Genomic DNA, 57,671 nt, shown 5'->3' on the forward strand with positions numbered 1-57,671 from the left:
TCGTCCAGTTTCACCGCGAGTTGGTCGATGGCGCGATGCATTAACGCCATGCTTTGCGGCGAGATGAGGGCGCCGAGGAACCGTTTGTGACAATGAGCCTCACTGAAATCACTACGCATAAAGTCATCACGCATGAATTGCGCGTAGTAAGCCTGAACCGGCCCGTCCGGTCGCCAGGCGAAGTGACGGGATACCTTGGGCCGAATCCGGTCGCCGGGAAGAAGTTCGATCATCTTGAGCTGGTCCAACTTCAGCAGTCGCCGCAACAGTTCCTGCTCGGTAACCGCGTAGTACTCCATGATTTCGGCGCTGCTCCAATGGTTGAGCACAAGCATGGTCACCAATAACAACTTTTCATCGCGAACCAATTCTTCTTCCTGCTCCTCGGTAAGCTGGGTAACCGCATCGCGATGCCCCGCGGCCAGCGCGGCCAATTCGGCCATTTGCACCCCGGCGATTTGGCAAATCTGTTCAAAACGATCCAAGGTGAATTGGTGCTGGGCAAAGCAGCGTTTCATACTGGACTCACTTAAATCCAACTGACGCGCCAAATCGGCGTAGGTAATTTTTTGGGAACGCAAGACCCGTTTCAAAGCATCAACCAAAGCGGCGGTTTCAGACATCTCCCCTCTCCTTATATAAATGGGCCGGTTTTCACGATTTTTGACTGGGTCATGAAAGCTTTCCACGGCTGGAACAGTGTTGTCCTCCCACGTGGACGGCGGTTTGTGTATCGAGACAAGGCCAATGGTACAACATTTTGATACTTTGACCCATTCAAATGACAGTAGGGCAGCACGGGCGTATCTTGCAGACATCAAGCGAACGGGAGGTACACCTTGAAACTTTTATGGCAACGGATGCAACGCGCAACGACAGCAAAAGCCCACGCGGCGGTAGACCGCATGGAAGACCCCATTCACATGTTGGATCAAGTGGTTCGAGAAAAAGGCCAAGCATTGAACCAAGCACGGGTTGGGCTAAAGCAAGCGAGTTTCTGGGTAAGACGGATTAACGAACAAGTGGACAAGGAACAAAAAACCATCGCCGACATGGAACAGGTGGCGGTCGCGGCGCTCAAGCAAAATCAAAAAGACGCCGCCCGTCAGGCGGTGATCCGCAAACAAGAAGCCGAACAACGCCTGAGCGATCTGAACGGTCAACAGGAGCGCGCCCAAAAAACGCTGGAGCGCCAACAACAACAATGCAACCAAATGGAACAACACCTGGTGCAACTGCGGGAACGCCGCATGTTGCTGCGCCAACGGGCGATGTTCGTTCAAAGTGCCCGAGCCTGCAACAGCAGCGAATGGACCGTCGATGAATCGGCCGAGGCAATATTCGAACGCATGGAAGAACGCATCGGCATGGCCGAGGCCATGGTCGGCGATGAACCCTGCGACATGGGCGGCGACGACACACGGATGCTCGACAATTTCGTCAAAGACCAAAAGGTTGAAGCGGAACTGTTGCGCTTAGAAAGCATCCAAATCGAACACTAAGCAGAACGAACCCAAACCACACGGACGGCGATTTGCGGCGCCGTCCCAACGATAACCCAATAAAACCGCCCCCAACCAAGGTATTTACATCGCCCACATGAGGCGCCGACTTGGTAAAGAAACAGGGCGCGTACGATTTTTTTAGGAGCGAAGACATGATGAACGGACAAGACCCCTCAATTTACAACCAGAACTCTCAAGGCTGGGTATTTTTCGTCAAAGCAGCATTTGTTTTATCTCTGGTCGCCATGGGCGTGGCCACGGTGTTCTTGCCGGTTACGGTTTGGATTAAAGGTTATTTGGCCATGGGCTCGCTGATGATGGTGACCACCTCGATTATGTTATCCAAAACCATGCGCGACGAATTCGAAGCCAAGAAATTATTGAACCGCATAAATGAAGCGCGTACCGAACAATTCCTCAAAGACGTTGACCGCGCCGCATAGACGCGGCCTCTAAAAAAAGAACAAGAAAACCAAATAGGATCCCTGATGGGGACCACCCTTAGAATGATAAGGAGCGAGATCATGAACGGACAAGACCCCTCAATTTACAATCAGAACTCACAGGGCTGGGTATTTTTCGTCAAGGCGGCGTTTTTCCTGTCACTGGTTGCCATGAGCACGGCGATCCTTTTCTTACCCACCACGGTCTGGATCAAAGGCTACCTGGCCATGGGTTCGCTGATGGTGGTCACCACCTCGATTATGTTGTCGAAAACCATGCGCGACGAATTCGAGGCGCGCAAGTTGGTGAATCGCCTGAACGAGGCACGCACCGAACAATTCCTTAAAGACGTTGACCGCGCCGCTTAACCGCACCACCCGCTCCTTCGCGCTCGGTTCGGCCCACGGGCCGGGCGCATTTTTTCACAGGAACAGGTAGGCCATGGTGAAAACATACAGGGTGAGACTCAGCAGAAACGCGGTGATCCCACCGGCGGCCACGCGATGCGCCTCGCTGAGTTTCATAATCACACAAAATAATCCGCCGCTTACCAATACGGTAAGCTGCAAGACGATCCAAGCCTTGGGCCACATGCGCAAAATCAAAAACGGCGTCATGTTAAAGGCCAAACCGAAACACAAACCAAACCGATAACTTTCGGCAAAACGACCGGGCGGCGGCTCTTGATGGGGCGGTCTTTTGTTCATGTCTCTATGTTACGCCGCGGTGAGAACAAGAACAAGGTTGAGCCGGGTTTACCCCATAAGAAGCCGTGACGGCGTCATCTCCGTCACGGCTTTTCGTATTCAAACACGGCTTTTCGTATTCAAATCGGCATAGGTTATGCACTAAAAAACCCACTCTTCTTTTGGCGTGAGCAACAAGGCACAGCATCCATCACCATCCATCTCTCTTTTTTACAGCAGGTTCCAACCCAAGAAGGCCATGCTCAAATAGACGCGGGCGCAAATAGGGAAACGGGTTTAGACAAAACCGAGGGCAACCTGTCAACATATGGACGGACACCCCTGTCAACATTTCGACAGTGCCCAAATAGCGACAGGTCTATTCGCTTCTTTCTTGGATAACCAGGATCTAACCTGTTCAAAAAAACTATCTTACAAATTGTTTCAACTTTTTGACGTCTTGGTATCACCTTTGCACTTAAGTCATCCGTCACGTTCACGAACGGGGTCGTCGCAGCCTAAGGCATAACGCTTTTGCATCCGACACCCGCCGCCTTCGAACCAACCAAGCCCCTATATTCAGGAATGCTTGGCTCCGTGACACACCGTAAACCCTGTTGCTTAAAAACAGGGGGTGTTCGTAACCCCTCCCCCATTCCATTGAGCCGCATACGCGTGCTTGAGGTTCAACACCCACGGTCGTGGGCACATTGACGCGGAGAACGATTGGGACGGACTTCATCGCTCAGCCGGTGCAGGCAAACCCGACTGGAAAACAATACCGAACCGAATGTGGTCGATGCTTTTTTCCATCACAGGTTTCAGCCTCACGAATGGGCGTCTTTTCGTCACACATCGTCCCGTCTTTACCACACCCAAACCATTGCCTCACCGGGCTATCACTATGAAACATTGCTTCGATCAAACGACCTCTCCCCGTCGTTTGATCCTCCTCAAGGAGTTTCTATGTCTGGGAAACATGATTTATTGTGGCATTTACCCAACCAAGGTCCTCAAGAACAGCAATACGCTGACGGAAAAACCTTTCAAATTCACGGCATGACCGGAGAACAGCACATATCGCACCTTGCAAAATACGAACTTCGCGTGACCGCCAAACAAGAAGACCTCATCAGCGATGACTTTTTGGGCAAGGTCGCCTCTTTCGAGTTGTTGGTGGGCGATGAACTCAAACTAAAAAAAACCTTTTCCGGGGTCATCACCGACTTCACCAAAAGCGATACCTGCTTCGGTAACACAACCTGTAAAGAAGGGGTTGACTGCCATTATAACTACCATCTAACCATCCAACCCAAACTGTGGTTTTTAACGCAACGGTTTAACTCTCGTGTGTTCAGCTATACCAACGAAGAGGATTTATTCAAGGTCATTGAAACCGTGCTTAAAGAGCACGATGTGAAATTCAGTCGCAAGCGTATTGATAAAAAAGAAGAAAAGTCGCCTGAGAAAGGCAAAAAGAAAGAACCCGAGGGTCAAAACAGAGAAAACGACCCGAAAGCCGGTAATTCAGGAAAAAAAGTTCGTGCTTACCACGAAACCCGCTATGTGGTTCAGTATCGTGAAACCGATTACGCGTTTATCTCGCGGCTCCTTGAGCAAGAGGGCGTTTGGTTTTATTTCGATCACGAGGACGACACCCTGGTTTTTTGCGACGACATGGGCGACATTCCCTGGATGGGGCCGCACCGCACGCTCAGTTATTGCGAGGACAAGTCGGCCTATCACAAGGAAGGTTTTGAAGAAACCTTGTTCGACTTTCATTACACGCGTGCTGTCGGTCCCAACCGTTTTATTATCAATGATTACAACTACGAAACCGCCGATACCGATTGGCAACGCCACGCGTACGGCAACTGCAGCAAACACACGCCGGAACTCACCCATTACGAACACACGCGCGCCTACGCCAACAAACCGAAAGGCGGGCAAAAAGCGATGGACGCAACCGGCACCATGCTGTGTGAGACCATGATGCAGGAAGCAATGGCGGCGAGCCACATGGGCCGCGCGGTTTCCACTTCGCGTTCTTTGCAAGCTGGACACAAGTTCACCCTCCAAGATCACTGGATCAAACGTTTTAACGGCGGCTGGGTGGTTACCTCGTTGGTGATGAGCGTGCATCAACGGGACTACACGGTCACGGTTAAAGCGCTCCCCATGTCGGAAAAATTCCGGCCCGCGCGCAAAACGCCGGCGGCGGCGATTCACGGCCAGCAAACGGCGACGGTCACCGGTCCGGCCGGCAGTGACATTTACACGGACGATTTAGGCCGCTGCAAAATTCATTTCCACTGGGATCTGGACAACAAAAAGGACGACAAAGCCTCGATGTGGGTACGCGTGGCCAACGGCTACGCGGGCAAAGATTACGGGATTCAATGGATTCCACGGGTCGGCCACGAGGTCTTGGTGAGTTTTATCGACGGCAACCCGTCGCACCCGGTCATCAACGGCCGCGTCTACAACCAAACCAACACGCCTCCGATTCCGGCCGCGCGCAAAACCCAGAACATTATCAAAACCATCAAAGACAACCACATTTTGTTTGATGACAAAGACGGCGCTGAATTGCTCAACCTACGCGCCCAAAAAGACATGAATGCCTTGGTCTTAAATAACTACACGTTGACGGTCGGCGCCGATGCCACCGAATCCATTGGTGGTGATCGCACCGTGGTCGTTCAAAAAGATCAGCGTATCCGCGTTCACGGGAACGGTTCTCTTTGGATTAACGATGACTACAATATTGAAGTAGAAAAAGGAGATCGCTGTGCCACGGTAAAGGCGGGCGATGATTATACCGAGGTGGAATGCGGCGACAAGATCACCACGGTGGGAGGCACATCGATTGACACCTTTAAGAACGGCTGGGAGGCATCCGTATCTGGCAGTGATCGATTCCTTGATGTGTATAAAGATGACATTAAATGGGTAGGTAAGGATACCTATCTCAAGGTAGACGGCGCAAACTATACTGATATTATGGGTGATTACATGATTAACTCATCCCTTTTCCAGGTAATTGCCGACAAAGAAATTCGTCTTGAGGCGCCCAAGATTCATATTTGCGGCATAGAGGAACTCAAACTTAGTTCGGGCTCTAACCAAATCACACTCACCCCGGAAGAAATCAAAATCGAGGGAATTAAAGTTTTGTCCACCAGTGTCGGCCGCAACATTGTTGCCGGCGGTTTGGTCATGATCAATTAAACAAGGAGGTACCTGTTGCAATCACTTATTCAAGCTATGCGCGAACCAGTCCTTGACTTGGTGGAACAAAACGAAAAAACCCTTCACTTGGTTACCGGTACCGATTTTGAGCGCACCTGTTTGCTGAAACTAGTTAAGGACATGGATCGCGGCAACCAGTGCGATTTATACCTGATCACGGAGGCGCCTTTTACCGACGCCGACAGTTACTTGGACGATCTCGCCAAACGTCTGAACGACGAGTACCTCGAGTACCTGTTAATGACCGATCTCGAACGGGAAATGACCGAAGCCGCAAAAGCGTTCCAACAGCCCGCCGGCCCCCGCCCCGTACGTCCCGCGAAAGCGCCGACTGGACCAAGCACAAAACGAACGGGCTCCATCACACCGACGGCCCCGACCAAACGCCGGCCACCACGACGCAACCCTTTTGCCCAAAAGAAAGCGCTGAATAACGAGGTTGTGGCCAAAAGGGTTATGGACCCGGCCAAACTTGGCCCAGGTCCTAAATCACGCCGCGCCGGCGCCGATATTCCGAAACCCGAGGCACCACCCGTGCGGCCGCGGCAAGATCGCACCCAGCCTCCGCCTTTGGTCGGGGCCCCGCAACCCATCACCAAAGCCACCCCCCCGATTGCGGTGGACGAAGCCGCGCTTGACCGACAAATCGAAGCCTTACTTGCCCGCCACTTTCCCGAAATGCCGGACCCCGACATGCAACCTGAACCCGTCGACGCCTTGGTGGCAAGACTCAACCCGGAGAAGGCGCCGCCGCCAGCCATCCTGGCGGACCGTTCGGTCCCCGCGGCGGAACGCCTTGCCGCCTTCATTGAATACGGCCAAAGCTGCCTTCCCAACCAGCAAGATCATTGTTTCGTGCCGGTCCTGCTCCCCTTTCGCATTGACCAACCCAAAAAGTGGCACATCTTTTTGGAAGACGCGGCCAAGCTCTCCACCATCCATGCACCCGGCTCGGTGCGCCTGATCGCTGCATACGACGTGAGGGAAGACCAGCAACGTCGTCGGGAAGAGGCTGAACAAAACCGCACGGTTCAACCGCTTCTGAGTGCGTTGCCCTACAGCCAAGTCCAAGAACTGGATTTGAGCGAGGCGCGTCGTCGCCAGGCAGAGGAAGACTTGATCGCGGATCCCAACACGGACCCCTACGAGCGACACAGCACCTTGCTCATGTTGGCGATTCGCGACGGGGTCGAAAACCGGCAAGACCTGGCCTTGGAACGTTTCGATAAGGCATACCAATACTTTCACCAACAAGAGGAGCACGCGCTCGAGGCAATGGCAACCATCGGTTACGGGGACATCTATCTTCGCAACAATCAATGGGAAGCCGCCCGCGCCGGTTACTTGGTTGGTCTAGAACCGGCTCTGGCCTCCAACAATCCCATTGTGATTTACAACCTTTCCCAGAATTTAGGCGAGGCATGTTTCCGCATGCGCCGCTACGAGGAGTCAGAACGCGCTTACGCTCTGGCCTCACAGGCTTGTGAAACCCTGAAGCAACCCCATCCACATTTAAGGACGCTGGAACGACACGGCGCGGTATGCGTCAAACTCGAACGTTGGGCGGAAGCACGGGAAGCCTACGAACGCGCCGCAACGATTGCTCAGGAAAAAGAGGAAACCCATATCCTGGAAAAGGTCATGCGCGCCTTGAAAAAAGTGTATGTCAAATTAAACCGCAAACCGGATTGGCCGTCCTTTCGGGACCACATCGCCGGCCTTTCGAAAGGAGCTTAAGCCATGTCACGTTACAATCGTCCCGGACAAAGACAACGCGGCGCCAACCGGTTTTACACGCCAACCACCGGCAGCACCCGCGGTCGCTATTTTGGTACCACTTCACGCGCCGTGGGAACCGGAATCAACATCATCAAAAACGGTACTAGCGCGGCCACCCCGGGCGTACCGCCGCCGGGTCCAGGTTTTAAACCATCCACGGCCCTCGCCGATGCAGCGGGTGAGGTCGCGAACGTCGCAACCCTTCTGACGCAAGGGTTGAATTTCGTTAACGAAGGGGCTGCCCGCGGCTTGGCAGCAATAGGCGCCGAGGGAGGCTTCAATAGCGTGGCGGGCGGCGTTGGCGACGTCTGGATGATGGTTGCCAAAAAATTCGGGGTCGACAACCTATGGCCTTCCCTGGGCATCACCTGCCCCATTGCGGTTGGTTCCTTAGACGCCGCCGCGCTCGGAACCATCTCGATTGGCTTTCCCCACGCGCATCCCGTGCACCCCCCGTCGCTCCCAGGGGCCCCGGTGACCTTGCCTTCAATCGGAACACTGGTCATCGGCGGTTCCTACCAAGTTTTAATTCACAACCGACCCGCGATGCGCGCCGGGGATCTCGGCTTTACTTCCTGTTTCGGATGGCCGCCGGCCATGGCCGTTTTTACCGGTTCCTCCAACGTGCTTATCGGCGGGAGCCGCGCGGCGCGTATGTGCGACATCGTAACCCACTGCCATGCGCCCAATCCCCTTGGTCCCAACTCGAAGATTCAGAATGCAATCCTACGCGCTCGGGCTTGGTGGGATTGGGGCATGCGGATCCTCTGGGCAACGGCCACGGGTACCGCGATTGTCGGCGCGGTGGTGGATTCCAAACTTGCCGCCCAAGAGGCCAAGAAAAAAACGGCGGTCGCTCAAGCCATGTCGGGCGCGCTTGCCATAAGCGCTTCCGCCGCCGCGCAGCAGGTTGCCGCGGATCTGGCCGCCAACGCTTTGGCTTCAACCATGGGAAAAGACCCAGCCCTACCCATCATGCCAAAGGGCTTGCTGGTTGGTCCCGGCAATTTGGTAAAAATTGGTGGGATCCCTATGCCTCCCTGGGAAGCCATTTTCGGCTTCTTCCTCAAACGCATCGGCCCTTACCGCCACCATTTCCGCGATTTGGCCGGCCGTTCGGTTCAAAAGTTCTCTCCTGCCCGGCGACGCACGAGTAATTCGAACGGTCCCGGAAACCAAGGTCGCCGCGCAATGCAAGACGGCGCAACCAACGCGCGCGGAAACCGGACCACGAATAACAACCGTACAAATAACAGCGGAAACAACGGATCCAACCAAGGGACCAACAGCGGCACACGCCCACGCGGCAACAACCAGACAGCGGCCCCAACACCTCTGCCCACCCCTCGTCCGATGCTGCATGTACGGGTCAAACGCGTTTCTATCGCATTTGGCGGCAAGGTAAAAAACCTGGCGGGCAAGGCGTGGCAATCAGGGAAACGAATCACCAACAAGGTGGGCACCTCCCTGAAAAAGGGCGGGCAAAAGGCGGCCGAAACAAGCAAAAAGATCGGTCAAAAGATCGCGGACGGCTACAAGTCAGGCAAACAGAAGGTCGGCGCAGCCCGACGCAAGGTGGCCGCGAAAAGCAAAGAAGCGCGTAAAAATATGGCGAAGAAAGCCAAAGATCAACTTAAAAGGACCCAAACTTGGGCCAAAACCCAAAGCCAAAAAATCAAAACCCGCATCAACAACCGATTTTCAAGAACCCAAAACGGCAACAACAACCCGGCACCCGGCAACCATCCTACCCAAGGCTGCCCGATCAGCATGATCACCGGCGAGGAACTGTTGCAACTGCAGGATTTTGAAATTCGCGGTTCGCTTTCTTTTTCGTTCACGCGTACCTACCGCAGCGGCCACAACCGTAACCAAGGGTTGGGCGTGGGTTGGACCTATAGCGGTTGCCAATGGCTGGAACAAGGCGATCACTGGTGGACACTCCACCACGACGACGGCCGCGAAATCATCTTTACCCCAATCGATACAGGCGAAGCCTCTTTTAACAGTCGCGAGAAAGCCATGCTCAGGTACGTGGAACCCGGCTTAATGCGCCTGGAAATCGACGGGGACATTTGGATCCTCGAGGCATTCCCCTCCTGTTGGCTGGTAACGGCCTACATCGACCGCACCGACAACAGTTACATCTTCGAGCGCGACCTGGACGGCCGCTGGATGGGATGTCACGGCGACCATGGTCGCGGTTTCCAGGTCCACTGGAACGAAGAAGGCATGATTGAGACCATGACGCCCGCGGGAACCTGGTACAACAACGAGGCCGATCCAGCGCGGCCGACCCAACCGAGGCCGCCACTCGTGCACTTCCAATACGATGCGGAATACAACTTGACCGCCGCCTTTGACCGCGTCAACGCCTGTGAACGCTACGAATACCGAAATCACGTGCTCGTGCGCCGCACGCTTAAGTCCGGCTTCTCGTTTTATTTTGAATGGGATCGTTACGACATCCACGCACGCTGCAGCGCCACTTGGGGCGATAAGGACACCTACCATTTTCGGTTCTCCTGGGACTTGGAAAACCGAAGCTCCCAGGTCGTAAACGCCCTGGGCCACGTCGAACACTATGGTTGGAACGAAGCAGGCAACCTCACCCGACACCGCGACGGCAACGGCAACACCACCGTCTACCAATACGACGACTGGGGCAACCTCACCATGGTTTTTGACGCGCTGGACCGAAAAAAAGAGTACCGCTACGACGCCTTCGGCCGTCTGACCCAGTTGGTTGAAGCCGACGGCGGCACCACCACCTTTGCATACCACCGCAATGGGTTACCCGATTACGTGCAAGAACGCGGCGGCGCTGCCTGGCTGACCGAATACGATTTCCGCGGCAACGCCGTCACCGTTTGGAACCCACTGCTCGCGGCAACCGAGATCGATTATGACCGCTATGGAAACCCGGTCACCTACCGTTATCCCGACGGTTCAACGCTTAAATTGACCTGGAATCGCGCGGGCGATTGCATCCGCGTGCAACACCCCAACGGCGGGATCACCCGCCGCGAATACGATCTCGAAGGGAACTTGACGACCGTCATCCACCCCGACGGTGGGATGGTTCGTTACGAACGAGACGCCATGGGACGCGTGATCCGCCAGATCTCCCCCGACGGCAGCCGCCAAACCATGAGCTGGACCGCCAACGGCGATATTTGGTTCATGCGCGACGGCGCCGGCCGAGAAACCCGTTTTGATTACGCCGGCTTGAGTCAGCCCGAATCCTGTACCAACCCGGACGGCACCCGCATTCAGTATGAATACGATGCCAATCGCAATCTAACCGCGCTGGTCAATGAAGCGGGCGAACGCATGACCTTCGCCTGGGACGCGGCCGAAAACATGATCGAACGCATCGGTTTTGACGGCCGTCGCCACCTGTTCGCGTATGACCCCGGCAACCGTTGCACCCAGCGCGAGGAGCCCGGCCAAGTGACCCTTACCTACGAATATGACCCCGTGGACCGGGTGACCTACGAAATCGCCAAGGACCAGCGCACGGATCAGAAACAGGTCAACCAGTACACCTACGATGCTGCCGGGAACCTGAGCGCCGCGGTCAACGCGGAACGCGGCTTGTGTTTCCGCTACGATCAACTGGGCAATTTATTAGAAGAGTGGCAGGACGACGAGGTGACCTTGTTCCATTACGACGCCGCCGGTCAATTATCGGGCAAGGAACTACCGGACGGTATTCAGATTCGAATAGAGCGTGATGCTGAAGGCGATTGGACCGCGCTCTACCGCGACGATCAATGCCTCGCGGCGGTAGAGCGCGATCTGTTGGGCCGCGAACACACCCGTCGTTTCGGCAACGGCCTGGTTGGCCGAACCATCTTCGATCCATCCGGGAATATCGCCAAACAATGGGTTCACGGCAAGGTTCACCAGTGGGACTTGGTCAACGAACGCACCTTCCAATACGACATCGTGGGTAATTTGATCGCCCGTGAGGACGGTCGCCGCGGCACCAGCCGTTTCGGTTACGACCCCCGCGATTACTTGACCAGCGCGCGGACACCCCGGCAACTCGGCGCCGGAACGCCCTTCCCCCGTGATGCAGCCGGCAATCCAGGCCGCGACGCCGCGGGCAACCGCCTGCGCCGCCTGGGCAATACGCTTTACGATTACGATGCACGCGGCAATGTGGTGGGTCGGGCCGAGGTCACGGCCCCCAAGACCGGGTTCCAATTCACCTATAACGCCTTTGATCAATTGGTCGCCGTCGCACACCAGGGCCAAAAGACCACCTATCGCTACGATGCTCTGGGGCGGCGAATCGCCAAAACGGTCGGAGAACAGGAAACCCTTTATTATTGGGACCGCATAACCCTGATGATGGAAGAGCAGGAAGACCGTCGCCGATGGTTCATTAACGAACCGGACACCTTTGTGCCGCTGGCCGCGCACGAGGACGACACCGATTTCTTTTACCACGTGGATCATTTGGGAACCCCTTGGGAAGTCAGCGACGCGCGCGGCCGCGTCGCTTGGTCGGCTGATTATGATACGCGTGGTAAAACGGTGGTACCGGAAAGCCGGCATTTCGACAACCCGTTCCGTTTTCCAGGCCAGTACCACGATGCGGAAACCGGCCTGCACTACAACCTAAATCGCTAATACGATCCCGAAAGTGGCCGCTTTTTAAGCCAAGACCCGATCGGCATCGCGGGCGGTTTAAATGCTTACGAATACGCGCCCAATACCATGCGCTGGACCGACCCCTTGGGCTTGTGTAAACAGGGACAGAACCGAATTTTCCAGGATGACACGGTTCACAACCAATGGACGGCCTACAAAGGAAGAAAAGGCGATAACGCCATGGACGCGATGGACTGGTACAAAAAGAATCAAACCCTCGCCAAAAACAAACAGTTTTACAAGGAAATGAAAAACACGTACAAAACCCAGCACAACATGCCGGACCACGCAAAATTCACCACGGCCAAGAATCTGAAACTCACCAAGGAACTCAAGCATTGGATGGATTACACGGGGCCCCGTTTGGCCAAACAGGCCGGTGCCGAGCGGCCCCAGATCTGGGTTCACGGCAGTGTCGTTGACCAGAAGGTCTTAGATTTCGCCAAAGGAAAAGTCGACATCTTTGTGTTTTAACCCCATAAGCTGAAAACCTGAATCCATTGGTTGGTCGGGCTCGCAACGGCGTGAGCCCGATCCCCCATTTGGAAAAAACCATCACTCCTCTAGAGCGTTCAGCGCGGCCACCATATCGGTCACCTTGACCTGCTCCGGCCAGGCCGTGAGTTGGTCGGCGGCGACCGCGCGGTAGCTGATAAAGGCCGCGGAAACCGGACCCCAGTCGCCGTCGGCGTCGCGGGCCTGCACGAACACCGTGTGGCGTCCCGGCGTTAAGGGCGGCGGGGACCATGACAGGACCACGGATTCAACGGCGCTGTCAAAGGTGCCGTCGGCGGCGTCGAAGGTCGGCGTGTCGCCGTCGGTGAGCCAGGGCGGGGTGTCGACCGTGAGCCGTACCGACGTCACCACGGCGCTGGGTTCCGCGCCGTTGCGCGTGCTGAAGCGGGTGTCGTCGGCGGTGGCCGTGATCAGGATCGTGTCACCCGGAAGAACGACAGTCCGCGCCAGATTTAGCGCGATCACATCCGGTCCGCCCGGCATCGAAAAAGGGGCGCGGGCGACGCGGGCGCTGTAGCGCAGCGCCGCCAGGTTGTCCGGTAGGATCGTGTTTTCAAAGTCCTCGCAGGGCTGGAAGAAGCTGGTACCAAGCTCAAAGGTGAAGGCCGCCAAACCCAATTCACCGTAAGCCCAGTCATCGCTGGTGCCGTCGGTTACAAAGGAGGCAGAGGCTTTTTCCGGGCTGTATCCATTAAAAAAGGCGAACTTGCGGCCGAGCCGTTGCAACACGGCGTTGTCGGCACTGTCGACCTGCGAATAACCGAAGGGCCACAGTACAAAACGGCCGTAGCTGTGAATGTCGAGAAACACGCCGGCGGCGTCGGGGGCAACTCCGTCACCAATATCAGGGCCGCGGTTGTCGGGAAAGTGCATGCGAACATAATCGGTCAACGCTTGAATCTCGGGCTCGGAACCGGCCTCGGGACCGCGGAAGGTTTCGTCACAAGGAACCCCACTCGAACCAAAACAACAGCCCCACTGGAAAGTGAAGTTGCGGTTGAGGTCAATGCCGCGAAAGTTGGAGCCGGTACAGTAATCATTGTCGGCGTTTTTGCGCCAAAACAGGGCTTGTTCGGCGCGCCGCCGGCCATCGGGGTTGGCAATCAGCAGAAAGTGAAAAACGCCGTGGTCGAGCTGCCAGGTGATGTTGGGATCCTCGCCGTAACCCGTCAAAAGTTCTTCCGCGAAACGGGTAAGCAGGGCGGCGGTGGTGTATTCCCGGGCGTGTAAGGCACCCATGGCAAACCAAGGCGCTTTGTTTTCAACACCGTTGCGGCCTGTGATTTTGAGGACGCGTAAGTCGTCGCCGCCCCCCTCAAACTGTTTTTCCCAACTGTCCCCTATATCAATAACTTGGACCAGATCGGGATAAGCGGCCGCCCATTGATCGAGCAGCGCATAGGTTTCGTCAACGGTGGGGTAGCAGGGAAACCCGACAATGCCGCCCTCCCCTTTTTGATGCGGTTGAATGACTGGGTTCACCACGCGCTCCAGGGAAAGCCGGAACCCCGCCCGGCGTAAACGGTTGATTTGGCGCCGATCAACGATAACGGTCGCGGTACCTTCCTCGCGGCGGACGTCTACCGGCTCTACCATGGCGGCAAGCGCTTGTAATTCAGCTTGATCGGCCCAAAAAACACGCGCGGACCAAACGACTTCCGGCGATTCTTGTGCCGAAAGCGACAGAACCAACACAAACGGAAGAATCGCACAAAAAAAGTGGCGCATGCACACATCCTTAAACCTAAGAAGCCCGATAAATGGCGGCGATTTCAGCAAAACCCTGAAGTCGGCACGGAGGAAGCCATCCAGCCGGGAAAGGCCGAGCCTACAAAACCTTACGGACAAACCCTGACAGGTATGAAACATCATGGGTTATTGTAGCGGAATAAAGGATGGTACGTCAGGCCCGGGCATCACCGAAATAGAGATACCGCACAGTCAGGGGAGCCCCTGAACCGAGAAAGAATTGATCCATCGTGATCCCCGCGTTCAAGACCATCGATATATCAGGAGGCTAAGCGAGATAACCCTTTTGTCATGTAAAATTTTTCCGATTCTTTACCCATTTTGAAAACTTGCGATTGTCTTTCAGGATCCCCTTCTGTATGGTTAAAGGTCGTTCACTTGAGATTCATCAGCGATCATGATTCATGCAACACAAAATAGGTGAACCTTTGATTGGCCCGAAAAATGCTTCCATAAGAAACAGCCGCGGACAAGCGATCCGGTAAACCTTATGGCAATGGGCCTCGTAGATGTGCATTGACAATGCCGTTCCGATTCTTCCACACCGGCTCTGTGCAATATGTCTCATAAAACCAATCGTATCTGGATTTATGGCTTTTTTTGGTGCTGAAACCAAAAAAACTTAAATACCATCACGACAGAACCGATGGGTTTTCATGACAGATGAGCTATTGGAAGCTTCCCCTCCGATCCCGGGGGACTGTTCTTTGAATGATCACGCCGCGCACCAACCGGGTATCCGATCTGTTCCCTTCTTGAACGATCTCGCCCACAGGGCCACTTTCTATTCATCTACCGCGTCATTTACGTTTAAGAAACGCCTTTGTATCAAACGGGTTTGCGTTTCTCTAGTAGAACCATTCCCTGCCGCTTCGCCCCCGCGGGCACAATTCTTTTTGTCTTTTTCAGTGACCGAAACCACATTCCGAAAGAAACAAGCATGCCGGCACCGTTCCCCCTAGGTCGTCAGGCAACCGTTCGCGGAACGTTCGGTCCATAGTAACGGAGGTACCGTGCGAGGAAAATTGAGAATCGAACCCAAATACTCTGCTGCCGACGAGGCCTGGGCTGAAAAAATCATCGCGGAATGTCTAGATAACCTCGAAGATCACAAGATTTTTTATGATTATGACAGTTGGGAAGACCCCCGCTTCATCAGTGAATTATTAAAAAAAGTTACCGCGTCGACTTTTTCTATGTCATTAAAAACCCGTATCAACCGTGCCAAAAGCGCTATTTCCCTTGAGTTCCTTCAGCCAGGCGAAGCACCCTCCGAAACCGCAGATGAAACCACATCAGAACCCCAGACGAATCAGCCGCCGCTCGATATGGATGAAGACTATGCCGCGCTTTCCGGCATGCAGGAACCGGCGCCCGCCAACAACGAACCCGCCACAACGAGCGAACCGGAACGTGGCTGGATGGATTTCCTAACCACCAACAACACGGCCCGCCCCAAACAGGCCGCCGTGAAACAAGGCGCGGTCACCGTTCTACCACCCGACCCCAAACTCAAACGGGGCGGCGACGACCGCAACAAACAGGAATCGCAGAACCACGTCCTGATTCGCGATACCTTGCGTCGCGAGCAGCGCCCGCTTAGCCAAGACGAACTGATGGAATTAACAGGTATAACCCATATGAGCGGCGTTCCTAAGGGTGTACGCGAAATTGTGGTACGTAAGAAAGATGGGTCCCGCATGGTGCGGTACGCCCTCGAAGCAGGCTAGTGCCAATCCCGACTCATTTAAGGGTCACGACACCTGGTTGGGACGGAACGATCCCCCTTAGCAACCCATCGAAGCTTCACCGGCGGCGAGACCCAATGCGGCCTCGCCCGAGTTGCGGCACCCGCTTATGCACCACGCGTTGCCTCGTAAGAATCGACCAACTTTCCCGAACAACGCGCTTGGGCTTTGTCAAGGCTCGGTTATAATAGGCCCGTTTCGATAGAACCTAAGCAGCGCGATAAGTCACGGTGATTTTTTTACCAAAATCCCTCGCTTCAGCGCCGCTTGGGTCTCAGTGTGATCGGCGCCACCGAGAAAACAGCAGCGTGGCGCGCGTTTTGGTTTGTGTCTAGAGATCACACCCTCAATTAGATTAGGCCGTTCAGTTGCTGCTTCCCTGAACGGCGGTAAACGAATAGGAGTCATCATGTCCAACACGGTTAAAGTGGCGATCACCGGTGCCGCGGGTCAAATTGGTTACAGTCTTGTGTTTCGCATTGCGTCCGGCGAATTGTTCGGCCCTGACACCAAAGTAGTGCTCAGCCTCCTGGAAATTCCTCAAGCGGTTACAGCCCTCGAAGGTCTGGCAATGGAATTGAATGATTGCGCCTTCCCCACCCTGGCCGGTATTGAAATTAACTCCGACGCCGAAAAAGGCTTCGACGGTGTGAATTGGGCGATCTTGGTCGGCGCCAAGCCGCGCGGTCCCGGCATGGAACGCAACGACTTGATCAGCGAAAACGGCCCCATCTTCACCGGTCAAGGCAAAGCCCTGCAACGCGGTGCAAGCGATGTGCGCGCCGTCGTCGTGGGTAACCCCTGCAACACCAACGCCTTGATCGCGGCCAAAAACGCGGGCGACGTGCCCTTCAACCGCTTCAGCGCCATGACCATGCTCGACGAAAACCGCGCTCGTTACCAGTTGGCCGCCAAAGCCGGTGTCGCCGTGACCGAGGTTCAAAACGTCACCATCTGGGGCAACCACTCCGCAACCCAATACCCCGACTTCTTTAACGCCACCATCGGCGGCAAAAAAGCGACCGACGTCATCAGCGACCACGATTGGCTCAAGGGTGACTTCATCACCACCGTCCAAAAACGCGGTGCCGCCATCATCAAAGCACGTGGTAAATCGTCAGCCGCCTCCGCGGCGAACGCGGCCCTGGACCACGTCAAAAACTTCCACTTCCCCACCCCGGACGGCAAGTGGTTTAGCGCGGCCGTTCCCTCAGACGGTTCCTACGGTGTTGAAGAAGGCCTGATGTTCAGCTTCCCCATCCGCACCAAGGACGACGGCAGCTACGAGATCGTCCAAGGCCTGGACCACAACGAATTCGCCAAAGAGAAACTGGCAAAAACCGAAGCCGAACTCAAAGGTGAGCGCGAGATCGTCAAAGACCTTTTGTAAGGCGATGTACATCGAATCACGAAAGCCCCGCCGCTGTGCGGGGCTTTTTTAATTGGCGCAGCACGACCTGGCACGCTGCTACATCCTCAAAAAAGGCGGCCACGTCGATTCGTCATTCAAAAAGAAAAGCTTCGTTCACCCAACGCCGCCGCGCGGCACCGCTCGCGTAAGGTCCAGCGATATATTTGTTTTTTGCACCGCTTTGACGACAATCCTAGACGTTTCGCGACGGACACCATGTTATGATGTCCGTCTCAAAACGACGGATGAACGGACGACGTATGAACCATAAGGACGATGAGGGACACGCCGTCATTGGGTCGCGAATCGGCCCCTATCGCATACAACGGGAACTGGGCCGAGGCGGCATGGGTTCGGTTTATTTGGCCGAACGCGAGGACGACCAACTGCGCATGAAAGTGTGCGTCAAGGTGCTGCACGGCCACCTTAACCGACGCGATGTCGAACTGCGCTTTCGCCGTGAACGCCAACTGCTCGCCGATCTGCGGCATCCTCACATCGCCGTCATTCACGACGCCGGCAGCACCGATGAAGGACGCCCTTACTTCATCATGGAATACATCGAGGGCCACACCATTGATATGTGGTGCCAACTGGTGCAACCCAGTCTGCAAATGATTCTGGATACCATCCTGAAAACAGCGCGGGCACTGGCTCTCGCCCACGGTCAGGGCGTCATTCACCGCGACATCAAGCCCCATAATTTGATGGTTACCAACTCCGGTGAACCCAAATTGCTCGACTTCGGTATCGCCCACCTAATCGGGCTCGATTCCAACAAGGGCGGATCCAATCGCAATCCCATGACCCCCGCCTACGCGGCCCCCGAACAGCACAAGGGTCAAAAACTCACACCGGCCACCGATATTTACGCGCTCGGTTTGGTGCTGCTCCAACTCCTTACCACCCGTTCGCCAGGTGAACACGCCTGCAGCCCCCAGGAGGTGGTTGATCAGTTGGTGACCGGCCGCTACCGCGCCCCTTCCACCACCATACCCGCCTCAGCCGACCAAACCACGGTCGACGCCTATTCCACCGAACAAGCGCCGGCCGTGCTCGGCCCCATGGTGGATATCGAGCTACCACCGCTGCCCGAGGCCGTCGGGTATGTCGTTCGCCGTTGCCTTGCCGAAAATCCCCGCGAACGCTTTGGTGACGGTGCCGACCTCATCGCCGCCCTGGAGCGGGTAACCGCGGCCTTGTCCCGCGATAAATCGCAAAACCCCGCCCGCACCAAACAACTCGATGCGGTATTTTGGTGTCACGAAAAAGACTACCAAACCATCCGCGCCATTACCGCGGTCCTGAATGCCAACCACGAACTCAAACTCTTTCCGCCCGCCGATCTCCCCTGGGAATCGCTCACGGATCGCGCTTGGGAAGCGGCCTTCGCCGATAGCCGCACCTGCATCGCCTGCCTCGGTCAAGGTGAAAATGCCCGTGAGCCGTGGCGTGAAAACAGCGCCTTGCGCGATGCGGTCGCTTTTTACTCGGCCGAAATGCCGATTATTCCCCTGCTTCTTCCCGGCGCCAAAATTCCTAGCCGCCAAAGCGCGCTGCCCGCCTTTGTACGAGGTTGCCAGTGGCTCCGCGCGGACAAACTCCTGGATACCGGCGACACCCATTTTCTCTATGAAGCCATTTTCCGCCAATCACAGGAACACGGTGAAGAATACGAACCCACCGGCACCTGTCCCTTCAGAGGTCTGGAAGTCTTTCGCGAACAAGACCACCATCTTTTTTTTGGTCGCGAGGCCTTAACCCAACGAATCGTTGAATACCTTCGCGACAATCCTTTTATCGCCGTGCTCGGCCCCTCCGGCAGTGGCAAATCATCGGTCGTTCAAGCCGGGGTTCTGCCCGAACTTCGCGCTGCCGACTACGCTTTAGCCCTGTTTACCCCGACCCACAAACCCATGGAGGAACTGGCCTACGCGCTGAGCCGCTGCATCGACGAAAACACCACGCGCAAAGCCGCGGGCCGTTTGCTTACCCGGTTACAGGCCTCCAGCGAGGCGCTCCATTACATCGGCCGCGAAATCCCCGAAAAAACCGGCAAAAAACGATTGTGCCTGGTTATTGACCAGTTCGAAGAAATCTTTACCCTCGCTGATCGCGAGGAAGCAAACGCCTTCGCCGACGCCATCAGCAACGCGGTAGAACAACCCAATGGGATCGCCGTGCTCATCACCATGCGCTCCGATTTCCTGGGAAAATGCGTCATCCACCCCCATGTCAACGACCTGATTATGGACAACGGCCTGCAAACCAAACCCATGAACCGCACCGAATTGACGCGCGCCATCCACGAACCGGCCCGCATCGGCGGGCTCACCCTCGAAAGCGGTCTGCTAGAACGACTTTTGGACGATGTTGCCGGCGCCGCCGGCGAACTGCCCCTCCTCGAACACGCCCTTCTCGAACTTTACGAACATCGGCAAGGCGGCCTGCTGACCCGCGCCGCCTATGACGAAATCGGTGGCATCGCCGGCGCGCTCGCCAAACGCGCTGAATCCGAATACACCGCACTCGCTGACGCGGATCGCCGCATTCTCCGTAAAATATTTGTTTTGTGTCTGGTCCACCCCGGCGAAGGCGCCGAAGACACCCGACGCCGTGCCACCATGGACGAAATTACCGCCGTGGCCGGCGATCAAACCGAAACGCTGTTGGGACGCTGGACCACCTCTCGCCTACTCACCGCCACCGCCGACGCAACGCGGGGTTTGGAATTGGTCGACGTCGCCCACGAGGCCCTGATTCGCAATTGGCACCGCATCGGCGAATGGATGGCCGAGGACCGCGCCACCGCGCAAGCCATCAACCGGCTGCGACGTCGCGCCGAAGCCTGGGACGAAGCAGGCCGCGATCCCGATCACCTCCTGCGCGGCGGCCTCCTCCAACAAATGGTCGACCTCAAAAAAGAACACGGCGACCACCTCGGCCCCATGGCCTTGACCTTTCTCAATGAGGGCATTCACCAAAGCGAACGGGAATACCGCACCCGGCGCAACATCCGACGCGCGATTACCACACTCGGCGTTGCCAGTATGGTTCTGGCGGTGTTTGCTTCGATTATGTATGTTCAAAGTCGCGCGGCGGAACGCAGCGCCAAACGGGCGACGGAACAGGCACTTTACGAGAAGAAACGCGCCCAAGAACAGACCTTGGAAAGCAACTATCATTTGGCGCTAACCCTCAATGAACAAGCGGGTAACGCCTTGAGTTCCTCCCCAGCCGAGGCCTGGCTATACTCCCTTGCGGCACTCAGCCAAGAGATTCCCGACAACCTCAGCCTGCCCGAACCCGTCGGCCGTTTGCTCGACCCGCGCATGCAAGGCAAAGGCCGTTTGTTGTGGGGTTCACCGCCGGCACCGCCCCTTTCCCATTTCGCGGTTACCGACGACGGTCGCACCCTCGCGCTCGCCGACCCGAACGGCGTGGTGCGCATCATGGATACCCTTTCCGGGCAACAAAAAACCCTGCTAACCCAGGCCCGTCACGGCCTGACCGCGATGAAATTCAGCCCCGACGGCACCTGGCTGGCGGCCTCCTCGGAGCGCGAGGATGTTTACCTATGGAACCTGGAAACCCCGCATTTTACCTTGCTCACCGATGCACACCGCGGCACCGTCGGCGCCTTCGCATTCTGCGCCAACAGCCGCTTCCTCGCCTCCGCTGATTCGCAAGGTGAATTGCTCGTTCACGACTTAACCCGAAAGGAACAAATCCACCGCATCAGCACGCCGGGCGCCATCCAACACCTTGCCTTTCTCGCCCATCGCTTGTTTGCCGCCGACCGCGGCGGCCGCCCCATCACCCTGGGCTCCGTCTACCAAGACGAACTCACGCTAACGCCGCTTCAACGCAACGGGGACGCACCCATCATCGCCTTCACCCAATGCGGCGGCGAGGCCGTTGTCGCCGCGGACGACCTCGGTACCCTCCACTTTTACCGCGAAAACGGCACCCTGCTGAAAACCATCCAGCTGGCGCGTAACATTCAATTTTTGTCCGCTTCGCCACAAGAAAATGTGTTTGCCGTATACGACCAGAACGAGCGCCTGTCGCTTTGGCGTGCCGACGGCGATAACGAAATGATTTGGGAACAAGCACCCCGTTCCCTTTCCGAAATTACCCTGTCCCCGACCAGCCTGCTGGCGCTTACCCCCGGCGGCGGCCTTGAGCGCCTGCGCTTGGATAACGGCACCTCGCTGGGCGGCCTCATCGGCCACCGCGACGGCGTCATTTGTGTTGCCTTCTCCCCGGACGGACGTATTCTGGCCAGCAGTTCCGATGACGAAACCGTTCGCCTTTGGGACACCCAAACCGGCGCCTGCCTGCAAGTATTGGCGGGCCACGAGGACGGCGTCGGCAACGTCGGCTTCTCACCCGACGGCAACATGATCAGCAGCTCTTCCGGTGACCACAGCGTCCGTTTATGGCAACGGGACCCCGCAACGGAACGCTTCGAAACAAAGGCCGTTCTTCGCGGGCACGACAAGGCTGTTTGGGCCGCGGTTTTTTCGCCCGACGGCACACGGCTCGCCACGGTTTCGGCCGACACAAGCGTGCGTATCTGGAACCTTGAAGGCATGAACAACCAATCCCAACCCAGCGCCGTCCTCACCGGTCACCAGGACATTATCTACAGCGCGGTGTTTACACCCGACAGTCGCATGCTCGCGACCGGTTCGGCCGACCGTACCGTTCGCCTGTGGGACGTCTCACGGCCAGGCCGAGAACGGGAAGCCGCGGTGCTGCGCGGTCATGAAGCCCCCGTGCATTTTTTGGCCTGCTCACCCGACGGCAAACAGTTTGCCTCATCCTCCGGTGACGCCACCATTCGCCTGTGGTCACGCGAAGAGGCAAACAAAAAATCCTACGCACCCACCGTTCTCAAGGGCCACAGCGGCGGCGTCTACACCATCGCGTACTCGCCCGACGGTCGTTTTTTGGTTTCGTCCTCCGAGGACAGCACCGTGCGCCTCTGGGATCTTTCGGTTGACCAAAGGCCCATGCAGCCCGTGGTCTCTTTGCGCGGACACAGCAACTCGGTTCGGGGCGTCGCCTTTTCACCCGACGGTCGCCGCGTGGCATCCGCCTCGCTGGATCGAACCATTCGGCTGTGGGAACCGCGTCCCACGGATCAAGAAGTCGAACAAACCGCGTTGCTCTACGGCCATACCGCCGGCGTCGCGGCCGTCGCCTTCAGCCCGGCCGGCGACATGTTTGCCTCGGCATCCGCCGACGGCACCCTTCGCCTCTGGCAAAAAACCGCCGACGGCCACAGGCCCAAGGCGGTCGACGTCCTGCGCGGCCATACCTCAATCATTTTCAGCGCGGCCTTCTCGCCGGACGGTCGCCGGCTCGCGTCCGGTTCCTTCGACCAAACCGTGCGTCTGTGGGACCTCCAAGGTGAACGCGCCAAACCCCGTGTGTTTCGGGGCCACGAAAACGTGGTGTTCGACGTCGCCTTCTCACCAGACGGCGCCCGTGTCGCCTCGTCCTCCGGGGACCTAACCATTCGGGTATGGTCGGCCGAGGACGAAACAGCCGAATTCATCACGCTTCGCGGTCACGAGGGCACCGTCCACGGCGTCGCATTCTCGCCCGACGGCCACCGCCTCGCCAGCGCTTCGCGCGACCGAACCCTAAGAATATGGGACCTCGGCAAGGACCTCGGCAACGACACCCCGTTCATTGAATTAAGGGGGCATTCCGCCGACTTATGGGACGTTGCCTATGCGCCCGACGGCACCCGACTCGCCACCGCCTCCGACGACTTGACGGTTCGCCTGTGGGACCTTCGAGGCACGCCTAGCCCGCTCACCGTCTTGCGCGGTCACACCAAACCGGTTCACGGCGTGGCTTTTTCTCCCGACGGTCGCTATTTGGCCAGTTCCTCCGCCGATACCTCGGTACGAATTTGGGACGTCAACGACGGGCGCGCCTTGGCGGTGCTTCTGGGACACAGGGGCAGCGTTATGTTCGGCCTCGCCTTTGACCCGAGCGGCAAGCTGCTTGTCTCTCCTTCCGAGGACCAAACCATGCGCCTGTGGCGCATCGACCATCTTCTGCTGCCGCCGCCGACACAGCCCTCGCACACCTTCTACCGTGACCTGTTGAACCGGTCGCTTTACCAGATGGGTTACCACTTCGACGGCGCCAAACTCAACGCGGTCCCAAGCCTGCGTTTGGATGGGTCCGGTGAAGCCGGCACGCCTTCAACCTGGGACCACCTCAGCCGTCCGCGCCCCGCGGGAACGGAATACATCCCCTGGCTGCGCGGCGAACCAACCCCATAAACGAAACCCTTTACCAAAGAAAAGGCGGCAACCGCGAAGCTGCCGCCATGGTTTCAAAAACGGGTGCCGTTACAGTTCCCTAGGCGGAAGGGTTTCCCCACCGTGCACCAGATACACGCGTGCGGTTCGGGATTGGCCCGTTTTATCGGTAACGGTCACGTCGGCGTAGCTGCCGCCGCGCCCCTCCAGGCGCACAATATGGGTTGGCTGATCGGCGCCGTTAAAGCTCACCACATTCGGCCCCCATTTCCAAGCATAAGTCGTGTCGCCGCAACCGCCCAAAACGAACGCACGCACCTCAAAGGTGGTCACATTGTACTGGGTGACACGGGTGGTTGCCCTTGCGGAAACACCGATGCCGGGCACAGGATTACAGGTATTGTCTTGCGCGGTTGTCGAAATCAAAAAAGGACGGCCAAGCGAATCGCAGCCTTCTAGCGAAACAAACACGCGGGCGCGGCAGTCACGACCACAACCCTCCATACTGTTGGTTCGCGTCACATCAAAGGAAGCGCCCTCGCCTTCACGAACATAACCCACGGCTTGGCCGTCGATCGACAAATCGACCGATATATACCACGCGCCGCGGCACGGCCCTTGATAAAACGCACGGGCGCGACCTGACTGTGGCATCGCATTGGCCTCAATACCCGTACCGGCTAATGAATGAACAACCGCCTTGTCACGGGGATCCAAGGCGGGCAGGCCTTCACCCTGAAGAATTTGATGAAGGCGCGCTTCCCGGGCCAGCAACTTCTCGCGACGCAAGGCGCCGTCGCCCGTGGTTTTCCAGGCAAGCGCCGCCAGTTGGTCTTCAACCTCGGCAAGCGCCGCGGAAAACCCCTCCTGCCCGGAAAGGAAACGCACCGTTTGGGTACCGTTTGATTTCTCCCAAATCCCAGGGGAAAGTTCAACCCATTCAGCATCGACCTCGGCCCAAAAAGCCCTTTTCATGTCGGGTGAGGTCTGAGCGATATCAGGACCCTGGAACAGTGCCAGGGTGCAGAAAAACAAGGTTAGCATTAGTAACTCCTCAGTAGTACAGGAACATATCAATAAGATATCCTTAGGTAAGGTATAAATCTCATATCCGGCATTAAGAAAGGTATTTTCTTTCTAAACCATACACCCGGATATTCGACAATCCTCCCTATCAAGCGTTCCTTATCTAACCAAGCAATAAACGTTCATGGAATGGTTCGGTTTCTTTTTAAAAAACTCGAGGCGCTCACCCATGACCAAACAGGAAAAAGGCGGCAACCGCGCAGTTACCGCCAAAATATACGCATCAATACCTGGCTTAGGGAATAAAATCACCGTCATGGGGCCGCAGGGTAATCCGTCGGGATTGGGTGGTTCCCCGCGCATCGGTCACGGTCAGGGTTACATAACTTGCAGTCCGCCCATTCAGCACCACGCTGATAAATTGCTGGTTGAGGTTGTTGTTCGTCGTGACATTGGGACCCAAGGTCCACCGGAACTGGTACGGGCCACAACCGCCGGATGCAAAAGAACTGAGGAAGTAGCGGCTCCTGGATGGGAGGCCGTAGCCGGGTTCCGCCCAAGCGCCGACATTTAAGGTTGAAGACACGGGTGCACAAGTCTGATCCACATCACGAACCGACAAGCTGAAGTAACGTCCGTCACCCGTACAGCCGGACAAGGTCACGACGACCTCGGAGGAACAAACCGTGCCACACCCTTCGAACCGCTTTGAAAGCGAGCGGTTGAACGAGATCCCCGAGCCGCTCGCGTATTCCGCCTCCGCGCGTCCATCGATAACCCCGGACACCCGAATCGACCATTGGCCGTAACAGGGACCCTGGTAAGCAACGCGCCCCAATCCTGCTTGCGCCTCTGCATCCGCATACAAGCTGATGTTGCCCAAGGTTTGGGATACGCTTTTATGGCGCGGGTCCAGCAGGTCTCCGTCGTCAGCAGCCAGAGCCTGTTCCAAAAAGGCTTCCCGCTGCGCCAGGTAAGCCCGACGCCCGTTTAAACCCTGTTCCTCAAACTGATCCAAGAGGGACAACTCGGCGGAAACCGCGTCCAGTTCATGGACAAAAGCCTCTGAGCCGGAGGTAAGGCGGTAAAGGCGTGAACCTACTTCTTTTTCCCAAACCCCAGGCGCAGTCTCGTGCCACGGAGCTGCCGAAAAGGTGTCGGCGGCGGCGACGTCGACACCGGGCTGAAACAAGCCAAGCGATAACAAAATAACAAACATCATAAAGCACTCCAGAATTAGTATGTTCTATAAAAGAACGTAAGAAAAGCGACAAGACATCAATATGAAATCTTAGAGATCAATCAGGGAATGCAACCATGTTGAACCCACGAGCTTCATAAAGACGTCCCACAAAAAGGAGAGCAATAGACGACGGAAAATTGAGTCACATTATTTCATCAAAATTTAATCTTTCCACAGCTTCAATCTAAATTGAGCGATTCGTGGTGGCGCACTTGCTCAAGTATCGGCGCGTCCTGCGCCAAGCGTTGGGCTGCAAGGTGCAGTAACCATGCTCGACGTACCTTTAAGGTTCGCGTCGTACGGGACTCCGGTGCACTTTTTCTAACACCTTTCGCTCCAACATCTTAAGCAATTGCATCCCCCCAAATCGCACACTTTCGGTAAAAAAAGGGAAGGCGACACACCCACTGTATCGGGATGTACGGGGCGAGCGCGCCGCCTTCCAACTCCAGCCAATCGGTTGTGCTAGACCCCCACCGCCGTGGAGGTCACCATCGTCATAAATTCTTGGCGCATCATCATGTTGGTTTGGAATTCACCCGTCATGCGCGTGGTAATGGTGGCTGCTTCTGTTTTGTGTACGCCGCGGGTGGTCATGCACTGGTGTCTGGCGTCAATCAAGACGGCGACACCGCGCGGCTGCAGCACTTTTTCCAAGGTATCCGCGATTTGGGACGTCATGGTTTCTTGGGTTTGTAAGCGTTTCCCGAAACAGTCCACCAAGCGGGCCAGCTTGGAGATACCCACAACCCGTTTATCCGGCAGGTAGGCCACGTGGGCCACACCCAGGATGGGCACGATGTGGTGTTCGCAGTAAGATTCAAGGCGCATGTTTTTCAGCAGCACCATCTCGTTGTAACCTTCCACTTCTTCAAAAGTTTTGGCGAGAATGGCAACCGGATCCTGGGTATAACCGCGAAAAAAATCCTCGTAGGCGCGCGCGACGCGGTCCGGGGTTTCCAACAAACCCTCACGGGTGGGGTCGTCACCCGCCCATCGAATAAGCGTTCGCACGGCTGCTTCCGCCTCGGATCGGCTCGGACGCCGCGGCTTTGGGATCCGGTCTGATGATGCAACATCCATGTCGGAGATCTCATCGTAGGTCGTCTCAACTTCAACCATCGCAGGCACATCTTGTGACATCGATTGCTCCTTGCATGACGCGGCGAGCCGGCCGGCGCGCCGCGCCCAGCGTATTTGGACGAATAAGGGTTATCCGACTACAGGAGCAAGCTTAAAGCGTCCAAACCCCAAGCGAAACAAAAAATATGGACAGAGATTGGATGAAAGCTTGTTTTCGCATGGACAAAATAAAAAAAACCTTTGTAGTACGGGCTGTTCGCACGCCGCCATGCTTGATTAACCACCCGTTTTTGTACTAGGTTAGGGGGTCAACAAGGCGTGATCTTGTCCAGGTTCCCCACCCGACGACCGCCTTCAAGGTACCGACGCCCCCGCGACGGCGCCAACTTGATTTCCCCAATCCACGAGGTACACCATGGCAGGCCTGATTGAACGCTATCGCGAATTTCTTCCCGTAAGCGACGCGACCCCGATTATTTCCCTGGAAGAAGGCAATACCCCGCTGATACCAGCGCCTCACCTTTCAAAATTAACCGGCGCACGGGTTTTCCTTAAGTACGAAGGCGCCAACCCGACCGGCAGCTTTAAAGATCGCGGCATGACCATGGCCGTGTCCAAGGCCGTTGAAGACGGCGCCAAGGCCGTTATTTGCGCCTCCACCGGCAACACCTCGGCCGCCGCCGCCGCTTATGCCGCGCGTGCCGGCATTAAATGTATTGTATTGATCCCCGAGGGCAAGGTCGCCCTGGGTAAGTTGTCCCAAGTCGCCCTTTCCGGCGCCGATATTTTGCAAATTAACGGCAACTTCGACGAATGCCTCAACATGGTGCGCTACCTTTCCGAGAACTACCCCGTCGCCCTGGTCAACTCGGTGAACCCCTACCGCATCGAGGGCCAGAAAACCGGCGCTTTTGAAATTGTCGACCAGCTGGGTTACACACCAACCTACCAAGCCATGCCGGTGGGCAACGCGGGCAACATCACCGCCTACTGGGCCGGTTACAAAGCCTATCACGCGGCCGGCAAAGCCGAACGTCTGCCCACCATGCTTGGCTTCCAGGCAGCCGGCGCGGCACCCATCGTCAACGGTCAGGTGGTCGAAGCCCCCGAAACCGTTGCAACCGCGATTCGCATCGGTAACCCCGCGAGTTGGAAGCAGGCCGAGGCGGCCCGTGACGAATCCGGCGGTTTGATTCAGGCCATTGAGGACGAGGCGCTCCTCGAAGCCTACCACCTGCTCTCTTCCAAGGAAGGCGTGTTCTGCGAACCGGCTTCGGCAATCGGCGTCGCCGGCATTTTGCGCTTGGCCAAACAGAACTTCTTCAAAGAGGGCGACTCCGTCGTTTGTATTCTCACCGGCAACGGCCTCAAAGATCCGCAAACCGCGATGACCTTCTCAGAAGAGGTTCAGGTTCTCGCCGCGGACGGCCCCGCCGTCGCCGAACATCTTGGTTTTGTAGCAGTAGGTTAGGCGTATGACATTCACCGTTTCCGCGCCGGCCACGTCCGGCAACCTCGGCCCGGGTTTCGATCAATTAGGCCTGGCCTACGACCTGCGCCTCACGATTCATGCCGAACCGGCCGAGCGTTTCTCGGTCGTCACCGAGGGCGAAGGTGCCGGCAGCTTGCCGACCGACGAACACAACCTGATCGCGCGCACCTACCGCGCGGCCTGCGAACGCCTGGACAAACCGGTGGTTCCGCTGCACATGCGCGTGATCAACCCGATCCCGGTGTGCGGTGGCTTGGGTTCCAGTGCGACCGCCCTGTCCGGCGGTGAAGCGCTGGCGGCGGCAGTCCACGGCCTGCCCTTAGATCGCGAGGCGGTATTCCAACGCTGCGCCCAAGCGGAAGGCCATCCCGACAACGCGGCGCCCGCGGTGTTCGGCGGCTTGCATTTATGCGGCCAAAACGGTGACCGATTCACAACCGAAAAAATCCCCATGGACGCGCGTCTGCGCGTCCTCCTTGCGACCCCATGCGACCGCGCCGACACCGAAACCATGCGCCGCGCCCTACCCGAATCCTGGCCGCAAGCGGACCTCGATTTCAACCGCGACCTGGTGCAACGCCTGCTCCACGCGCTGAAAACCGGCGAACCGGCAGGCCTGGCCTGCTCCCAGCAAGACCGCATCCACCAACCCTATCGCCTGCCCCTGCTCAAAAACACCAAAGCCGTTTTTGATTTGTGGTGCGCCGATCCGAGGCTGCCAGGGGTATTTTTGAGCGGATCGGGCCCGACCGTGGCAGCCTGGGTACGGGACGAGACACTGAGCGCCGCCCCCTTCGCCCACGCCCTCGGTGAGGCGGGCATCGAAGCCAAAATCCAACTGGTCGCCGTCGACCAGGAAGGCCTGCGCTTAGGCAGTTAAACGGTTATGCGATGACCCATTGAGAAACCGCAAGCCATCGGCGAACCTGGTGCTCGCGTCAATCCACCTGTGTCATAATGACCGGTAATGAATATCACACGAGGTTACCCCGGTGGACGAAAATCGCCCAGAGAAGAGGCTGCCCAATATCGGTTTAAATCCAAAATTTCGCTTTGATACATTTGGGTTAGGGCCAGAAAACGAATTTGCCCACGCCGCGGCTTTAGCGATCTCCAAGACCCCCTCAAAAGCCTACAACCCTCTCTATCTTTATGGCCCACCTACCCTGGGGAAAACCCACCTCCTCCATGCACTCGCTCACGAAATCACCGCCAAGCACCCGGACCTAGATATTTGCCACTTAAGCGCCGGTAGCTTCAAAGATCAGCTTGATCGATCATTGAATCAAGGAACCACGGAGCACTTTCGCCAACTGTACAACACGGTTGACGTATTCATTTTGGATGACCTTAATTACCTAAAAGGGGACTCACAAACGCAAGAAATTTTTTTTCAAATTTTCAGTTCACTTCTTGAAAAGGACAAACAGATAGTATTGGCCGGTCATGTTCCACCGACACTCAGATCTGACTTGGATTCAAGATTAACAAACCTCTTCCACGCGGGCCTTGTTGTAGACATGAGACAACCTTCATACGAAACTCGTGTGGCGATCCTTCAAAAAAAATCCCAGATAGAGAATTGCTTTCTCCCTGCGAAGGTTTTGCATTTTATTGCCGGTAACTTTTCTCGAAACATTCTTGAACTGGAAGGCGCACTAAGAAGATTATCCGCCTACGCCTCACTAATGAACAAAGAGATCACGCTCGGCATGGCCAAGAACCTTTTAACACCAGAAGCACCACCTGCCCCAAACACAAACCAATCACCGGGTAAATTGCTTGACACCAGGCCTGACTTCCAAACTGTTCGTGAACATGGCAACTATGTCGACAAAACAATGTTTCTTCAAGCGCTCATTTCACAAGGCGGTAGTTTCTTCTTATCCAGACCCCGGAGATTTGGAAAGTCATTGTTGTTATCAACTTTAAAGGCCGCATTTGAAGGGAAACAAGCATTATTTAAAGACCTTTGGCTGCACGATAAAATTGACTGGCAAAAAAGACCGGTCATCCATTTCGACCTAAGCTCAAAGCGCTGGAACAGTTTAGAAGATGCCGAACTCTCCTTGAAGGTCCTAATTGAAAACGCGGCCAACAGCCACGACATTAAATTGAAACAGACCCGATCAGATCTGATGTTGGAAGAACTGATCCAGAACTTAGCAAAGCAACGTACTCGGGTAGCGGTTCTCATTGATGAATACGATCATCCCTTTACCAGCAACTTAGACAACCCGGAACTCATGATGGATTTAACCCAACTGATTGCTTCCTTCTTTGGCAATTTCAAAAGCCTTCATGAATCCATACATTTGTTGTTTTTGACAGGCGTATCTAAGTTCGCAAAGGTCTCAGTTTTTTCAGGCCTCAACCAAGTCGTGGATCTAACCCTTGATCCAGCTTTTGCCACGGTACTTGGCTACACACAGGATGAAATCGTTCATTACTTCCGAGATGAAATTAAAACGCTCGAGGGAAAACACAATCTCAGCCATGAAGAAACCATGGCCCTGATAGCAGATTGGTATAACGGGTTTTCATGGGACGGAAAAACCCGTGTTTACAATCCATATTCAATTATGCACCTCTTTCACCTCTATCATTTTCGTCACTATTGGTACGAAACGGGCACACCTTCCTACTTGGTCCAGCTATTTAGAAACGGGCAAATCGATCTTCCCCGGCTGGAACACATAAAGATCGATAGCTCCCTTTTGGAGCCGGAAGATCCGCGCCGGGTATCGGCACTCACGCAGTTTTTCCACACGGGCTACCTAACAGTGGACACGATAACGACAAGCGATGACGGAGGTATGTTACTAAGCTTAAAGTTCCCCAATTTTGAAGTGCGCCAGGCGATGCTCACACGTTTTTTAAGCGATTTGCGTAATCAAAATAGCACCAACGGCACGAGAATTTTAATTGATGAACTTGTAAACGCGTTGGTTCAAGACGATCTCGACACCTTACGTGACGAGCTAAAACAACTTTTCGCCTCGATCCCTTACCAAATTTTCATCAATAATCTTGAAGCTTACTACCACACGGTGGTTTTTCTTGTGTTTTCGATGATCGGTTTACAAGTCGAAGCAGAGGTTCAAACGAACCGTGGTCGCATCGATGCCACCGTCGTTCTCCCAGACCACATCTACATCTTCGAATTTAAGATGGGAAAAGCTGAACCCGGCATGAACCAGATTATAGAAAAAGGTTATGTGGAACGTTTTATCGCGGAAAAGAAACCCATCACCTTGATTTCCGCCGGCTTTGAGGAACGTTCTCGGAATATCGGCGACTGGTTGGTCCAGCCGTTTACGGGCTAAGCCCCCCTATTACCTAAGAAGCGCAATAAGAGCGTGGGATTTTCGCTAAAGATCTGGAGCGAAATGGCTCGGAAAAAGCGGACCGGGATCGCGCACGACGCGCACCCAGGGGTGCGGTGAGCATTTTTTCAGGCCGTTGCAGCCCAGAGGCTTAGCGAAAATCACCGCGTCAGTGCTTCTTAGGTATTAAAAAAGGCCTCCGTTTCCAGAGGCCCTCGGTTTCTTCAGGGTTACTTAAAGCCGTGTCGATGCCGGTTAAGATCGAACACCCGCGAAATGGTTTCGCTTCCCATCTTGAGATTGACGGTGTTGACCTGGTCGGTATTGATTTCAATTAACAGCGTGTTGCGCAACGCCAGTTCAGTCGGCGGCCCGCTCAAGGGTACTTCCAAATAAAGCCAAGCCGTGCGTACATCACTTTCGTGACCGATCGGCTGGAAGGGCACCTCCTTGCCGTTATGCACGAAGGCGAAACGATCACGCACATAAGCCCAAAGCGGCGCCTCGTTTTGGTCGTCGAGCCGCCACTTCTCCCCGGCCGCTTGTGAAACGGCCCGTTCGATGTCGTTGGCAAACACCCGTACCACCACCTCAAGGCTGTTGCTCTTAGGGTTCCACTCAGCCTGAGTCAGGCTGGCGTGGAACCTGTGCGCCCACAGCGGAAAGGCGCCGCCCGCGAGGAGCAACGCCGTCACAAAAAGCCGTTTCATGGTTGGTCCGCGCCCTTGCGGTCACGGTTCTTGCGACCCTTGCGCGGTTTTTCGGTTTGCCCGACCGTGTCGGTGACTTCTTCCTTCTGCATTTCCTGCATCATGTTGCGCCGTTGTTGTTTGAACATTTTGAAGCGCGACTGGACCGGTTTGCGCGGGTAGTGGTTGTTGCCGACATCGGCATCGGCCGTTTCCCAACGCGGGTCAATTTGCATGGCGACAATTTCGCGTTCGGTCACAAACAACTTACTCGTTTGCTCGGGGTTGTAACGCCAAATTTCGGCAGGAATGCGTTGCATCTCCTTCTCACCATCGGCATAGGTGATTTCCAACAGGATCGGCATCACCAAACCGCCGATGTTGTCGAAGGTGACGTGGTAATAGTGGTAATCATCCTCGAACACGGTCAGGTCGTATTCGTCGAGGGTCGCCAACATCTCTTGGTCGATCATTTTGTTTTTCGGCGTCACCGTGTAGATGTCGTTTTCGTTGTAGAAATCCTTGAGATCGGTGTAGGCGTCCACCCGCTTGGGCAAATCGCGATTGCGCTCTTCCGAAACCGACAGCGGCTCTTGTTCTTCAAGTTCACGCCAAGCCGGACGGTCTGAATCGCTGTCGTACTTATCGAGTTTGAAGTGTTTGACGGGACCGATGGAAAGGTCGACGTGGTCGGTTGAATAGAACCAGCCGCGCCAAAACCAATCGAGATCCACCGCGGAAGCATCTTCCATGGTGCGGAAAAAGTCGGCGGGCTGAGGCCGCTTGAACTTCCAGCGTCGTGCATACTCGCGGAAGGCAAAATCAAACAGCTCACGACCCAAAATCGTTTCTCGCAAAACGTTGAGCGCGGCGGCCGGTTTGGCGTAGGCGTTGTTGCCAAATTGCAAAATCGACTCCGAGTTGGTCATGATCGGGACTTGCGCCTTACTGGTCATGTAAGGAATGATGTCGCGCGCTTCACCGCGACGCGAGGGGTATTTTTCTTCCCATTCCTGTTCGGTTAAAAACTGCAAGAAGGTGTTGAGCCCTTCGTCCATCCAGGTCCACTGACGTTCGTCCGAGTTCACGATCATGGGGAAATAGTTGTGACCCACCTCGTGAATGATGACCGAGATCAAGCCGTATTTGGTTCGGCGGCCGTAGGTTTTGTCTTCTTCAGGACGCGGCCCGTTGAAACAAATCATGGGGTATTCCATACCGCCCACGGGACCGTTTACCGAAATGGCCACGGGATAGGGATACACAAAGGTGTAGCGGTTGTACACTTCCAGCGTGTGGACAATCGACTGGGTCGAGTAGCGCTCCCACAGGGGGTTCCCTTCCTTGGGATAGTAGGACATGGACATCACCAAGCTGCCGTCCGACTGCTGGTAACCCCAGGCGTCCCAAATGAACTTACGCGAACCGGCAAAAGCAAAATCGCGCACGTTTTTGGCCTCGTAAACCCAGGTTTTGGTCTTTTTACTACGGCTCTTTTCGTTGGCGGTTGCCTCTGCCTCGGTAATGACCATCACCGGCCTATCGGCCGTTTTCGCCCGCTCTAAGCGATCCTTTTGCGCGGCGGTAAGTACCTCGTCGGGGTTGGCTAAATCGCCGGCCGAGGCAATGACAAAATCAGCAGGTGCGGTAATGGCGACGCGGTAATCACCGAATTCCAGGGCGAATTCGCCATTGCCGAGGAACTGCTTGTTTTGCCAGCCGTTGACGTCGTCATAAGCCGCCAAGCGGGGGAAAAACTGAGCCACCTCGTAGAGGTAGTTGTCATCCTTGGGAAAGTACTCATAGCCGGCACGCCCGCCGACCAACTTTTGAGGCAACAGCTTGTAATCCCAGTGAATGTGGAAACTGAGGGATTTGTTGGGCGCCAGAGGTTGCGGCAAATCGATGCGCATCATGGTTTTGTTGATGATATGGGGCAATTCCTTGCCGTTGTCGTCCTTCACCGCGCTAATGGTGGTTCCGCCGGCGTGTTTCACCTGAGCCACGCGCTGCCGCAAACGGTAAGAAGACACCTTATCGTAGCCTGGCTGGTAGCCTTTGCGCGGCGCGGAACTCAATTTAGGCGCGGGCGCCGCTAGGCGGTGGTCTGAATCCTTGGCGAACCGGTTCTGGTCCAACTGGATCCACAAGTAGGTCAGCGTATCCGGTGAACTGTTGGTGTATGTGATGCGCGCTTCGCCGTAAAGATGCTGTTCTTTATCATCGAGGCGAATCTTCATATCGTAATCGGCACGCTGCTGCCAATAGGCATGACCGGGCGCACCGGCGGCGTTTCGATACATATTGGGGGTCGGTAAAATCTCTTCAAGCTGGCGGAATTTATCCTCCGGCTGGAACTTCTCGTTTCCATCAGCGGCGATAAGGAACCCAAACGCCGGCAAAACCCAAATCAAGAGGAACAAGGCACGTAAAACCACAAAAAATCTCCTGTGCTTAAAGGTGAGGGCGAGGCGGCGGCAGGCCAAATACGGCATAAACGTAAAAACCGACGCAAGACCGGGGCAACCCAAAAAAACGACCGTCAAACGCGCAACGCACGAAGGCCCACATGGCACGAGGCGGGACGGACACTGGCGGAGGAATTGGGTTTTACCCTATTTTAGAGTGAAGGAGAGACCCTGTCGAAAACCCTTGGCATGGATGCACGTTACGGGGCAAAAAATACAGCCCTGATCATGAAAATACGAGACATTCTCAATGGAAGAGGTCCCCCCTGTCAATAGCAAGGCGCCAAGGGCATCAATTTTACGCGCCTTGATTCGGCTGGTTGCCATAGAAAAAACGGTGGCCGATCCAACACCGGGCAAGCATCAGCCCCATCAAGATGGCCAACGCAAGCCGTCTCAATGATAAAAGCAGGGCGGAGATCCCGCCCTGAACGACGAATTTCCTGCTGCCGGCAAAAATACGTCGCAATGCGGATCGCGCCAGGATTTCCTGGACGGATGTCGGTGTTAATATGCTTCCCCGACATCTTGACAACCAGCGCAATACAATAAAATGAGGAGAGAACAAACTGAGCAAAGTCAGACGTAAACCCGACTTCACCCAGAAAAACAAGGTAACACGCGACAGGTGCCCCGGCTCACCATGGTCTTTTTTTGCGGCGCCCCTCACAAAACGGTTCTTATTACTTTTTCTTTGCTTTACAAGGCACATTGTAACGCCGAACACTTATCTATAGGTTGCTACCCCATAACCAAAGAAGCGCGATAAGAGCATGGGATTTTCGCTAAAGATCTGGAGTGAAATGGCTTGGGATAAGCGGAAGCGCACCCGCCGGGTGCGGTGAGTATTTTTACAGGCCGTTGTAGCCCAGATCTTTAGCGAAAATCACCGCGAGTTATCGCGCTTCTCAGGGATAGACATCCCTTCTCGACTTTTTCGGCAAAAGTGGGTGTTTCCACCCTCCCCCTCTCCTGCATTCAGCCATCACCCACCCATGGCGGCGCCGGAGACAAACGCCCGTTCCTTATCGGGGTCCCCTGTCGGTCCAGACGGTTTACACAATCGTTTCATTTATCACAAATGGAAGATCCCCTCTTAGCCAGATTCCCACGAATCCGGCGCACAAGCACCAACCCAAAAGGTTTGAGGCGATTTTATAAGTAACCCCCATCGGCGGCACGCCGCGCCTCCCGGTTTGCCGGCCAACCGTTTCCTTAAATAGCTCATCCTGTAAACTCCAACCTTTCCTTAGGCGTACACATTTACTCAGGCACACACGGCCTAAATTTGTCAGAATGTGACCACCCCAGCCGCGGAGGTTTTGATGGCCCGCCCGGACAATGCCCTATTGCGTTTAGCCTTAATCGAGGACGACGAAGAAGTTCGCGAAAACCTGGTTGACTATTTCGAGCTTACGAACGACATCGACTGTATCTTGGCGGTCGACTCCATGGAGCACTACACCTGGCAAAGCCGCCGACTCGAGCCGCCCGACGTGGTGCTGATGGATATCGGCTTGCCAGGTATGAACGGCATCCAAGCCACCCAACTTCTCAAGGAAAAACACCCGGATATTGACGTTGTCATGCTCACCATCTCCGACGACAGTCACCGCATCTTTGAGGCCTTGTGCGCGGGCGCCACGGGGTACTTGCTCAAAAACACCCCCCTCCAACAGATGCGCGATTTATTGCTTACCCTCAAACAAGGCGGCGCACCGATGTCACCGCAAATTGCACTCAAGGTCGTGCAGCATTTCCACCCCAAACAAGCGCCCGCCCAAAAACCGAAGTCACTGCTAACGGATCGAGAAAAAGAGGTCGCCATGGCGCTCGTCGACGGGCTTAGCTACAAAAAAACGGCGGCGCGCCTGCACATCTCTCTAGGCACGGTTTACAGCCACATTAAAAACATCTACAAAAAGCTGCACATCAACAGCAAGGCGGAACTCATCAAAAAGAGTTACTCCGGGGAACTGTGAGCCGGCACCACTAACCCGCATTTCTCACAAGGATTTCTGCTACGGGGCAAGCCGTGCGATTACGAGGAGGCGGCCATCCGCGGGGCGGCCATCCGCATTACTCGGTCGAGCCGCCTTCGCCTCAGCTGCGACGCGGACAGGTCGGCCCCGCGAATGGGCGGCCCCCTGTGCCGTGGCTTGGTCGTAATCTTCGTGCGTATAAGGCTTTCTGCTTCTCGCGACGAATCCTTGTGAGAAATGCGGGCTAGGCAACCGGTATTTTGTAAAAAAGCCACCCGGTGAAGCAAGGTTCGCCGGGTGGCTGATCTCAAAAGAAGGTCGTCCAGCAAAACAACTGAACGGGTGACTAGGTTAGCGGACGCGTCTTAGGCGGGACTGTGCAGGGCGACCCGGTTCCCCTCGGTATCTTTGAACATGGCGATAAAGCCGTGCTCGCCGATTGAGGTGCGTGGCATCAAGACCTCGCCCTCGCTTTCTGCAATGCGCTCCAGCAAGGTGTCCATGCGGTCACCGGCATTTAAATAAACCAAAGAACCCTGCATGGAGGGCTCGTGCTCCGAGCTTTGGATAAGCGCGCCGCCGGTTGTCCCCTCGGACATGGGGAAAAAGGCCATAATTTGGCCCTGCATATCGAATGGACTCAGTTCGTAGTCAAAGATTTTGCCGTACCAAGCGGCGGCACGATTGATATCTGTCGCAGGAATTTCAAACCAACTAATGACTAATTGTTCTGACATACTCAAACCTCAACGAATTAATGTGAGCACCCGGCCCAATCGGCCGAGGTGCCATGGGTCTAAACCTAGGAAGCGCGCAACCCGTTGCGCATCAAGCGCGCAACCCGTAGGGCATCGTAGACGCACCTGCCGACCAAAACCGTCCCGGAATCAGCCGGCGCATTGAACCTAAATTGAGCGATCTTAGCGACCCACAATTTAGGTTGGATTGCCCACGGCAATGCAACGCGTTTCATTAGAGGAACGTTTGACCCATTCTATGTTCGACAGATTTTGAAAAAAAAGATGTTTTTTTTCGCCCCCCCCCTCACCCAGCCTCCACCCACCCCGCTCCTCGCCTCTCCTACCAGGGCTTCAGGCCGATGGGTGTGACCTTTCTGCAAGCATTGCGGGTAGATCCGGGGCCGAGGGTCAGGTACAATGCCCCGCATGAGTAATGAACTGTCCCACTTCGAACACCAGCCACCGGGAAATGTCGGCCCCGTGGCACGCTTCCTCAAAAACGTCATCACCTCCAAATACATCCCTTTTTGGACCTTCCACGTACCCACGGTGCCCTATATCGCCTTCCTTGCGCTCAAAGCGCGTTCGCCGTTTTTCTTTGGGGCCACCAACCCCTGTATGGCCGATCACGGCTTCCGACCGATGACCAAACACCAACTGTTGGATCAAATCGATCCTACCTTTTTACCCAAAACCATCGTGGTCGAACGCGATGCGAATTTGGACGAGGTGGAGAAAACCCTCGGGGAAGCGGGATTAACCTACCCGATTGTCGCCAAACCCAACCGTGGCGAACGCGGCTGGCGCGTAGAAAAGGTTCGCGACCGCGAAAGCTTGCAAAGCTACCTCAACAACAGCAACTGCCAAGTCATTCTCCAGGAATATTTGAGCCAACCCCACGAATTGGGCGTTTTCTACTGGCGCATGCCGGGCGAAAAAAAAGGGCACATCAGCTCCATCGTTCGCAAAGAGCTGTACCAAGTGGTGGGCGACGGCAAAAGTTCCCTGGGCAACCTTGTCGAAGCCCAACCGGAAAAGCTGCGCTTTTTTCCCGCGGTGCGCGAGAACTTCGCGGACCGCATGGACGACATCATTCCCGACGGTGAGATTGTGGTGCTGGATATTGTCGGGCACATGTCGCACGGCACGGTATTTAAGGCGGCCAACGCGTTGGTCAACGAACGGGTTTGCGAGACCTTTGACCAAATAAGCGCGGGCATCGACGGCTTCTACTACGGCCGTTACGATGTCAAGGTCGCCGACCTGGCCCGATTCCAAACGGGCGAGGCACCCAAGGTGCTGGAAATCAACCTTACTGCCAGTATTCCCAGCCATATCTTCGACCCCGAGGTCAGCATTTGGGAAGCCTACCGCGTCATGTTTTACCACTGGAACGTGCTGTACGAAATCGCCCGTGCCAACAACCGCCGCGGCGTCCCCTACATTCGCATCAGCCAAGCCGTTAACTACCTCAAACGCATGGCCCAACGCCGGTTAACCCAAGAGTCCACCAGCTAACTTAGGGTCACGGCCAAGTCCTGCAACTTTTGGCTGAGCGTTTGGAAATACATGCCCACGTGGTACCCATCCATGAGCGCGTGATGCACCTCCACGGAAAGCGGCAGCCAAAAACGGCCGTCGCGTTGGTGGAACTTGCCGTAGGTAATGCGGGGGATATCCGACCGCAAAGCCCGTGTCGATGCGTGGGAAAACGAGGTAAAAGAGATCCACGGAATAACCGAAAAAAACAAAACATCGTCTTGGCCGGTAAAGTCATAACGCGGCTCACGGCGGTGGAAACAGGCCAAGGTTTGATCCATCTCTTGTAAAAAAGTTTCCAGCTTGGGTTCAAACGGGAAATAGCAAAAATCAAACGAGGTATCCTCGCGCAAAACGGCTGAACCGGCATGGATTCGGTCATACAAGCGGACCCCCTCGCCGTCCAGTCGCAGGCGAAAAGGCGCCATTTGGTTAACAGTTTCAACCGCGGCAAAAAGGCTCACCAGAAAAAACGAATGACCGCCCTCGCGGCACACCTCGGGCAAACGCCCGATATCGAGATCACCGCAAATATTGAAACAAGGCTGCTCATAATCTTTAAAAAAGTCAAAAGCCCAACGACGCGGCCAAGAGGTTAGGTCAAAGGGTTGATGGGCCATGAGCACCTCCCATGCTGGTTTGAGCAACGCGGGCTAGTCTTAGGCGTCTCGACACAAAATAGAGGGTGAATCCCGCAAACCCGGCGGCTTCTCAGCGCGGGCGCCCTCTTAGCGCGGCGGCACCCGGCTTGAATTTTGCCCAAGTAGTTACTAAAATACACCTGGTTTACCTTTTTCTGGAGGATTTCATGGAAATTGTCTCGGAACCCACCGCGGGTGGGCGCATCCGGAAAAAAGCGGTAGCCCCCTGCTTACGACCGTGCCCGATTGAACGCGGCATGCGCCTGATCGGCGGAAAATGGAAGGGCTCGATTCTCTGGCACCTCAAGGACGGGCCGGTACGTTTCAACGATTTGACCCGCCAATTGGGCGGCGCCGGCAAAAAGATGGTCGACCAGCGCCTCAAAGAACTGGAATCCATGGACATGGTGAAGCGCAAGGTACTTTCCGACCGGCCCATCGCGGTCACCTACGAAATTACCGAATTCGGTCGCTCCACCCTGACGGTCCTTGAGGTCCTCAAAGATTGGGCTGAAGAACACGGTATTTAAAAAAGGCCGCCGTTCACGCGGAGCCGCGGCCGATCTTGATGCAACATGGTGCGAATCAGGGTCGCCTACAGGCTGGCGTTCAGCGTGTAGGTGCCGGACCACGCGGCACAGCCCAACACGTGGTTTTCCAATTTGTGCACGGCGTCGTGCCCGGTAAAGTTCCCTTCAAGGCCCAAGGATGCCACGTCTAAAGCGTAGAGGGTAAACACATAACGGTGGATGAGGGTGTCGTTCCAGGGCGGGCAAGGGCCGTCGTATCCGCCGTAAAACCCTTCCATGTCCGCATCACCTTTGAACCAACCGGTGTAATCGTTGATGCCGGTGACACCGTACGCTTTTTTGCCAGGCTCTTTGCCGCGCGCGGTAACCCCGTCTGAATCTTCGCCCTCGGCGATTTCGGTGCGATCCGCGGGGATATCAACCAATACCCAGTGGTAGAAATCGACCCGATCCAAGCTCTGCGGAACGGTTTTCCCTTCTTGGTTCACGTCGTCGCCCACGCTGGGCACATCGGGATCGTGCACAATCAGTGCGAAGGATTGGGTCCCCTCCGGTGCGTCGCTCCAAGAAACCTTGGGATTTCGGTTGGCGGAAAGTTTGACGTGGGTGTCCGGGTCGGGAACGGCAAAGGCAAACTCAGCGGGAATCGGTGCTTGATCTTCAAAGGATTCGATATGAATTTTCATGGGCGCGTCCTTGGATTGGATTTCTTTCTAGTCCGTATTTAAGCAAAGCAGGCGCAAACTGGCGACCCCTAAAGCAGTCCTAAGAGACACCAACATCCGCGTTTCGTTTCTCGAAGCGTTTGAACAAATAACGCACGGCGTCACGCGGGCGTAAGTAGGCGACCCCGCGCTGATGGTTGGCGACGGAGATGCGGTAAATCGCGGCCCAATGACGGTACATGGCTTTGTAGGTGTCCAGGAAACCGACGGCGGGATCGAAGACATGCAGTGGCACGCTGGCGGTGCCATTGAGTTCAAGCACCACAAGCCCTTCGCCGGTCGCCAAGCTCTCCGGCCCGGTCGCCTTAAGATCGAAACGGCCGAGGTAAAATCCGTCAAGCGGCGCACAAAGTTGGTCAAAAAACGCGGTCACCTCGGGGGTGATGAGTGTGTTGGCATCCCAGAAACGCGCACCGTGCGCTTGTTGCGCAACATGATCAAGGATGACGTGTTCCCCCGCGGCGGGCACGCGCTGCAACAGGTCCCCCGGCAAGGCATCGATTTTGGCCCGAAAGCGCGCGTGGCCGGCCTGGGCACGGGACAGAGCACCAACATTTTGGCGGCCGTCCCCCTCCACGGAAAGCAGGGTCTTGACACTAATAGAGGTAATGCGCCCGTGCGCGGCACCCGGCATGCGTTCGTAAAGCACGCCATACTCATAGGCTGTATCGACCCATTCTTGAAGCAAAACGGATTCGCGATGGGTTCGCACGGCGTTTTCCAACTGGTCGAAGTCGGTCACGCGCACGACCAAGCTGCCCCGCTCCCCTTTATCGGGTTTTACCATGAGCGGCGGAGCCAGGCCGGCCTCCGCGCACAGACGCTCTAAATCGGCGCGGGCGGTGCTGGGCGCAACCCGAACGGTTCGCGGCAGGTAAGCGGGGTCAAGTTGGCGCAAGACAAAGGTTTTGGAGGGTCGGTCCCCGCCACCATTGTGGTGAATGATGGGATTACAAGCGCCGTAAAAAAACGGCGAGCGTGCTTTGAGACTCAGCCAAATAATGTAAGGTACGGTCGGCAGATGGAAAAACCAAAAAGGAAAGTGATGCCAGGTGAAAAATTTCTTTAACATCTCTACTTAACCTTTCAAAGTTAGGGTGTTCGGTGCTGCGCATCCTCGAATGGAACACCAAGCAAAACCGTGCTATTCCCCGTTAGGAACCCGAGGGTTCGTTTTGGGGTGCTTTCTCATCCGAAGCGGCAGGTCCGGTTTGGGATGCTTTCTCATCCGAAGCGGCAGGTTCGTTTTGGGATGCGTTCTCATCGGCAGCGACCGGCTCATCGTGGGATGCTTTCACGTCGGAGGCGGTCGGCGCGTTTTCCACGGGAACCTCTTTCATCGGCACAACTTGGCCACGAAGGTGCCAGTCCGCGCGCGCCGCGGCTTGCAGATCAGGTTCTAAATCAGTTTCATCGACGATTTCACCGGTAAGAACCTCAAGAACGTCTTCCAGGGTGACCACCCCGTTGACACCGGAATATTCGTCAAGCACCACGGCGAGGTGCTGACGTGAGTTTCGAAATAGGGTCAAGAGCCGGTCGGCGGGCATGCCGGCGGGCACAAAACGCACGTTGTATTCAAAATTTTCCAGGGGTTCCTCGCCACGGCCTTCCAGCGCGGCGGCCAGCAATTCGTTCTTAAACACCATGCTTTTGATGTCGTCGGGGACCGATTCGGCGACCAAGATGCGCGAATGGGGCGATTGGAGGACCTCGTCAAGCACCTCATTGAGCTTCTTGGAACGCAGCAGGTAGGTGATTTTGGTGCGCGGGGTCATGAGTTCGGCGGCGGTGCGGTCGTTCATTTCAAAGACGCGCTGAATCATTTCCGATTCGTCTTTTTCAATGACGCCTTCACGTTGACCGAGTTTGGCCATGTAGCGAATTTCGGCTTCATTGGTGGACTGAACCGCGCTGTTGCCCTCCGACAACCAGGAAGTACAGAACTCGAGCAAGACCATAAGGGGCAAAAACAGCCAAGCAAGGAAAAGAACCGGGCGCGCGACGTAGAGGGCGATGGGATTGCAGTAGCGTTCGCCCAAGGTTTTGGGAATGATCTCGGAAAGCAGAATCACGAGGAAGGTGAGCACCCCGGAGATAATACTGCGGCCGAGATCGCCCCATAAATCAAAGGCGATGGCGGTCACCACGGAGGAGCCGACGATGTTGGCGATATTGTTGAGGATGACAATGGCGGCAATCGGCCGCGCCATGTTTTCCTGAACTTTGAGCAGGGCCACCGCGTTGCGTGATTTGGACTGCGCCAACTGACGGACTTTATTGATTGGAATGGAGAATAGGGCGGCTTCAGAACCGGAACAGAGGGCTGATGCAATCAGCACCACCGCAACCGCAACCACCAGGGTAACCAATGAGGACCTCCATGGAACCTGTGCCGAAAAAATGGAGACAATGCGAACCTCGAAGCGGAAGAGGTCGCCGGCATGCTTAAGTAAGCCCTCTCATTACAGGGAGAGCGAGGATTTAGCTTTGCAATTTTTGATCGGCTTGCCAAGCGTAAAAGATGGATTAAACGCACATTTTTTCAAAGTCCTGCGAAAATTCGCTCCCGCCTCGGCGAACCCGCGCTTACTTCAGACAGGCGTCTGTCTTGGCGCCTCGGTTGAAACCCGGTTCGTCACCGAACAAAATGCGGCGCCGGCACACGGGAAACAGGACGAGCAAGCAGGTGGCCGGGCGGCCCGAGCCGGCCCACGACAGGCTGACCGCGCCTATCCCGGCGCGGGTCAAGCTTTGGGGGAAAAGGTTTCGCTTGTTCTTGAAATAGGGTAAAGTAGGCCATTCTGCTTCGTATCGGTCGCGCGATTTCGACCATTATCTTGGTGCAACTTTCACCGCCGTCTTCAGGCTGGTTGATGAGAAAAAGGGTCGGCCCGCACGGCTGGGTTTCCGCGTTACGGTTTCATCAACCGTGGTCGCGTCAACGCCTTCCAAACTCCTTGTTCCAAACCGGAACCAAGCCCGCGCCCAAGCGATAAACTCGCTTGCCCCCGACGAGGAACCCTGTTGTTCTCCCAGAGCCCTTCCCCACCCGTTCAACCTTTGGTTTTGATCCTATGGCTCATCTGCCTGCTCGGCGGCCTTCCGCTCCTGGGCCAAGTCCATTTCCAAAACGGCATTCAATCGCTGAAGTTTGACCATATTTCCATACGCGAAGGGCTATCGCAAAGCACCATCTACGACATGGCCCAAGACGCCCAAGGCTTTATGTGGTTCGGGACCCAAGACGGACTCAACCGCTTCGACGGCTACCGCTTCGAAATCTATCGTTTCGATCCAGGGGTTCCGAACTCCCTGTCGGATAACGAGATCTTGTCGTTAGCAGCGGGCGAACCCGACCATTTGTGGATCGGGACCCACGACGGCGGACTCAACCTCCTCAACCTCGCCGACGGATCCATTCAGCGGTTTCGGTTTCAACCCGACAACCCCACGGCGATGCCCTCCGACATGGTGCGCAAAATCCTTTACCAGGACGCCGACCACTTGTGGCTGGCCACGGATCAGGGCTTGGTTCTGTTCAATCCAAACAGTGGTATTTTTAAGACCTATGCCAATTTGGAAGGTATCTCCAGCAGCCTTTCGAACAACGATGTGACGGCCTTGGCGCGAGACCGCAACGACCGCCTTTGGGTGGGTACCAACGGCGGCCTCAATTACTTCAATCCGGCCAACCAACGGTTTGTCCGGTTTGAGCCGGACGATGCGGCCGGTGCTTTTTTACGCGACGGACCCATTCTGTGTTTGGCCTTAGATTCCTCGAATGTGTTGTGGATCGGCACCCAGGATGCGGGTCTCTTTCGCTTTGACCCCGCAACCCGTGCCTTAATGAATTTCCGACACGATCCCAAGGATCCCCATTCCCTGTCCCACAACCTGGTGCGCACCATCCTCGAAGACCACGACGGTCGTGTTTGGGTCGGCACCCGCGAAGGCCTTAATTATTTCGAGCCGACAACCCAACGGTTCTTTCGCCACTACCACGACCCCCACAGCAACGTCGGCCTCGCCGAAAACACGATCTATCAATTGTTTGAGGATCGCTCGGGCCTGCTCTGGGTCGGCACCGCCAACAGTGGCATTAACAAACTCAATGTGCGCCGCAGTGATTTTCAGAACATCGGGGTCACGCGCAACCCGAGGACCTCCCTCTCGACACGGGTGGTGTGGAGCATTAGCGAAGGCCACGGCTCGATGTGGTTCGGCAGCGACAAAGGCCTCAATCGCATGGACCCCAAAACCCACCTGATGACCCATTACAGACATGATCCCACCGATCCCGACAGTCTGGCCGACGACACGGTTCGCGCGCTGCACACGGATAAAAAAGGTCGGCTTTGGATTGGCACGGTTGAGGGCGGGCTCCATCGCTACGATCCGGCGTCCGACAACTTCATCCGTTACCCCTACGACGAAGACGCCCCTCACGCGCTCCCATCACGCACAATCCTTTCCATGGCGGAAGACCCGGCGGGAGGACTCTGGATCGGTACCGGCGGCATGGGGCTGGCGTATTTGCACTTTGCCCGTGAAACAGTAACGCATTACCAGGAAAGCAGCGAGGATCCCAACAGCTTGAGCGGTAGCCAGGTGTACTCGCTCCTGTTTCAGCCCCAACAAGGCCTGCTCTGGGCCGGCACGCTGAAGGGACTCAACCGGTTTAATGTCATCTCCGGCCGCTGGTCCCATTTCCGCTTTGACGCCCTCGATCCGACCACCCTCAGCAACGACGGGGTCGGCGCCCTCCTCTTCGACCAAATGAAGCGCCTTTGGGTCGGAACCGACCGCGGCCTTAACTTGTTCATGGAAGACACCGAGAGCTTTCGCCGGTTCACCCAGGAAGACGGCCTGCCCAACGACTTCATCTACGGCATGATGGAAGATCGCGCCGGTTTCCTCTGGATCAGCACCAACAAGGGCATTGCCCGCATGGACCCCGTCACCTTTCATTTCAAAACCTTCGACATCTGGGACGGGCTCCAAAGCAACGAATTCAATGCCGGCGCCTATTTCGAAAACAGTGAGGGCCGTTTCTTTTTCGGCGGCATCAACGGCGTTTCCGTTTTTGACCCACTCTTGATTCAAGAGAACAATTACATCCCGCCGGTGGTGTTCACCGAATTTAAGGTTTCGAACGATGTCATCCAATGGCGCGGCAAAAACAACAAACCACCGCTGATCAAACTGTCTCACGACGTACCTTACTTTTCCTTTGAATTCGTGGCGCTGGACTACAACATCCCCGAAAAAAACCGTTACCGTTACAAACTCGAGGGCTTTGACAATACCTGGCGCGAGATGGGCACGCGCCGCTACGGCAACTACAGCAACCTCGCCGGCGGCACCTATACCCTGCGCGTGCAAGGCGCCAATAACGACGGTAAATGGAACGAAACCGGTGCCTCCGCCATCATCAAAGTATCTCCGCCGCCCTGGCAAACCATCTGGGCTTACTTGGGTTATTTCCTTGCGCTGTCGGGTTTGGTTTATACCTTGGTGCATTTTAAGACCCGACGCGAATCGCGGCGACTCGGGGAAACCATGCGTTTGATTACCCGTGACCTCTCCCGCAGTCTCGACCTCCAGGTGGTGATGAGCCAACTTTTAGAGAACCTGGAAAAGGTCATCCCCTACCAATACGCCAGCCTGTACGTGGAACAAGAAGGTCGTCTTGAACGCATGCATACGCGGGCACCCGGCAGCGCGGCCGGCCCAACCCCGCCGGATCGGCTCGAAAAAAAACTCAACGCCGAAATCCTCAAACGCGAGGAACCCCTGTTGATTCCCAACCGCAACGCACAAATGCGCTGGACACAAGAAATGGGCGGTTCGGGTTTGGGTTCCATTCTGGGCATGCCGCTGGAAGTCAACCAAACGGTGATCGGCATGGTATACCTCTACCATGGAAATGAAAACGCCTTTAATTGGGAACGCATCAACCTCGCGGTCACCCTGGTCAACCAAGCAGGCATCGCGGTTGAAAACGCGCGCCTTTACACACGGGTAAAACAGTTGGCCACCACCGACGACCTCACCCAGCTTTACAACCGCCGCTATTTCTTCGAACTGGCTGAACGAGAATTCGAACGGTCGGCCAGATACCAAAAACCGCTGTCCATCGTCATGTTTGACATCGACCACTTCAAACAAATCAATGATCTGCACGGCCACCACCAAGGCGATTTGGTGATCCAATTCGTGGCCGAGGCCAGCCTGGAACAACTGCGCAAAAGCGATTTCCTGGCCCGATACGGCGGCGAAGAATTTATTGCGATGCTCCCCGAAACCAACACCGAAGACGCGATCATGGTCGCCGAACGCCTGAAGGAAGCACTGACCAAAGCGGAACTCCCTTTACCCGACTTACCACGGGTCACGGCCAGCTACGGCATCGCCACCCTGCACGACGGCATCCGCGATCTATCGGCCCTGGTGGAGGAAGCAGACCGCGCCCTCTACCGCTCCAAAAACCAAGGCCGCGATCAAATCTCGGTGTTCCAAGGCGCCCTTTCTCGCAATCGCCATAACTAGGGGCCTGCCGCTTTGATGCCGGTTCGCCGGCGTCAGCTTGCGAGGCTTACCTCACGTCAAAAAGTTTTTGATGCATGAGCGGTGTTACCTTCGCACCTCCGTCTTCCAAAGCGCGAAGAAAACCCCAGCACCATTCCCGCGGTATCGGCGGTGGTTATACGTTGCTGTTCCTCCGCACCAGCACGTCCTCGCCACAATGGGCCCACCAACAGTGGTGGCAACCGATGGTTCCCGGCCACTTCTAGAACTTGTTAAACCAACACCAGCCTAGCGAACCCACCTACACTGGAGCCAAGGCACCGCCACCATCATCTGAAAAGGTCGACCACGCTAAATGCCGCGTGGTCGCCTGCTCTATTCTTTATAAGCAATCACGCTGATTTCAACATTGTAGTCGGCGACAAGGTCTTGACCGCCGACCGTGGCACGCGCCGGAAATTCGCCTTTGAAGAAGGACGCGTAGGCTTTGTTCATCGCCGCATAATCGCTGATATTGCGCAGGTACACGTTGGCACTGACCACATGTTCCCACCCGTAACCGTTGGCCTTCAAAACCCGTTCAATGTTTTTCATGACCTGGCGGGTTTCCGCCTCGGCATTTTCCAGCACTTTTTTACCGTCCGGCGTCCGCGCCACCTGCCCGCTCACATATAAAGTAGGTCCGGCTTTTCGCGCCGGGCTAAACGGCAAGGGCGCCGGCTTGGTTTCAGCAGCGATGCATTCGGCGGTTAAGGGACACAGCAAAGCACATAGGACCAGCATCATTCGCATGGGTTCTCCTTTTTTAGCGGCGCGGCAAAACCAGATCGGTTCAGGCGCGTTCTCACCTGTTTTTTTGCGAGAACCAATCACCTATAAAAGCAATGCAGGCTTGCCCATGCCTAAATCAGTGGGATTTCCCGTCAACCTAACACAAAGCACCGCCATTCCCAATCGGGAAAATCCTAGCCCGCTTTGGAAGGTTTTGCCGCGGACAGCGTTACCTGGTTCGCGGCATCGCTTCCCGCGTTGTTTCCCCGGCTCCCCCGTCGCGCGATCAGTTCGCGACAGGCTTCTCCCCACCCCGGGAAGGTAAAGGAAAAGCCGTTTTCGAGAAGTTTCAGCGGGAACACGCGTCTGCTTTTTAGGATCAGCTCACTTTCCGTGCGCATAAAAAACGAGGCAATTTCGATAAGCCATGCCGGCGCCGGGATGCCGAACGGCGCCTTAAGCGCGTCCCGCAACGTTTTCATAAAGGCGCGGTTGGGCAGCGGCTCCGGGGCGGCGAGGATCACCGGCCCCTGGATGGTCGGCGTTTCGACCAGGTAGGCAACCGCTCGGCAGAAGTCCTTCTCGTGGATCCAAGACACATATTGACGGCCGCTACCCGCGCGCCCCCCCAAACCCTTGGCGGCAAGGCCGGCCAAAACACCAAAAGCGCCTGCCCCGTCGGCGCTCATCACCATCGCGGTGCGCAACAACACCAACCGGGTCGCCGCCGGTTTGGCATGATGGGCGGTGGCTTCCCAAGCCTTGGCCACCTCAATGCTGAACCGCCAGGAATCGGGGGCGTTGGGTTCATGACCGCCGAGGATGCCGCCGCGCTCATCGTGGGGTTCACCGTAACAATCGGCGTAAATGGTGGCCGTCGACATTTGAAGCCAGAGCTTCGGCGGCTGTTGCAAACCGGCGAGGGCTTTGCCGAGCACGGCCGTGGACAACACCCGTGAATCCATTATTTGGCGACGGTTGGCGGCGTGGTAGCGACAATCCACGCTACGCCCGGCCAGGTTAATGAGCACGTCGGCCCCCTCGAGTGCTTGGGTCCAAGCCCCGGTGGTTTCGCCGTCCCAATGAACCCAGCGAGGACCGTCAAAAGCGCCTTCACGACGGGACAAAACCGTGATGTGGTGCTCGGAAAACCAAGCACACAACAAACGACCTAAAGCGCCGGCACCACCGGCAATCACAACCTTCATCACAAACCTCCACGGCACAAAGATGCCCCACCATCATGCCGCGGTTTGGTTTTTTGAACAAGTTCATTTTGAACACGTTTGACAAATTTCTTAAACATGTTTGATAGCTTTGTTGAAATTCGCCTCTCATTTGTCGTTACACTTAATTTACGCTCTGGCCAAAAGTTGCGGTTGTACAGACTGGACAGACAGGGACCATTGTCATTAGTACAGGAATCTGTGCGTTGAGATACATGTTGGCCCCCAACGGTTAACATTTGTTGGTTGAGTCACAAAAAATACGCAAAAAGCAAAATTAGCCATTGCCCCTCCTGTAAACCTTCTGTAAAGTACGCCCATCATCGCACCTTGCGAGACACGTTGCTTCGGCGCTTCCTGCTGCCGCTTTCTGTTTTCCGAATGCGCCGAACGACACTTTAATGAGCCGCCCGAATGATCAAAACGGGCGTCGTGATCGCCCTCATTCATGCGACCGACACCTAGCCCGCCTCAGTCCTTCGCGAACCCCAACCGAGTTGGGTCGACACCCTGTACCTGCTCCGGCGCATGCATGCCGGCCGTGTCACGGATCGCCCTTCGTCTGCAAACCCGCCGCCGCGGGGTCGGTTGTTGGTTCACCGTGTGGCTCGCATCACTATTCAGGAGAGATTGATTCCATGGACAATCGTTTAAAAGCCATGCTGCTTTGCTTATTAATGTTTTGGTCGAGCGCAATGTTTGCGCAAGAGGTCGACCGCACCCACGCCCGCTTGAGCGGCGCCATGTCACCGGCTACCAATGAAAAAGTCGGCACCGCGCTCCATCCCGACCAAACCGCTTCGCTGTTGGGTCACATGAGCAAAGAAGTTCGTTCCAACTACTTCGACGGATTCAACGAAGATCTGAAATCCGTCGCCACCGTCAACCAAATCGGCGAAGGTTTTCCCCTTGATTTCAACGCCGCCGAACTGGCCCCGCAATCGCTCAAAAAAGCGGGTGACCGTTTCAGTTGGTCGGTCCCGGTTAGCTCCACCGGCGCCTACGGCCTGCGTCTGAAACTCGACCTCTCCAACCTGGAAGCCGACGATCAGATCTACCTGGTCGATCCCGAAACCCTGTACGCCTTTGGTCCCTACCGGGCCGACAAAGGCGAATTCTGGGGTCCCCTGGTTGACGGCGAAACCACCTTGGTTACCCTGGTGTCGCAAAACGCTTCATTCGGCGATTTCCAAATCAGCGAAGGTTCGCACATCTTCAAACGCCGCAAGGCCGCCAAAATCTGTGAAGACGATCTCAACTGTGAAAACGCTGAAATCCGCAACATTGCGACCGCCGTCGGTCACTTTTCCTTCGTTTCCCGCGGCAGTACCTATGTATGTACCGGTACCTTGCTGCGCACCACCGACAACAGCTTCCAACCCTACTTCCTGACCGCCAACCACTGCGTTGGTTCCCAATCCGTTGCCGACACGGTCAACGTTTACTGGGACTACCGCTCTACCGGTTGCAACAGCGGCCAAGGCGTGAACAAGTCGACCCTGCCCCAAAACAACGGCTCCCAACTGCTGGCCACCAACAGCAACCTCGACGCCAGCTTGTTGTTGCTGAACGGCAACGTGGGCCAGCGTCACTTCATGGGCTGGAACGCGACCGCGGTTCCCGCGACCAACAGCAGCGTCACCTGCATCCACCACCCCGCCGGCGATTACATGCGCGTATCCAAAGGCACGATCACCGGTACCGGCGAAACCGCTTGCGGTGGTTCTTACGTCAACGAAATCCGCGTTGACTGGATCGATAGCTTGACCGAGGGTGGTTCTTCCGGTTCCGCCATTCTCAACAGCAACTACGAAGTCGTCGGCGACGAATCCGGTTGCGGCCCTGAAAACTGCAACGGCACCTCAGCCCCCGGTAACTACGACTGGTACGGCAGCTTCTACCACTTCTACCCCCAAATCGAGCAGTACCTGGGCGGCGGCGATCCTCCTCCTCCCGGCGGCGACACCCTCGAGAACAACGTCAGCCAAAGCTTCGACTTGGCGCAAAACAGCACCAAATCATGGACCGTCACCCTGCCCGCAAACGTCACCAACTTCACCGTAACCATCAGTGGTAACGGCGATGCCGACCTCTACGTCAAACGCGCCGCCATCAACTGGCCCGGCGACCGCGGCAGCCACAACGAAGCCGAGTTCAAAGCACCTTACCAAAGTGGTTCTTCCGAAAGCGTCAGCTTCAGCAACCCGGCTTCCGGTACCTGGAACGTTTTGGTTGACGGTTACGCGGCATCCGCGGGCACCATCACCGCGACCTGGACCGTGGGCGGCGACAACGGCGGCGGCAGCGGCACCGAGGCCTTTGCCAACGAAACCCCGCACAACTACCGCAACAACCAGACCTACAGCCACACCTACACCAAAGCGGGCGCGAGCCGCGTGGGCATCCACTTCGTTCGCCTCGACACGGAAAGCAACTACGATTTCGTATCCATCAAAAACGGCGCGGGCCAAACCATCTACCGCGTATCCGGTAACCTGATCAGCAATGGTGGCGGTTCCGCCTTCGGTCGCACCGACGGCTGGGCCTACGTCGACGGCGACACCATCACCGTTGAGTTGGTCACCGACCGCAGTGTTCGCGACTGGGGTTACCAAACCGACATCGCCTCCTACGAATAAACCCAACCCAAAAACCACGAAAGGGCGGCCCATCGGCCGCCCTTTTTACATTTTAGCCCGCTAGAAAAACAGAACCTTTTTAAAATCAGTGCGTCCCTTTTGTTTATGCGCTTGGGTAAAACAGGAACGCTTGGCGTATAACCCTCTATGGCTTGCTCCACCCAAGATTGGCTCGGTGAGGCAAAACCCAGGGAGGATCGTCGGTCAGGAGATAGGTCGCCGACGATCCTTTCCCCGCCAAGCGTGTGAATGTGTTGCTTGCCCGCTTACCGCGTTTCGGGGTTTCGTGGGTTAGATGCTGGGACTGTTGAGGATTTCTTTGGGTAGCAGGAAGGTGTAGGGCACCACCCGCGATTGGTTTCTGACCTCGATCTTTTGTTCGATGGTGTTGAGGTCTTGGTTAAAACGGTACAGCTGATGTCTGGCCATGGGATCGGAGAATTGATCGCCGTAATCGCCCAACTGGTCGAAATGGTAGGCGGACAAGGCATAGGTGATCCCGATCTGCGCCAGTGAGATTTGTTGGGGCGGGAGGAACTTGAGCATGAAGTCGAGTTGTTCGGCCTCGGTGGTGTGTTCATTGGCCAAAAAGGCTCGGTAATCCTGCCAGCCGGACAAGGCCGCGCTGGGCGCGAACCCCAGGTAGGGATTCTGCGGATAGTTCACCGAACTGTGCCCGGCACTGCAGGTGAAAATAATGTTGGCAACCACCTTGAATAAATCGGCGCGGGAAATCGGGCTGGGCATGTCCTTGACGCGGCCGCCGTCCAGGTCCGAGGATGCCAACTGTTGCGCCCACGCTTGCAATTCGTAATCACCCGCCACATCGTCGTCGGTGAGGTAGTACAAACCCAAATAATTTTCCACGAAGGTGCTGATCGCTTTCCAAATGAGCAGGCCGTCGTCGCGGAAGGGATAGTGGGGCAGCGCCTTGTCATCATTGACGCCGCGGGCGGCCAAGTTTTCCGAAAAACTTTCCATCACCGACCAGTTCGCCGCGGCGGTACGGGCGATCTCAATCGAACCTGCCAAGGTCGAGGCCAGCAGCTTGTCCACGGGCCCGCCTTTGTTGATCAGCCGTTGGATGCCTTCCTCGTTGTTGAACACAAGAAACCGCAAGTGCGGCGCCAAAAGAATGCGCAGTGGATGGTTGGCGGCCAAATGCCGCGGTGTTATCGCGCCGAAGGCTTCTTGGGCAAAGTGGGCAATGCCCAGGTGGCTGCTCATCTCGTGAACATTGGCATCCGCGATGTTGAAACACATTTTGGCAAGGGTCCAGCGCTCGCCGTCTTCCGGGGTGAACAGCTTGTAATCGCTGTCGCTGATATCCACCAAAATCGCCACGGGCAGCAAGCGCCCGTTTTTGCCGCCGGGATCTTTCCGTTTGGCACCCTCACCATACCAGCCAAACACGCCGATGGGCCGCGGCAAGAATTTGGGAACCGGGCCAAGCGCACCGTTGGGGATGTCCTTGAGGGTCTCGGTATAGTCCACCATATACAGACCACCCGCTTGGATCAGAGCCGAAACAGGGTCGGCCAGCCGTTCGGTTAAGGGTCCTTTCAAGCAGGCGGGCAGTTCCGAAAAGCTTTTAACCCCGCGCAAAACGCCTGGGTTGACCCCCGACAGCCGTTGTTCCCCAAAAAGTTCGTCGGTCATCCAGCCACCGTGCACCAGGGGTTTGGGGATCTCCTTGTAAAGTTGGTCGAAATCCCACAAACCGGTAAAGGAGGCGGGAAAGGGTTGCAGTCCGGGGCTAACCACGGCTTCGTTGTTCACCATCGGCAAGGTCGCCATGTAACGTTCCGCGTTGTAATGGTTGCTAAACGCTTCTTGGGAAGGAATCGGCAACTGTAGCAGCGGAATCTTGTGGGGGTTGTCGGCGCTAAGGACATATTCAGCCTGGGCCTCGACCAAGGCTTGTTTGCGTTTTTCCTGGTTTTCAGGTGTTTCCTTTTGCGGTAGTGAGGGCGGATCTTGCGGAGAGGAAAGAGAAACCGTGTACATCGTGTGCCACCAATATGAAACCTGAACGGGCGATTCGGGGACGGCGGAACCCGGATGTTGGCGCCAAACCACCAAGGCGGGTGTGCATACGCCAGGCAATGGTTCGGTTCACAACGCACGGCAGACGATCATGGTGCGGTGCGCAACAACCCAAATGATGGCCGGCAATCGCCGAAGAGAACGGCCCAAGGCAGGTTTGTGTAAGTTGTTTTAACGGAAAATGCAGTGATTCCATATTAACGTTCCCTTTCACACAGTTCAAGAACAGACACCGGTTTGAAGTTTCTCAGTCGTTCTTTTCGGGAATCCCTCCATCCCCGGGCCCAAGGGGCGCTTGGTCCTCGGCCCATGCAGGGTGAGGTGGGTTTGGTAGCGAAGGGAAATCTCCGGTTCCGCCGTTTTTGTTAGGTCCGGGCATGCTCCAGCCTATCGGCCGATGTAACGACCGCGCTCAGTGGGGGCATTTTTTCTCCTCAAAAACCTTCTTTTCGCGAAAGGCTTTTGAGGAGAAAAAATGCTGTTGGGATGGCGGTCGGCTAGAGACCGCGGTTAACGTGCGGCGGGGCGTTCCTTGCAGCCCTTCTTCGAGGATCCAAGTACCGATAAACCACCTGGTTTCAGGAAAAACCATGATTTTTATATTTTTTTTAGGTGAGGTCGCCCGGATCCTCGTTATACCCACAATAGGCCGGCGGGACGGCAAACCCGCGCGCTTATTCTCCGAACCCGAGCCTGGGACCACCACGGTCTCCGAGTTTGGTTTTTCCGCCCCGACGCCACCGCCGCGGTATTTCCTCGCGACACTTTTTCGGTTCTCCATGACGGCAACCACCTCTCGGCGCACGAGAACGAAATCCACCTCAAGCCCGCGTTTCGATTTTCTTTCCGCCACACATGGCGATACCTCCCTTTGTACGCGCAGCCCTCACCGTGTTCGGCCCTCACGGCGAACCCGGTTTTTCCAAGCAGGCGGTACCTGATTCGGTCGCTTGTTCCGTGCGTGATCCCACAAAAACGTGGGTCTGCTTGGATGGATTCTTTTCTCGGCCTTAACCTCGGGCGCCTTGCGCCTTTTGCCATGACCTATCCTAGGAAATTGTTTTAACGACGCAAGCATGCACCTAGAAAAGGACTTGGTTCGCTATGAATTCTCGTCCTTTTGCGAAAGCTCAGCGTCTTTTCCGTGTTGCGACAGGAAACCGAGAACCCGGTTCGGATCGCTTGCCGTTGGGTTCAAGCGGGTTGACCCCGTTTGGTTCCCCACGAAACCGACCACCTTTTTCGGTGTCCCTGTCACGCTTGTCTATCGACCAACCCCGCGCCCCCACGTGTCCCCAGGTGGTTCGAAACGGATCGGGTCCGTCTTGCGCCTGCTCACGGGCATGGCTTCCCGCGCGGTCATCAATATTGTCGAGGTAATCAATGATTTTTTCGTTTCTGGTCCTGATCGGCCTTTACGCCGGCGGACCCGCTGCTTCCGATTCGCTCGTGGTTCCTTTCGAGCAATCCCTTTCCATGCATAAAGCTCAGGAGATTCAAAACTTCCCCTCCCCGCACGGCACGCTGCATGTCCAACTCAAGCCGCTTCAAATCTGGCACGACGAGGCGGTTTTGGAGGTCTTCCATAAAGAAGGCCGCGCCAAACAAACGGTTCACGCCCGTAACCGCTTTATGCACGGCGTCACCAAAGACGGCGTCTTGGTATTCGTGAGCCGCACCAAAGAAGGCGGCCTGCGCGGATTTACCCGCGGCCAAGCCGGTACCTGGGGCTTCCGCACCCAAGACGGCCACCTGGTCTACAGCAAAGCTTCCGGGCGCGCCTTCGAGTGCCGCACGGCAGAATTCGCCGAGGTGGTTCCCATGCGCACGGTGCCTCAACCGCGACTGGGCAAAACCGACCTCAACGACGCCATTGTCGATATCGCCTTGGAAACCGACACGGCGCTGTACCAGGAGTTTGAAGACGTCGAAATGATGAAGGACGCGGTCTCCGAAAGCATGGCGGCGATCAGCGCCATTTACCAACGGGATTTCGGTGCCGAACTGCGCATCGTCTACCTCAGTGCTTATCCCGAGGAAGATCCCTGGGAAAACAGCACCATCACCGAACTGCAAAACCACTGGCTCGATCCCAACAACGGCAAAAGCGGCATCAGCCGCACCTTAACCCACCTGCTCTCCGCGGTCAGTTTTTACGGGGTCGGTTTCATCGACACCATGTGCAACGTGACCTGGGGTTACGGACGCAGTTCCTTCTATGGCCTCTACGTGGCCGACAACACCGACTTTTCCGATATCAACCTGGTTGCCCACGAGTTAGGCCACAACTTCGGCAGCCCGCACACCCACGATTACACACCCACCATCGACCGTTGCCCCACCTTCACCGGCGTTTTGCCCACGGAAGGCGGCACCCTGATGAGTTACTGCCACTTCCAAACAGCCACGATTGAATTGTCGGAATTCCACCCCCGCGTTCAGGAGTGGGTGCGCGGTCGGATTGAGGTACGTGACTGCATTCCCCGTCGCCTTTCATCGATTGAATTCAGCGACGACGCCTTTAAGGCGGCGCTGGTCGAAGCCCACGACAGCAACGAAGACGGCGAAATCAACCACGATGAGGCGGAGCAAATCACGGCGTTACAACTCAACGACCTGGGCATCGAAAACCTCGACGGCATTCGGTACTTCGTGAACCTGGAAACGCTCAACGCCGACAACAACGCGATCACCATGATTCCCCTGCTGTTGCCGGCCACGCTCAAAGAACTGTCGATGGTCAACAACCCGCTGGCCAAGGCCAACTGCGACCGGCTGATCAGCCTGGAAAAGCGCGGCTTGGAAAGCTTGACCCTGGAACCCTACGCGGAAACGGCCGACCTCGATTGCACCACCGATGCGATCACCTTCGCGGACGCCAACCTGCAAACCGCTGTTTTGGCGGCGGGCGACACGGACGAGGACGGCACGCTCA

At 56.1% G+C, this 57,671-nt stretch carries 34 protein-coding genes and 2 pseudogenes (2 of these 36 cut by a window edge); 19 read left to right on the plus strand and 17 right to left on the minus strand.

The window, feature by feature from the left end; translation table 11 throughout:
• Positions 1-623, minus strand: partial view of a helix-turn-helix domain-containing protein gene (locus J3U88_RS19775; RefSeq protein WP_207860679.1) — the 5' portion only. It extends 130 nt beyond the left edge of the window; 623 of the gene's 753 nt are visible here — the first part of the coding sequence; it begins with the start codon at positions 621-623; its stop codon lies off the left edge, out of view.
• 216 nt (positions 624-839) lie between these two features.
• Here J3U88_RS19775 and J3U88_RS19780 point away from each other — a divergent pair, with 216 nt between their 5' ends.
• From J3U88_RS19780 to J3U88_RS19790, 3 genes are all read left to right on the plus strand, one after another.
• Positions 840-1,502, plus strand: a complete 663-nt coding sequence (locus tag J3U88_RS19780) for a PspA/IM30 family protein (RefSeq protein ID WP_207860680.1) — start codon at positions 840-842, stop codon at positions 1,500-1,502.
• Positions 1,503-1,657: 155 nt separating this feature from the next.
• Positions 1,658-1,948, plus strand: a complete 291-nt coding sequence (locus tag J3U88_RS19785; RefSeq protein WP_207860681.1) for a YiaA/YiaB family inner membrane protein — start codon at positions 1,658-1,660, stop codon at positions 1,946-1,948.
• 81 nt (positions 1,949-2,029) lie between these two features.
• A complete protein-coding gene (locus tag J3U88_RS19790; RefSeq protein ID WP_207860682.1) occupies positions 2,030-2,317 on the plus strand; it encodes a YiaA/YiaB family inner membrane protein in 288 nt (95 codons plus the stop codon).
• A gap of 54 nt (positions 2,318-2,371) precedes the next feature.
• On the opposite strand, the gene J3U88_RS19795 is transcribed toward J3U88_RS19790, so the two are convergent.
• Complete coding sequence (locus J3U88_RS19795; protein WP_207860683.1) at positions 2,372-2,656, minus strand: hypothetical protein; 285 nt, start codon at positions 2,654-2,656, stop codon at positions 2,372-2,374.
• A 945-nt stretch (positions 2,657-3,601) separates the two neighbouring features.
• Here J3U88_RS19795 and J3U88_RS19800 point away from each other — a divergent pair.
• From J3U88_RS19800 to J3U88_RS19815, 4 genes and pseudogenes are all read left to right on the plus strand, one after another.
• Positions 3,602-5,866 carry a type VI secretion system Vgr family protein gene (locus J3U88_RS19800; RefSeq protein ID WP_207860684.1) on the plus strand — a complete coding sequence of 755 codons (2,265 nt, stop codon included), beginning with the start codon at positions 3,602-3,604 and terminating at the stop codon, positions 5,864-5,866.
• 15 nt (positions 5,867-5,881) lie between these two features.
• Positions 5,882-7,624 (plus strand): tetratricopeptide repeat protein, encoded by a 1,743-nt coding sequence (locus tag J3U88_RS19805; protein WP_207860685.1) that lies wholly within the window; start codon positions 5,882-5,884, stop codon positions 7,622-7,624.
• A gap of 3 nt (positions 7,625-7,627) precedes the next feature.
• Entirely contained in the window at positions 7,628-12,307 is a 4,680-nt protein-coding gene (locus J3U88_RS19810; protein ID WP_207860686.1) for a DUF6531 domain-containing protein, read from the plus strand.
• Positions 12,308-12,319: 12 nt separating this feature from the next.
• Positions 12,320-12,802: pseudogene (locus tag J3U88_RS19815) on the plus strand (RHS repeat-associated core domain-containing protein); the annotation flags it as partial.
• Positions 12,803-12,883: 81 nt separating this feature from the next.
• On the opposite strand, the gene J3U88_RS19820 reads toward J3U88_RS19815, so the two are convergent.
• Entirely contained in the window at positions 12,884-14,572 is a 1,689-nt protein-coding gene (locus J3U88_RS19820) for a M14 family zinc carboxypeptidase (protein ID WP_207860687.1), read from the minus strand.
• Positions 14,573-15,618: 1,046 nt separating this feature from the next.
• Here J3U88_RS19820 and J3U88_RS19825 point away from each other — a divergent pair.
• The 3 genes from J3U88_RS19825 to J3U88_RS19835 all read left to right on the plus strand — a co-directional run bounded on the left by J3U88_RS19825 (position 15,619) and on the right by J3U88_RS19835 (position 24,060).
• Entirely contained in the window at positions 15,619-16,323 is a 705-nt protein-coding gene (locus J3U88_RS19825; protein ID WP_207860688.1) for a hypothetical protein, read from the plus strand.
• 427 nt (positions 16,324-16,750) lie between these two features.
• Positions 16,751-17,731 carry a malate dehydrogenase gene (locus J3U88_RS19830; protein WP_207860689.1) on the plus strand — a complete coding sequence of 327 codons (981 nt, stop codon included), beginning with the start codon at positions 16,751-16,753 and terminating at the stop codon, positions 17,729-17,731.
• 281 nt (positions 17,732-18,012) lie between these two features.
• Entirely contained in the window at positions 18,013-24,060 is a 6,048-nt protein-coding gene (locus J3U88_RS19835) for an nSTAND1 domain-containing NTPase (RefSeq protein ID WP_207860690.1), read from the plus strand.
• A 69-nt stretch (positions 24,061-24,129) separates the two neighbouring features.
• On the opposite strand, the gene J3U88_RS19840 is transcribed toward J3U88_RS19835, so the two are convergent.
• The 3 genes from J3U88_RS19840 to folE form a co-directional block, all read right to left on the minus strand.
• A complete protein-coding gene (locus J3U88_RS19840; RefSeq protein WP_207860691.1) occupies positions 24,130-25,083 on the minus strand; it encodes a hypothetical protein in 954 nt (317 codons plus the stop codon).
• Between the two features lie 277 nt (positions 25,084-25,360).
• Positions 25,361-26,287 (minus strand): hypothetical protein, encoded by a 927-nt coding sequence (locus J3U88_RS19845; protein WP_207860692.1) that lies wholly within the window; start codon positions 26,285-26,287, stop codon positions 25,361-25,363.
• Between the two features lie 486 nt (positions 26,288-26,773).
• The gene (folE, locus tag J3U88_RS19850; protein ID WP_207860808.1) at positions 26,774-27,391 is read right to left on the minus strand and encodes a GTP cyclohydrolase I FolE; all 618 of its coding nucleotides are present in this window, start codon (positions 27,389-27,391) and stop codon (positions 26,774-26,776) included.
• 415 nt (positions 27,392-27,806) lie between these two features.
• Here folE and thrC point away from each other — a divergent pair, with 415 nt between their 5' ends.
• The 3 genes from thrC to J3U88_RS19865 all read left to right on the plus strand — a co-directional run bounded on the left by thrC (position 27,807) and on the right by J3U88_RS19865 (position 32,209).
• On the plus strand, positions 27,807-28,862 hold the full coding sequence (gene thrC / locus J3U88_RS19855; RefSeq protein ID WP_207860693.1) for a threonine synthase: 1,056 nt from the start codon (positions 27,807-27,809) through the stop codon (positions 28,860-28,862).
• A gap of 4 nt (positions 28,863-28,866) precedes the next feature.
• On the plus strand, positions 28,867-29,763 hold the full coding sequence (thrB, locus tag J3U88_RS19860) for a homoserine kinase (RefSeq protein ID WP_207860694.1): 897 nt from the start codon (positions 28,867-28,869) through the stop codon (positions 29,761-29,763).
• Between the two features lie 112 nt (positions 29,764-29,875).
• Entirely contained in the window at positions 29,876-32,209 is a 2,334-nt protein-coding gene (locus tag J3U88_RS19865) for an AAA family ATPase (RefSeq protein ID WP_207860695.1), read from the plus strand.
• A 230-nt stretch (positions 32,210-32,439) separates the two neighbouring features.
• Here the strand turns inward: J3U88_RS19865 and J3U88_RS19870 are convergent, their stop codons facing one another.
• Together J3U88_RS19870 and J3U88_RS35075 are read right to left on the minus strand one after the other, a co-directional pair.
• Positions 32,440-32,919, minus strand: a complete 480-nt coding sequence (locus J3U88_RS19870) for a DUF6702 family protein (protein WP_207860696.1) — start codon at positions 32,917-32,919, stop codon at positions 32,440-32,442.
• On the minus strand, positions 32,916-35,393 hold the full coding sequence (locus tag J3U88_RS35075; RefSeq protein ID WP_423842068.1) for a M1 family metallopeptidase: 2,478 nt from the start codon (positions 35,391-35,393) through the stop codon (positions 32,916-32,918). The genes J3U88_RS19870 and J3U88_RS35075 overlap by 4 nt, the downstream gene beginning before the upstream one ends.
• 1,298 nt (positions 35,394-36,691) lie before the next feature.
• Here J3U88_RS35075 and J3U88_RS19880 point away from each other — a divergent pair.
• Positions 36,692-37,348 carry a response regulator transcription factor gene (locus tag J3U88_RS19880; RefSeq protein WP_207860698.1) on the plus strand — a complete coding sequence of 219 codons (657 nt, stop codon included), beginning with the start codon at positions 36,692-36,694 and terminating at the stop codon, positions 37,346-37,348.
• A 365-nt stretch (positions 37,349-37,713) separates the two neighbouring features.
• On the opposite strand, the gene J3U88_RS19885 is transcribed toward J3U88_RS19880, so the two are convergent.
• A complete protein-coding gene (locus J3U88_RS19885; RefSeq protein ID WP_207860699.1) occupies positions 37,714-38,085 on the minus strand; it encodes a VOC family protein in 372 nt (123 codons plus the stop codon).
• 429 nt (positions 38,086-38,514) lie between these two features.
• Here J3U88_RS19885 and J3U88_RS19890 point away from each other — a divergent pair, with 429 nt between their 5' ends.
• A complete protein-coding gene (locus J3U88_RS19890) occupies positions 38,515-39,606 on the plus strand; it encodes an ATP-grasp domain-containing protein (protein WP_207860700.1) in 1,092 nt (363 codons plus the stop codon).
• Here J3U88_RS19890 and J3U88_RS19895 read toward each other — a convergent pair.
• On the minus strand, positions 39,603-40,247 hold the full coding sequence (locus J3U88_RS19895; RefSeq protein WP_207860701.1) for a CatA-like O-acetyltransferase: 645 nt from the start codon (positions 40,245-40,247) through the stop codon (positions 39,603-39,605). The two genes, J3U88_RS19890 and J3U88_RS19895, sit on opposite strands and share 4 nt — an antisense overlap.
• 188 nt (positions 40,248-40,435) lie before the next feature.
• On the opposite strand from J3U88_RS19895, the gene J3U88_RS19900 reads away from it, so the two are divergent.
• Positions 40,436-40,798: a winged helix-turn-helix transcriptional regulator gene (locus tag J3U88_RS19900; protein ID WP_207860702.1), complete on the plus strand. Its 363-nt coding sequence runs from the start codon at positions 40,436-40,438 to the stop codon at positions 40,796-40,798.
• 65 nt (positions 40,799-40,863) lie between these two features.
• Here J3U88_RS19900 and J3U88_RS19905 read toward each other — a convergent pair whose 3' ends face one another.
• The 3 genes and pseudogenes from J3U88_RS19905 to J3U88_RS19915 form a co-directional block, all read right to left on the minus strand.
• Positions 40,864-41,484 carry a YbhB/YbcL family Raf kinase inhibitor-like protein gene (locus tag J3U88_RS19905; RefSeq protein WP_207860703.1) on the minus strand — a complete coding sequence of 207 codons (621 nt, stop codon included), beginning with the start codon at positions 41,482-41,484 and terminating at the stop codon, positions 40,864-40,866.
• Between the two features lie 79 nt (positions 41,485-41,563).
• The gene (locus J3U88_RS19910; protein ID WP_207860704.1) at positions 41,564-42,595 is read right to left on the minus strand and encodes an ATP-grasp domain-containing protein; all 1,032 of its coding nucleotides are present in this window, start codon (positions 42,593-42,595) and stop codon (positions 41,564-41,566) included.
• Positions 42,596-42,896: 301 nt separating this feature from the next.
• A pseudogene (locus J3U88_RS19915) lies at positions 42,897-43,895 on the minus strand (hemolysin family protein); the annotation flags it as partial.
• A gap of 655 nt (positions 43,896-44,550) precedes the next feature.
• On the opposite strand from J3U88_RS19915, the gene J3U88_RS19920 reads away from it, so the two are divergent.
• A complete protein-coding gene (locus tag J3U88_RS19920; RefSeq protein WP_207860706.1) occupies positions 44,551-48,075 on the plus strand; it encodes a ligand-binding sensor domain-containing protein in 3,525 nt (1,174 codons plus the stop codon).
• Positions 48,076-48,429: 354 nt separating this feature from the next.
• On the opposite strand, the gene J3U88_RS19925 is transcribed toward J3U88_RS19920, so the two are convergent.
• Complete coding sequence (locus tag J3U88_RS19925) at positions 48,430-48,846, minus strand: RidA family protein (RefSeq protein WP_207860707.1); 417 nt, start codon at positions 48,844-48,846, stop codon at positions 48,430-48,432.
• Positions 48,847-49,019: 173 nt separating this feature from the next.
• Positions 49,020-50,033 carry a TIGR01777 family oxidoreductase gene (locus J3U88_RS19930; RefSeq protein ID WP_207860708.1) on the minus strand — a complete coding sequence of 338 codons (1,014 nt, stop codon included), beginning with the start codon at positions 50,031-50,033 and terminating at the stop codon, positions 49,020-49,022.
• A gap of 656 nt (positions 50,034-50,689) precedes the next feature.
• On the opposite strand from J3U88_RS19930, the gene J3U88_RS19935 reads away from it, so the two are divergent.
• Positions 50,690-52,690 carry a trypsin-like serine peptidase gene (locus tag J3U88_RS19935; RefSeq protein ID WP_207860709.1) on the plus strand — a complete coding sequence of 667 codons (2,001 nt, stop codon included), beginning with the start codon at positions 50,690-50,692 and terminating at the stop codon, positions 52,688-52,690.
• Between the two features lie 291 nt (positions 52,691-52,981).
• On the opposite strand, the gene J3U88_RS19940 is transcribed toward J3U88_RS19935, so the two are convergent.
• Positions 52,982-54,697 (minus strand): lipoxygenase family protein, encoded by a 1,716-nt coding sequence (locus tag J3U88_RS19940; RefSeq protein ID WP_207860710.1) that lies wholly within the window; start codon positions 54,695-54,697, stop codon positions 52,982-52,984.
• Between the two features lie 451 nt (positions 54,698-55,148).
• On the minus strand, positions 55,149-55,589 hold the full coding sequence (locus tag J3U88_RS19945; protein ID WP_207860711.1) for a hypothetical protein: 441 nt from the start codon (positions 55,587-55,589) through the stop codon (positions 55,149-55,151).
• Between the two features lie 530 nt (positions 55,590-56,119).
• Between J3U88_RS19945 and J3U88_RS19950 the strand changes: the two genes are divergently transcribed.
• On the plus strand, positions 56,120-57,671 hold the start of the coding sequence (locus tag J3U88_RS19950) for a M12 family metallo-peptidase (protein WP_207860712.1). The gene runs 1,922 nt beyond the window's last position; only the first 1,552 of its 3,474 coding nucleotides appear in the window; its start codon is at positions 56,120-56,122; the stop codon falls past the right edge of the window.

Origin of the sequence: Acanthopleuribacter pedis (assembly GCF_017377855.1) — a bacterium.
Classification (GTDB): domain Bacteria; phylum Acidobacteriota; class Holophagae; order Acanthopleuribacterales; family Acanthopleuribacteraceae; genus Acanthopleuribacter; species Acanthopleuribacter pedis.

Excerpts from the sequence above, each read along its gene's own strand:
- J3U88_RS19880 (WP_207860698.1), top strand. The coding sequence starts at position 36,692 with ATGGCCCGCCCGGACAATGCCCTATTGCGTTTAGCCTTAATCGAGGAC.
- J3U88_RS19800 (WP_207860684.1), top strand. The coding sequence starts at position 3,602 with ATGTCTGGGAAACATGATTTATTGTGGCATTTACCCAACCAAGGTCCT.
- thrB (WP_207860694.1), top strand. The coding sequence starts at position 28,867 with ATGACATTCACCGTTTCCGCGCCGGCCACGTCCGGCAACCTCGGCCCG.
- J3U88_RS19940 (WP_207860710.1), bottom strand. The coding sequence starts at position 54,697 with ATGTACACGGTTTCTCTTTCCTCTCCGCAAGATCCGCCCTCACTACCG.
- J3U88_RS19795 (WP_207860683.1), bottom strand. The coding sequence starts at position 2,656 with ATGAACAAAAGACCGCCCCATCAAGAGCCGCCGCCCGGTCGTTTTGCC.
- J3U88_RS19785 (WP_207860681.1), top strand. The coding sequence starts at position 1,658 with ATGATGAACGGACAAGACCCCTCAATTTACAACCAGAACTCTCAAGGC.
- J3U88_RS19890 (WP_207860700.1), top strand. The coding sequence starts at position 38,515 with ATGAGTAATGAACTGTCCCACTTCGAACACCAGCCACCGGGAAATGTC.
- J3U88_RS19790 (WP_207860682.1), top strand. The coding sequence starts at position 2,030 with ATGAACGGACAAGACCCCTCAATTTACAATCAGAACTCACAGGGCTGG.
- thrC (WP_207860693.1), top strand. The coding sequence starts at position 27,807 with ATGGCAGGCCTGATTGAACGCTATCGCGAATTTCTTCCCGTAAGCGAC.
- J3U88_RS19900 (WP_207860702.1), top strand. The coding sequence starts at position 40,436 with ATGGAAATTGTCTCGGAACCCACCGCGGGTGGGCGCATCCGGAAAAAA.
- J3U88_RS35075 (WP_423842068.1), bottom strand. The coding sequence starts at position 35,393 with ATGCCGTATTTGGCCTGCCGCCGCCTCGCCCTCACCTTTAAGCACAGG.
- J3U88_RS19835 (WP_207860690.1), top strand. The coding sequence starts at position 18,013 with ATGAACCATAAGGACGATGAGGGACACGCCGTCATTGGGTCGCGAATC.
- J3U88_RS19820 (WP_207860687.1), bottom strand. The coding sequence starts at position 14,572 with ATGCGCCACTTTTTTTGTGCGATTCTTCCGTTTGTGTTGGTTCTGTCG.
- J3U88_RS19830 (WP_207860689.1), top strand. The coding sequence starts at position 16,751 with ATGTCCAACACGGTTAAAGTGGCGATCACCGGTGCCGCGGGTCAAATT.
- J3U88_RS19885 (WP_207860699.1), bottom strand. The coding sequence starts at position 38,085 with ATGTCAGAACAATTAGTCATTAGTTGGTTTGAAATTCCTGCGACAGAT.
- J3U88_RS19925 (WP_207860707.1), bottom strand. The coding sequence starts at position 48,846 with ATGCGAATGATGCTGGTCCTATGTGCTTTGCTGTGTCCCTTAACCGCC.
- J3U88_RS19840 (WP_207860691.1), bottom strand. The coding sequence starts at position 25,083 with ATGCTAACCTTGTTTTTCTGCACCCTGGCACTGTTCCAGGGTCCTGAT.
- J3U88_RS19870 (WP_207860696.1), bottom strand. The coding sequence starts at position 32,919 with ATGAAACGGCTTTTTGTGACGGCGTTGCTCCTCGCGGGCGGCGCCTTT.
- J3U88_RS19895 (WP_207860701.1), bottom strand. The coding sequence starts at position 40,247 with ATGGCCCATCAACCCTTTGACCTAACCTCTTGGCCGCGTCGTTGGGCT.
- J3U88_RS19935 (WP_207860709.1), top strand. The coding sequence starts at position 50,690 with ATGGACAATCGTTTAAAAGCCATGCTGCTTTGCTTATTAATGTTTTGG.
- J3U88_RS19845 (WP_207860692.1), bottom strand. The coding sequence starts at position 26,287 with ATGATGTTTGTTATTTTGTTATCGCTTGGCTTGTTTCAGCCCGGTGTC.
- J3U88_RS19910 (WP_207860704.1), bottom strand. The coding sequence starts at position 42,595 with ATGTTAAAGAAATTTTTCACCTGGCATCACTTTCCTTTTTGGTTTTTC.
- J3U88_RS19810 (WP_207860686.1), top strand. The coding sequence starts at position 7,628 with ATGTCACGTTACAATCGTCCCGGACAAAGACAACGCGGCGCCAACCGG.
- folE (WP_207860808.1), bottom strand. The coding sequence starts at position 27,391 with ATGGATGTTGCATCATCAGACCGGATCCCAAAGCCGCGGCGTCCGAGC.
- J3U88_RS19930 (WP_207860708.1), bottom strand. The coding sequence starts at position 50,033 with ATGAAGGTTGTGATTGCCGGTGGTGCCGGCGCTTTAGGTCGTTTGTTG.
- J3U88_RS19905 (WP_207860703.1), bottom strand. The coding sequence starts at position 41,484 with ATGAAAATTCATATCGAATCCTTTGAAGATCAAGCACCGATTCCCGCT.